Annotated in this window: 51 protein-coding genes and 2 pseudogenes (1 of these 53 running past the window's edge); 26 read left to right on the top strand and 27 right to left on the bottom strand. The window is 58.0% G+C overall.

What is annotated here, in order from left to right; all coding sequences use genetic code 11:
* The first annotated feature begins 76 nt into the window (after positions 1-76).
* From ACW4PC_RS14160 to trxA, 9 genes are all read left to right on the top strand, one after another.
* The gene (locus tag ACW4PC_RS14160; protein ID WP_074066135.1) at positions 77-478 is read left to right on the top strand and encodes a PTS sugar transporter subunit IIA; all 402 of its coding nucleotides are present in this window, start codon (positions 77-79) and stop codon (positions 476-478) included.
* Positions 479-495: 17 nt separating this feature from the next.
* Positions 496-771, top strand: coding sequence for an HPr family phosphocarrier protein (locus tag ACW4PC_RS14155; RefSeq protein ID WP_455874213.1), 276 nt, complete (start codon positions 496-498; stop codon positions 769-771).
* Between the two features lie 169 nt (positions 772-940).
* Entirely contained in the window at positions 941-2,341 is a 1,401-nt protein-coding gene (gene ahcY / locus ACW4PC_RS14150; RefSeq protein WP_092586527.1) for an adenosylhomocysteinase, read from the top strand.
* Between the two features lie 202 nt (positions 2,342-2,543).
* Positions 2,544-5,123 carry an ATP-binding protein gene (locus ACW4PC_RS14145; RefSeq protein ID WP_455874212.1) on the top strand — a complete coding sequence of 860 codons (2,580 nt, stop codon included), beginning with the start codon at positions 2,544-2,546 and terminating at the stop codon, positions 5,121-5,123.
* On the top strand, positions 5,120-6,622 hold the full coding sequence (tsaE, locus tag ACW4PC_RS14140; RefSeq protein ID WP_455874211.1) for a tRNA (adenosine(37)-N6)-threonylcarbamoyltransferase complex ATPase subunit type 1 TsaE: 1,503 nt from the start codon (positions 5,120-5,122) through the stop codon (positions 6,620-6,622). The genes ACW4PC_RS14145 and tsaE overlap by 4 nt, the downstream gene beginning before the upstream one ends.
* Positions 6,623-6,646: 24 nt before the next feature.
* On the top strand, positions 6,647-7,381 hold the full coding sequence (locus tag ACW4PC_RS14135; protein WP_455874210.1) for a nucleotidyltransferase family protein: 735 nt from the start codon (positions 6,647-6,649) through the stop codon (positions 7,379-7,381).
* Positions 7,382-7,384: 3 nt separating this feature from the next.
* Entirely contained in the window at positions 7,385-10,579 is a 3,195-nt protein-coding gene (gene addB, locus ACW4PC_RS14130; RefSeq protein ID WP_455874209.1) for a double-strand break repair protein AddB, read from the top strand.
* Complete coding sequence (gene addA / locus ACW4PC_RS14125) at positions 10,572-14,123, top strand: double-strand break repair helicase AddA (protein ID WP_455874208.1); 3,552 nt, start codon at positions 10,572-10,574, stop codon at positions 14,121-14,123. The genes addB and addA overlap by 8 nt, the downstream gene beginning before the upstream one ends.
* A gap of 75 nt (positions 14,124-14,198) precedes the next feature.
* Positions 14,199-14,519, top strand: coding sequence for a thioredoxin (trxA, locus tag ACW4PC_RS14120; protein WP_455874207.1), 321 nt, complete (start codon positions 14,199-14,201; stop codon positions 14,517-14,519).
* A 2-nt stretch (positions 14,520-14,521) separates the two neighbouring features.
* On the opposite strand, the gene ACW4PC_RS14115 is transcribed toward trxA, so the two are convergent.
* The 11 genes and pseudogenes from ACW4PC_RS14115 to ACW4PC_RS14065 form a co-directional block, all read right to left on the bottom strand.
* Complete coding sequence (locus ACW4PC_RS14115; protein WP_455875080.1) at positions 14,522-14,644, bottom strand: hypothetical protein; 123 nt, start codon at positions 14,642-14,644, stop codon at positions 14,522-14,524.
* 8 nt (positions 14,645-14,652) lie between these two features.
* Positions 14,653-14,904, bottom strand: a pseudogene (locus tag ACW4PC_RS14110) (bifunctional folylpolyglutamate synthase/dihydrofolate synthase); the annotation flags it as partial.
* Positions 14,905-14,992: 88 nt separating this feature from the next.
* Entirely contained in the window at positions 14,993-16,345 is a 1,353-nt protein-coding gene (locus ACW4PC_RS14105; RefSeq protein ID WP_455874206.1) for a bifunctional folylpolyglutamate synthase/dihydrofolate synthase, read from the bottom strand.
* 31 nt (positions 16,346-16,376) lie between these two features.
* On the bottom strand, positions 16,377-17,279 hold the full coding sequence (gene accD / locus ACW4PC_RS14100) for an acetyl-CoA carboxylase, carboxyltransferase subunit beta (protein ID WP_074066125.1): 903 nt from the start codon (positions 17,277-17,279) through the stop codon (positions 16,377-16,379).
* Positions 17,280-17,318: 39 nt separating this feature from the next.
* Positions 17,319-18,158 (bottom strand): tryptophan synthase subunit alpha, encoded by an 840-nt coding sequence (gene trpA / locus ACW4PC_RS14095; RefSeq protein WP_455874205.1) that lies wholly within the window; start codon positions 18,156-18,158, stop codon positions 17,319-17,321.
* Between the two features lie 3 nt (positions 18,159-18,161).
* On the bottom strand, positions 18,162-19,382 hold the full coding sequence (gene trpB / locus ACW4PC_RS14090; protein ID WP_455874204.1) for a tryptophan synthase subunit beta: 1,221 nt from the start codon (positions 19,380-19,382) through the stop codon (positions 18,162-18,164).
* 2 nt (positions 19,383-19,384) lie between these two features.
* A complete protein-coding gene (locus tag ACW4PC_RS14085; RefSeq protein ID WP_455874203.1) occupies positions 19,385-20,053 on the bottom strand; it encodes a phosphoribosylanthranilate isomerase in 669 nt (222 codons plus the stop codon).
* 76 nt (positions 20,054-20,129) lie between these two features.
* Complete coding sequence (locus ACW4PC_RS14080; protein WP_074070100.1) at positions 20,130-20,894, bottom strand: M48 family metallopeptidase; 765 nt, start codon at positions 20,892-20,894, stop codon at positions 20,130-20,132.
* A gap of 88 nt (positions 20,895-20,982) precedes the next feature.
* Positions 20,983-21,417: a DUF2852 domain-containing protein gene (locus ACW4PC_RS14075; RefSeq protein ID WP_455874202.1), complete on the bottom strand. Its 435-nt coding sequence runs from the start codon at positions 21,415-21,417 to the stop codon at positions 20,983-20,985.
* A gap of 144 nt (positions 21,418-21,561) precedes the next feature.
* Positions 21,562-22,833: a polyhydroxyalkanoate depolymerase gene (locus ACW4PC_RS14070; protein WP_455874201.1), complete on the bottom strand. Its 1,272-nt coding sequence runs from the start codon at positions 22,831-22,833 to the stop codon at positions 21,562-21,564.
* 206 nt (positions 22,834-23,039) lie between these two features.
* Entirely contained in the window at positions 23,040-23,882 is an 843-nt protein-coding gene (locus ACW4PC_RS14065; protein WP_039843406.1) for a fumarylacetoacetate hydrolase family protein, read from the bottom strand.
* A gap of 232 nt (positions 23,883-24,114) precedes the next feature.
* Here ACW4PC_RS14065 and ACW4PC_RS14060 point away from each other — a divergent pair, with 232 nt between their 5' ends.
* Complete coding sequence (locus ACW4PC_RS14060) at positions 24,115-24,708, top strand: nitroreductase family protein (protein ID WP_455874200.1); 594 nt, start codon at positions 24,115-24,117, stop codon at positions 24,706-24,708.
* 53 nt (positions 24,709-24,761) lie between these two features.
* Here ACW4PC_RS14060 and gyrB read toward each other — a convergent pair whose 3' ends face one another.
* From gyrB to ACW4PC_RS14035, 5 genes are all read right to left on the bottom strand, one after another.
* Positions 24,762-27,197 carry a DNA topoisomerase (ATP-hydrolyzing) subunit B gene (gene gyrB / locus ACW4PC_RS14055; protein WP_455874199.1) on the bottom strand — a complete coding sequence of 812 codons (2,436 nt, stop codon included), beginning with the start codon at positions 27,195-27,197 and terminating at the stop codon, positions 24,762-24,764.
* Between the two features lie 133 nt (positions 27,198-27,330).
* Positions 27,331-27,708, bottom strand: coding sequence for a helix-turn-helix domain-containing protein (locus ACW4PC_RS14050; protein ID WP_455874198.1), 378 nt, complete (start codon positions 27,706-27,708; stop codon positions 27,331-27,333).
* Positions 27,705-28,268: a Smr/MutS family protein gene (locus tag ACW4PC_RS14045; protein ID WP_455874197.1), complete on the bottom strand. Its 564-nt coding sequence runs from the start codon at positions 28,266-28,268 to the stop codon at positions 27,705-27,707. Before ACW4PC_RS14045 ends, ACW4PC_RS14050 begins: the two co-directional genes overlap by 4 nt.
* The gene (gene mltA / locus ACW4PC_RS14040; protein ID WP_455874196.1) at positions 28,268-29,386 is read right to left on the bottom strand and encodes a murein transglycosylase A; all 1,119 of its coding nucleotides are present in this window, start codon (positions 29,384-29,386) and stop codon (positions 28,268-28,270) included. The genes ACW4PC_RS14045 and mltA overlap by 1 nt, the downstream gene beginning before the upstream one ends.
* Entirely contained in the window at positions 29,383-30,084 is a 702-nt protein-coding gene (locus ACW4PC_RS14035; protein ID WP_028740146.1) for a Tim44/TimA family putative adaptor protein, read from the bottom strand. Before ACW4PC_RS14035 ends, mltA begins: the two co-directional genes overlap by 4 nt.
* A 126-nt stretch (positions 30,085-30,210) precedes the next feature.
* Here ACW4PC_RS14035 and ACW4PC_RS14030 point away from each other — a divergent pair, with 126 nt between their 5' ends.
* Complete coding sequence (locus ACW4PC_RS14030) at positions 30,211-30,720, top strand: FxsA family protein (protein WP_455874195.1); 510 nt, start codon at positions 30,211-30,213, stop codon at positions 30,718-30,720.
* Positions 30,721-30,801: 81 nt separating this feature from the next.
* Positions 30,802-31,278, top strand: coding sequence for a protein-export chaperone SecB (gene secB, locus ACW4PC_RS14025; protein ID WP_022718412.1), 477 nt, complete (start codon positions 30,802-30,804; stop codon positions 31,276-31,278).
* A 51-nt stretch (positions 31,279-31,329) separates the two neighbouring features.
* Here the strand turns inward: secB and dnaQ are convergent, their stop codons facing one another.
* From dnaQ to ACW4PC_RS14000, 5 genes are read right to left on the bottom strand one after another with little or no spacing between them, the layout of a single operon-like run.
* Complete coding sequence (gene dnaQ, locus ACW4PC_RS14020; RefSeq protein WP_455874194.1) at positions 31,330-32,043, bottom strand: DNA polymerase III subunit epsilon; 714 nt, start codon at positions 32,041-32,043, stop codon at positions 31,330-31,332.
* Positions 32,036-32,647: a dephospho-CoA kinase gene (gene coaE, locus ACW4PC_RS14015; RefSeq protein ID WP_133940050.1), complete on the bottom strand. Its 612-nt coding sequence runs from the start codon at positions 32,645-32,647 to the stop codon at positions 32,036-32,038. Before coaE ends, dnaQ begins: the two co-directional genes overlap by 8 nt.
* Positions 32,644-33,504, bottom strand: a complete 861-nt coding sequence (locus ACW4PC_RS14010) for a shikimate dehydrogenase (protein ID WP_455874193.1) — start codon at positions 33,502-33,504, stop codon at positions 32,644-32,646. Before ACW4PC_RS14010 ends, coaE begins: the two co-directional genes overlap by 4 nt.
* Positions 33,497-34,096, bottom strand: coding sequence for a Maf-like protein (locus ACW4PC_RS14005; RefSeq protein WP_455874192.1), 600 nt, complete (start codon positions 34,094-34,096; stop codon positions 33,497-33,499). Before ACW4PC_RS14005 ends, ACW4PC_RS14010 begins: the two co-directional genes overlap by 8 nt.
* A 34-nt stretch (positions 34,097-34,130) precedes the next feature.
* A complete protein-coding gene (locus ACW4PC_RS14000; RefSeq protein ID WP_074066108.1) occupies positions 34,131-34,952 on the bottom strand; it encodes a pyruvate, water dikinase regulatory protein in 822 nt (273 codons plus the stop codon).
* Positions 34,953-35,355: 403 nt separating this feature from the next.
* Between ACW4PC_RS14000 and hemE the strand changes: the two genes are divergently transcribed.
* The 8 genes from hemE to ACW4PC_RS13960 all read left to right on the top strand — a co-directional run bounded on the left by hemE (position 35,356) and on the right by ACW4PC_RS13960 (position 44,065).
* Complete coding sequence (hemE, locus tag ACW4PC_RS13995) at positions 35,356-36,390, top strand: uroporphyrinogen decarboxylase (RefSeq protein WP_455874191.1); 1,035 nt, start codon at positions 35,356-35,358, stop codon at positions 36,388-36,390.
* Between the two features lie 3 nt (positions 36,391-36,393).
* Positions 36,394-36,930, top strand: coding sequence for a protoporphyrinogen oxidase HemJ (gene hemJ / locus ACW4PC_RS13990; protein WP_455875011.1), 537 nt, complete (start codon positions 36,394-36,396; stop codon positions 36,928-36,930).
* A 193-nt stretch (positions 36,931-37,123) separates the two neighbouring features.
* Positions 37,124-38,389, top strand: coding sequence for a transcription termination factor Rho (gene rho / locus ACW4PC_RS13985; RefSeq protein ID WP_022718404.1), 1,266 nt, complete (start codon positions 37,124-37,126; stop codon positions 38,387-38,389).
* Positions 38,390-38,479: 90 nt separating this feature from the next.
* Positions 38,480-39,796 (top strand): tRNA uridine-5-carboxymethylaminomethyl(34) synthesis GTPase MnmE, encoded by a 1,317-nt coding sequence (mnmE, locus tag ACW4PC_RS13980; RefSeq protein ID WP_455874190.1) that lies wholly within the window; start codon positions 38,480-38,482, stop codon positions 39,794-39,796.
* A 37-nt stretch (positions 39,797-39,833) separates the two neighbouring features.
* The gene (gene mnmG, locus ACW4PC_RS13975) at positions 39,834-41,708 is read left to right on the top strand and encodes a tRNA uridine-5-carboxymethylaminomethyl(34) synthesis enzyme MnmG (RefSeq protein ID WP_455874189.1); all 1,875 of its coding nucleotides are present in this window, start codon (positions 39,834-39,836) and stop codon (positions 41,706-41,708) included.
* Positions 41,709-41,729: 21 nt separating this feature from the next.
* A complete protein-coding gene (rsmG, locus tag ACW4PC_RS13970; protein WP_455874188.1) occupies positions 41,730-42,347 on the top strand; it encodes a 16S rRNA (guanine(527)-N(7))-methyltransferase RsmG in 618 nt (205 codons plus the stop codon).
* A 19-nt stretch (positions 42,348-42,366) separates the two neighbouring features.
* Positions 42,367-43,161 carry a ParA family protein gene (locus ACW4PC_RS13965; protein WP_455874187.1) on the top strand — a complete coding sequence of 265 codons (795 nt, stop codon included), beginning with the start codon at positions 42,367-42,369 and terminating at the stop codon, positions 43,159-43,161.
* A gap of 19 nt (positions 43,162-43,180) precedes the next feature.
* Positions 43,181-44,065 (top strand): ParB/RepB/Spo0J family partition protein, encoded by an 885-nt coding sequence (locus tag ACW4PC_RS13960; RefSeq protein ID WP_455874186.1) that lies wholly within the window; start codon positions 43,181-43,183, stop codon positions 44,063-44,065.
* A gap of 3 nt (positions 44,066-44,068) precedes the next feature.
* On the opposite strand, the gene holA is transcribed toward ACW4PC_RS13960, so the two are convergent.
* From holA to leuS, 3 genes are read right to left on the bottom strand one after another with little or no spacing between them, the layout of a single operon-like run.
* On the bottom strand, positions 44,069-45,106 hold the full coding sequence (holA, locus tag ACW4PC_RS13955) for a DNA polymerase III subunit delta (protein WP_455874185.1): 1,038 nt from the start codon (positions 45,104-45,106) through the stop codon (positions 44,069-44,071).
* An 11-nt stretch (positions 45,107-45,117) separates the two neighbouring features.
* Entirely contained in the window at positions 45,118-45,639 is a 522-nt protein-coding gene (gene lptE / locus ACW4PC_RS13950; RefSeq protein ID WP_455874184.1) for an LPS assembly lipoprotein LptE, read from the bottom strand.
* On the bottom strand, positions 45,629-48,259 hold the full coding sequence (gene leuS, locus ACW4PC_RS13945) for a leucine--tRNA ligase (protein ID WP_455874183.1): 2,631 nt from the start codon (positions 48,257-48,259) through the stop codon (positions 45,629-45,631). Before leuS ends, lptE begins: the two co-directional genes overlap by 11 nt.
* A 198-nt stretch (positions 48,260-48,457) precedes the next feature.
* Here leuS and ACW4PC_RS13940 point away from each other — a divergent pair, with 198 nt between their 5' ends.
* The 4 genes and pseudogenes from ACW4PC_RS13940 to ACW4PC_RS13925 all read left to right on the top strand — a co-directional run bounded on the left by ACW4PC_RS13940 (position 48,458) and on the right by ACW4PC_RS13925 (position 53,640).
* Positions 48,458-49,117, top strand: a complete 660-nt coding sequence (locus ACW4PC_RS13940) for a YggS family pyridoxal phosphate-dependent enzyme (RefSeq protein WP_455875010.1) — start codon at positions 48,458-48,460, stop codon at positions 49,115-49,117.
* Between the two features lie 83 nt (positions 49,118-49,200).
* A complete protein-coding gene (locus ACW4PC_RS13935) occupies positions 49,201-51,111 on the top strand; it encodes a propionyl-CoA synthetase (protein WP_455874182.1) in 1,911 nt (636 codons plus the stop codon).
* A 174-nt stretch (positions 51,112-51,285) separates the two neighbouring features.
* Complete coding sequence (locus tag ACW4PC_RS13930) at positions 51,286-52,191, top strand: flagellin N-terminal helical domain-containing protein (RefSeq protein ID WP_039846538.1); 906 nt, start codon at positions 51,286-51,288, stop codon at positions 52,189-52,191.
* Positions 52,192-52,272: 81 nt separating this feature from the next.
* Positions 52,273-53,640: pseudogene (locus ACW4PC_RS13925) on the top strand (IS3 family transposase).
* Positions 53,641-53,705: 65 nt separating this feature from the next.
* Here the strand turns inward: ACW4PC_RS13925 and ACW4PC_RS13920 are convergent.
* Entirely contained in the window at positions 53,706-54,413 is a 708-nt protein-coding gene (locus ACW4PC_RS13920) for a DUF1013 domain-containing protein (protein WP_022719513.1), read from the bottom strand.
* Between the two features lie 228 nt (positions 54,414-54,641).
* Between ACW4PC_RS13920 and acs the strand changes: the two genes are divergently transcribed.
* Positions 54,642-56,597, top strand: a complete 1,956-nt coding sequence (acs, locus tag ACW4PC_RS13915; protein WP_455874181.1) for an acetate--CoA ligase — start codon at positions 54,642-54,644, stop codon at positions 56,595-56,597.
* Between the two features lie 2 nt (positions 56,598-56,599).
* Here acs and ACW4PC_RS13910 read toward each other — a convergent pair whose 3' ends face one another.
* Both ACW4PC_RS13910 and ACW4PC_RS13905 read right to left on the bottom strand, forming a co-directional pair.
* On the bottom strand, positions 56,600-56,782 hold the full coding sequence (locus ACW4PC_RS13910) for a hypothetical protein (protein WP_455874180.1): 183 nt from the start codon (positions 56,780-56,782) through the stop codon (positions 56,600-56,602).
* A 106-nt stretch (positions 56,783-56,888) separates the two neighbouring features.
* Positions 56,889-57,113, bottom strand: coding sequence for a DUF1674 domain-containing protein (locus ACW4PC_RS13905; protein WP_455874179.1), 225 nt, complete (start codon positions 57,111-57,113; stop codon positions 56,889-56,891).
* A gap of 107 nt (positions 57,114-57,220) precedes the next feature.
* Here ACW4PC_RS13905 and htpX point away from each other — a divergent pair, with 107 nt between their 5' ends.
* Positions 57,221-57,488 carry the 5' portion of a zinc metalloprotease HtpX gene (gene htpX, locus ACW4PC_RS13900; protein ID WP_455874178.1) on the top strand. Its footprint extends 695 nt past the window's final position, so 268 of the gene's 963 nt are visible here — the first part of the coding sequence; its start codon is at positions 57,221-57,223; its stop codon lies beyond the right edge, outside the window.

Below are 57,488 nucleotides of genomic sequence, written 5' to 3'. Positions count from 1 at the left end.
CCCCCACCGGTGGACGCGATTGCTGCGTTGCGATATTGGGGCCACCGTTTATATGCCATTGGGAGCAGTTGAAATCATGATCGGACTTGTGCTTGTCACTCATGGCAAGCTGGCTGAAGAGTTTCGTCATGCTGTAGAGCATGTCGTCGGTCCTCAGAAATTTATCGAGACGGTCTGCATCGGCCCCGAAGACGATATGGATCAGAGACGGCAGGATATCCTGCAGGCGGTCTCTAGCGCGGACGATGGCCACGGCGTCGTCATCCTGACCGATATGTTCGGGGGTACTCCTTCCAATCTCGCTATTTCGGTCATGAGCAGCGGTCATACCGAAGTGATTGCCGGCATGAACTTGCCGATGCTGATCAAGCTTGCTGGCGTGCGTGGCGAAAACAACATGGAAAAGGCGCTCATCGAAGCGTCGGAGGCCGGGCGGAAATACATCAACGTCGCCAGCCGCGTTCTGAGTGGCAAATGATGAAAACAAGTCCCGCCATGACCTCGTTTTCCCGGGAACTGCTCATCGTCAACAAGCGCGGCCTTCACGCGCGCGCCTCCGCCAAATTTGTCCAAATGGTCGAAACATTCGACGCTGCCGTTACTGTCTCTAAGGACGGAATGACGGTCGGCGGCACCTCGATCATGGGCTTGATGATGCTTGCCGCGAGTCCGGGCACGACCGTTCTCGTTTCCGCGAGCGGCAACCAGGCCGCCGAAGCGCTGAACGCATTGGATCAATTGGTCCAGAACAAGTTCGGCGAAGAAATGTAAGCCTTTTCGAGCTTCATATAAACATATAAAGACTTCTTTATATCCTTATTGCCATCGGTTGCGAAGCCTGCTACACGGCGAGCATGGCCGTGCGTCAATGCACGCGTTCGAGCTATCGCGCCGTCAACTGCGCGCTTGATTATGAGACGCTTTTCAGCTGGAGACCTCGATGAGCACTGAAAAAGATTATGTCGTCGCCGATATCGGTCTGGCGGATTTCGGCCGCAAGGAAATTTCGATCGCCGAAACTGAAATGCCGGGCCTCATGTCTTGTCGCGCCGAGTTCGGCCCGTCAAAGCCGCTGAAGGGCGCGCGCATCACCGGCTCGCTGCACATGACGATCCAGACGGCCGTTCTGATCGAAACGCTCGCCGCGCTCGGCGCAGAAGTCCGCTGGGCTTCCTGCAACATCTTTTCGACCCAGGACCATGCCGCTGCCGCAATCGCCGCATCCGGCGTACCGGTTTTTGCCGTCAAGGGCGAGTCGCTTGAAGATTACTGGGTCTACACCGACAAGATCTTCCAGTGGGCCGATGGTGGCCTCTCCAACATGATCCTCGACGATGGTGGCGATGCCACCATGTACATCCTGCTCGGCGCGCGTGCCGAAGCCGGCGAAGATGTACTCTCGCACCCGCATTCCGAAGAAGAAGAGATCCTCTTCGCACAAATCAAGAAGCGCCTTGCCGCTTCACCGGGCTGGTTCACGAAACAGCGTGATGCGATCAAGGGCGTCACGGAAGAAACCACCACCGGCGTCAACCGCCTCTACCAGCTCAGCCAGAAGGGTCTGCTGCCTTTCCCGGCGATCAACGTCAACGACTCGGTCACCAAGTCGAAATTCGACAACAAGTATGGCTGCAAGGAATCGCTGGTTGACGGCATCCGCCGCGCCACCGACGTCATGATGGCCGGCAAGGTTGCCGTCGTCTGCGGCTATGGCGACGTCGGCAAGGGTTCAGCGGCATCGCTTTCCGGCGCCGGCGCCCGCGTCAAGGTCACGGAAGCCGATCCGATCTGCGCGCTGCAGGCAGCGATGGACGGTTACGAAGTCGTGCTGCTCGAGGACGTCGTGTCCTCGGCTGATATCTTCGTCACCACGACCGGAAACAAGGATGTCATCCGCATCGACCATATGCGCCAGATGAAGGACATGGCGATCGTCGGCAATATCGGCCACTTCGACAATGAAATCGAAGTCGCGGCACTCCGTAACCTCAAGTGGACGAATGTAAAGCCGCAGGTCGATCTGATCGAGTTCCCGAAGGGCAATCGCATTATCCTTCTCTCGGAAGGCCGCCTGCTCAATCTCGGCAACGCGACAGGCCATCCGTCCTTCGTGATGTCGGCCTCCTTCACCAACCAGACGCTGGCGCAGATCGAGCTCTTCACCAAGCCCGGTCAGTATGAAAACAAGGTCTATATTCTGCCGAAGCATCTCGACGAGAAGGTTGCCCGCCTGCACCTCGACAAGCTTGGCGTGAAACTGACGCAGCTTTCTGAAGAACAGGCCGCCTATATCGGCGTGTCGCCGAAGGGTCCTTTCAAGTCCGACCACTACAGATATTAACCTCGGCAACAATATCCACAACATCTTGGGGATGCCGCATTGACAAATGCGGCATCCCTATTTTTTGGGTCCCACCTTCCCGCCGATTCCCTTCCGAAGTATTGTTCTAGAACTCGATTCGTGGCGCGGAGGTATCCGGTTTGCCCGAAAATGGGATGTCTTGTCGTGATGCGGCACATTGAAGGACGGAGACATACCGCTGATGTCGGAAATGAATCACAGCCTGCCGGGACAGGCGGACGAGGGCGCTTGGCCTGAGATCCGTTCACACGAGGCAGGCCAAAAACATACGGCCAGAAAAGCCGTGAAGCAAAGCTCGGGGTCACTGACGCGGCTCGCGAGGATTTGCGCAGGCGGAACGGCAATCGCAGCATTGGCGCGGCCGGTGCTGGCCCAAGTCGAATCCGAAGCAGCAGCATCCGCCCATCTTTTCACGTCTTCGCAGGTCGTCGGCTTTTCCGTCGTGATCGGCGTCATTTCCGCAGCCCTGCTTTCGACTCTCTGGCTCGTGCGCCAGCGCGGTAATCTTGAAAACGAAAGCCGTGAAATCCGGTCCGCCCTTTCCGATGCACATCAGCGCATTTCGCAATACCAGGCGCTGATCGCCGACAAAAATCGCCGCATCGTCGTCTGGGACGGCAATGAGCGGCCAGAACTGCTTGGCCAGCTTCCAGCCGAAACCGGTGCGCCGCAGGACAGCGAATTCCTGGCGTTCGGCCTCTGGCTGAAACCCCGTTCCGCTACAGAGCTCGAAAGAGCGATTGATCGTCTACGTGGTGTTGCACAGAGCTTCGATATGGTTGTCGAAACCGGTCGCGAAGAAATCCTCGAGGCGCAGGGCCGGGTTTCCGGTGGCCGCGCCTTCGTGCGTTTCGTGGCGCTCAACAATCTCCGCGCCGAGCTTGCCGAATTGAAGATTGAGCGCGACCGGCTGATGTCCTCGATCTCGGCCTTCCAGAACCTGCTCGATGCGATCGACCTTCCCGCCTGGCAACGCGATACCGAAGGGCGACTCACCTGGGTCAATCAGGCCTATGGCGATGCGGTCGAGGCGACGTCGCCCCAGCACGCGATCAATGAAGGGCGGGAATTCCTGACGACGGTCGCCCGCGAACACATCCGCGTTGCGGCGACGCCCGAATCACCCTTCCACGACAAGATTTCGACGGTCGTCCGCGGCAATCGCACCTTTTTTGACGTCGTTGACGTGAAGTTGCCAAGCGGTTCGGCGGGAATCGCGATCGACGTTTCTGAAGCCGCATCCGTCCGCGCCGAGCTTGAGCGGACGCTGAAGAGCCATGCCGAGACACTTGACCACCTTGCGACGCCTGTAGCGATCTTCGATGGTGAGCGCCGTTTGCAGTTTTATAATCAGGCCTTCGTCGCGCTCTGGGAACTCGATATCGCTTTCCTCGAAACTAAGCCCGACAACGCCGAGTTGCTGGAGCGATTGCGCGCCGCAAAGAAGCTTCCCGATCAGCTCAACTGGAAAAGCTGGAAAGAAACCGCACTTTCCGTCTATCGGGCACTCGATACGCAAACGGACCTCTGGCATCTGCCGAACGGTCAGACGCTGCGGGTCTTTGCGACCGCACATCCACAAGGCGGCGCAACCTGGGTTTTCGAGAATTTAACCGAACAGGTCGCTCTCGAAACGAGATACAACACACTGGTGAAGGTCCAAGGCGAAACAATCGACCATCTCTCCGAAGGCGTCGCCGTTTTCGGAGCCGACGGCCGTATTCGCCTTTCGAACCCGGCCTTCCGTATGCTCTGGGGCATTACCGAAGCCGACGCCAAGCCGGGAACGCATATTCGTGCGGTCGGCGAATCGTGCTTACCGTCCTATGACCGGCCGGACGGCTGGAAAACCTTTGCGGAGCTGATTACCAGCTTCGATGACGAACGCCGTTCCAGTCAGGGAACACTGGAATTGCTCTCTGGCCTTGTGCTGGATTACGCCATCATTCCGCTGCCCAACGCCCAGACGATGCTGACTTTCGTCAACATGACCGACAGCGTCCGCGCTGAGCGTGCGCTGACTGAGAAGAACGAGGCGCTGCGCAAGGCCGACGAGCTGAAGAACGATTTCGTCCAGCATGTCTCCTATGAGCTACGCTCACCACTGACCAATATCATCGGTTTTGCCGACCTGCTGCGCACCCCGAGTGTCGGACCGCTGAACGAGCGTCAGGCCGAATATATCGACCACATTTCGACCTCCTCGTCCGTGCTGCTGACGCTGGTCAATGATATTCTCGATCTTGCCACCGTCGATGCCGGTATTATGAGGCTCAACTATTCGGAAATCGACCTTAACGATCTTCTCGATGATGTCTCCATGCAGATTGCCGACCGGCTGCAGGAAAGCGGCGTGGCGCTGGAGATCACAGCGCCTGCCTATCTTGGCTCGATCGTCGCCGATCCCCAGCGCTTGAAACAAATCCTATTGAAGCTGCTTTCCAATGCTGCGAATTTCTCACCGGAAGGTGCGGCAATCGCTCTCGAATGCCATCGCGAGGGCACGGATTTCGTCTTCTCCGTCAGCGACCGTGGCCCCGGTATTCCGCAGGACATGATCGCGACAGTCTTCGATCGTTTTGCCACGGGCGCAAAAAGCGGCAAGCGCGGCGGTGCAGGCCTTGGCCTTTCGATTGTTGACAGTTTCGTCAGCCTACATAACGGCAGGGTTTCGATCGATAGCCAGCCGGGCAAAGGCACGAAGGTTATTTGCCGGATTCCCTCGGTCAACCTGCCGCATTCCGTCGCAGCAGCAGAATGATCACGAAGGACGGCACAATCTCCCTTTTCCTGGAAGACGAGGCGGCAACAATCCGCCTTGGGGAAGATTTGGCGCTCGCGTTGAAGGCTGGTGATTGCCTGGCACTTTCGGGAGATCTCGGCGCCGGAAAATCATCCCTTGCCCGTGCGTTTCTGCGTGCCATGGCGGATGACGAGCGGCTTGAGGTCCCGAGCCCGACATTTACGCTGGTCCAATCCTACGATTTGCGGTTTCCGGTTTCGCATTTCGATCTCTACCGCCTCGCTGACGGTGCGGAGTTGGAGGAACTCGGCTTCGACGAAGCGCTTCAAAACGGTATCTGCCTTGTCGAATGGCCGGAAATGGCAGAAGACGAATTGCCCGCCGATCGTATCGTGATGAGACTTGAGCACGAAGGCAGGGGCCGGCGCGCAACGATTTGCGCACCGCCCGCACAGATGCAGAGAATCCGCCGCGTTCTTGCAATCCGTGCTTTTCTCGCGAAAGCCGGGCACCCGATCGCAAAACGCCGCTTCCTGACGGGTGATGCGTCGCTGCGCGCCTACGAAGCGGTCTATCCGGATCGCCAGGGCCGCAAGATACTGATGGATTGGCCGCCGCTTCCCGAGGGACCGGCGGTACTCGACGGAAAGCCTTATCCGCAGGTTGCCCATATTGCCGAGAATGCCTATCCCTTCGTTGCAATTGCCAATGTGCTGCGCGAAAAAGGCTTTGCAACGCCAGAGATCTATGAGGTCGACTATGCTGAGGGCTTTCTGCTGATCGAAGATCTCGGCAGCGATGGCGTGCTTGACGAGGGCGGCAAGCCCATCGCCTCGCGTTACCGACAAAGTGTCGCCTGTCTTGCCCATTTGCACGGGATGAAGATTCCGCAGGATATCCGCGTCACCGATAGCCACATCCACCACATTCCCGATTTTGACCGCACCGCCATGAAGATGGAAGTGCGCCTTGTTCTCGACTGGTATCTCCCCTGGAAGCGCGGTACAGCTGCCAGCGATGCCGAGCGTGAGGAATATCTGGCAATCTGGGATAAGCTCATCGATGAACTCGCATCGGCAGAAATAAATCTGTTGCTCCGGGACTTCCATTCCCCAAACATCATCTGGCGCGAAGGACAAAAAGGCGTTCAGAAGATCGGCCTCATCGATTTTCAGGACGCCATGATTGGCCCGACCGCCTATGATCTTGCATCCATCGTGCAGGATGCGCGCGTCACCATCGAACCTGCCCTATTCAGGCAGCTCATGGACGACTATTTGGCTTTTCGCCGCGCACAGGGCCATTTTGACGAAACCGGCTTCCTGAAAAGCTGGGCGATCATGTCGGCTCAGCGTAACTGCAAGCTTGCCGGTCTCTGGGTGCGGCTGTTGCAGCGCGACGGAAAGCCCGGCTATACGAAACACATGCCCCGCACGCTCTCCTATCTCCAAGTGGCACTTGAACATGAAGCGCTTGCCCCCTTGCGCGATTGGTGCGCAAGGGCTGGAATAGGTTAGAGCGAATCATAAGTTCCGGATCAGATGACCATCAAACAAGCCATGGTGCTGGCTGCCGGCCTTGGCACCCGCATGCGCCCGATCACCGATACAATCCCGAAGCCGCTGGTGAAAATCGACGGCAAGCCGATGATCGACTATGCACTGGATTCGCTTGCGGAGGCCGGCGTTGAGAAGGCGGTCGTCAACGTCCATCATCTCGCCGATCAGATGCTCGCACATTTGAATTCTTACAAAGCGCTCGATATCATCATTTCCGACGAGCGCGACCGACTGATGAACAATGGCGGCGGTCTGGCAAGGGGCCTCAAGCTCCTTGGTCGCGGCACGGTTTTCGTCACCAATGCCGATCTTTTCTGGATCGGTGAACGGCCCGACCGGCCGAGCAACCTTCGTCGTTTAGCCGGATTCTTCGATGCAAATCGCATGGATATGGCCATGCTTTGCGTCAAACTCGCGGATACGACCGGCCACAATGGCAAGAATGATTTCAACCTCGCCCCGGATGGCAGGCTTACCCGCTATCGTGAAAGGGGTCCGAACCCCGTCGTCTACGCCGGTTCAATCGTCATGGACACATCGTTTCTGGACGATGCTCCCGCCGATGACCCGTTCAATATCAATATCTATTTCGACAAGGCGATCGAGCGCGGACGGCTTTTTGGCATGATGCTCGAAGGCCATTGGCTGACGGTCGGCACGCCCGAGGCGATCGGCGAAGCGGAGGAAACGATCCGGCGCTTCCGGACGTTTGTGTAACGGATGGCCGAACGGCACCAGCCTCGCGTCTTAACGATCCCGGCAGGTCTGCCTTTCCTGAAGACGCTTGCCGCGACGCTCTGCGACGGGGGACTGACGCCGCTCTTCAGGCACGATCCGGATGATCCGCTTTCGCTCTCCAAAGTAACGATCTACCTGCCAACGCGTCGCGCCGCCCGCGTGCTGCGTTCGCAGTTCGTCGATCTTCTCGGCGGCCGTTCGGCGATCCTGCCGGTTATCCGGCCGCTCGGCGAGACGGATGACGACAGCGGCTATTTCGAGGAGGCGCTGCCTGCAACGCTCGATCTCGCGCAGCCGCTTTCGAATACGGCGCGCCTGCTGGAGCTTGCCCGCCTCATCCTCGCCTGGCGCAACAGGCTGCCAGAGATCGTGCGGCGTATCCACGCCGATTCGCCCTTGGCCGCGCCGGCGAGCCCGGCAGACGCGATCTGGCTCGCACGCAATCTTGCCGAACTGATCGATTCCATCGAGACCGAGGATCGCGAGTGGTCGGAACTCACGAAACTCGACGCCGAAGATTTCGCTCTGTGGTGGCAGTTGACGGCCGAATTTCTGCAGATCGCCATCGCTTTCTGGCCGGAACGGCTTGCCGAACTCGGAAAATCGTCACCGGCACGGCATCGCAATGCAATCCTGCGTGCGGAAGCCCACCGGCTCGCAACGGCAGAACCTGCCGGACCGATTATTATTGCCGGGTCCACTGGCTCGATGCCGGCAACGGCCGACCTCATCGCTGCCGTCGCCAATCTGCCCGAGGGCGTGATCGTCCTTCCGGGCCTCGATCTATCCATGCCGGATGCGCATTGGAAGATGGTTGCGCCAGAGATTACCGCTGGGGAGCGGACCAACCCCGCGAGCCGGAGCCACCCGCAATATGGCCTTTCGTCCCTCCTCACACGGCTGAACCTCACGCGCGGCGACGTCGTTGCGATCGAGGAGGCGGAACAAGATCTGCATCGCCGCGCCGAAATTCTTTCCCGTGCGCTCGCTCCAGCAGAAGCGACGAGCAGTTGGGGCGAATGGAAGAAAGAACTCCCGGACGATGCATTGGCGGCGGCCTTTGCCGATGTCTCGCTGATCGAAGCCACAAACGAACGTGAAGAAGCGACAGCGATCGCCATAGCCTTGCGGCTGGCACTGGAGCAGCCGGGACGAAACGGCGACAGCCAGACAGCCCTTATCACACCGGACCGCAATCTGGCCCGGCGCGTGATGGCAGAGCTCTCCCGTTTCGGCATCCTGGCCGACGACTCGGCAGGTACGCCACTTGCGGCTATGCTGCAGGGAACACTCCTTCAACTGCTCCTCGAGGCAACACTCCGGCCCGGCGATCCAGTCACAATCGTAGCATTGCTCAAGCATCCGCTGGCCCGCTTCGGCCTCGAACGCGGCGCGCTCACCCAAGCCGTCGAAGCACTCGAACTGCTCGCCCTGCGTGGCGGTGTTGCCGCGGTTGATATCAGCGCGTTGGAGCCTTTGCTGGAGCATCAACTGTCAGAGCAGGCAAGGGACAGACACGCGCCGAATTGGCGCAGGTCGCTGCCACCGGAAGCGGTCGAGCAAGCGCGCAATCTTGCACGGCGGATGTCGAATGCGACCGAACCGCTGGCATCCGCGCTGGTCCCGCACCGGCCAGATGGCCGTGAACTGACGGCCAGCTTCACTCTTTCCGACTGGGCGGAGCGGACCGGACGTGCACTCGAAGCTGTGGCAGTCGACGAACGCGGCAACCTCGCCAATCTCTGGGCTGGTGAAGCGGGGGATTCACTTGCAAGCCTGCTCGGAGAGGTGATCGAGACGGAGGGCCAGATCGAAGCCGATGGACCGCAATGGATCGATATCATGGCGGCGCTTTCGGCCGGCCAGGCGGTCAAGCCGCGCGCGCTCAGCCATCCAAGAGTCTTCATTTTCGGCACGTTGGAGGCGCGTCTGCAAAGCGTCGACACGCTGATCCTGGGTGGATTGAATGAAGGCTCCTGGCCCGGCCAAACGGCCAACAATCCCTTCATCTCGCGCACGATGAAGACGGAAATCGGCCTCGAGCCGCCGGAGCGGCGCATCGGCCAACTGGCCCATGACTTCGCAATGGCGAGCGGAACACGGCATCTGATCTATTCGCGCTCGCTGCGGCAAGGCTCGACGCCGACGGTCGCTTCGCGCTGGCTTCAGCGGCTTTTGGCGCTGGGCGGCGAGGCTTTCGAAAGGGAACTGAAAGCACGCGGCGACCGCTTCGTGCATTGGGTAAGCCTGCTGGACGAGAGCAAGAGCCAAACACCCGCGCAACGCCCCTCGCCTACACCGCCCCTTGAATTGCAGCCGAAATCCTATTCCTTCAGCGAAGTTGGCCGCCTGCGCCGCGATCCTTATGCCATCTATGCCCGGCGCATCTTGCGGCTTGACCCCGTGGATCCCTTCAATCGCGATCCAGGTGCTGCGGAACGCGGGACGCTCTATCACACGATCATCGACCGCTTTGTCCGTGAAGGACATGCTGCAGGTACGCCGGAAGCCGCGCAAGCAATGGAAACCATTCTGATGGAGCTCTTCGACATGGAGCGCCTGCCGTCGCACATTGATGCAGTGTGGCGTCCGCGTTTCAGGGAGGTGGCGCGCGCATTCCTCGAATGGGAAGCCGAACGCCGACCGGCGATCCGCAAGACTTATACGGAAGTGCGCGGCGGCGTGGAACTCGAACCGATTAATATCCGGTTGACAGGCGTTGCGGATCGCATCGATGTGACGGGGCCAAACGCTGCCGACATCATCGACTACAAGACCGGCTACAATCCATCGCCCGCACAGGCGCGCGCGCTTCTCGACCCGCAGTTGGCGCTCGAGGCCGCGGCGCTCAATGCCGGCGCCTTTCGCGATGTCGGAAGTCTGACACCGCAGGATCTCATCTATGTGCGCCTTCGGCCCGGCAGCCGTTTCGACACCGATGTCGTCAACAATGAAACTTCCACCCGAAGCGACAAGGCAAAATCGGCCCTCGATCTGGCAGAGGAATTGATCGATCAATTGGTCAAGTTCGTGTCTCTTCTGCAATCCGGCGAACGTGGCTTCACTTCACGGTTAATTCCGGCGCAGCAGTTCGATTTCGGTGGTGATTACGATCACCTTGCGCGCGTTTCCGAATGGTCGACGGCCGAAAACGAAGAAGGGGGCGGCGATGAGTGATCCGACCGCACTTCCGGAAGGCGACGATCCGGGCATGTGGATAAGCTGGACGACGATCCAGCAGTCGATTGCCTCCGACCCGTCGCGGTCAGCCTGGGTTTCGGCCAATGCCGGTTCCGGCAAGACGCACGTGCTGACGCAGCGCGTCATCCGCCTTCTGCTTTCCGGTGCGCGGCCCTCGGCCATCCTCTGCCTCACTTATACCAAGGCCGCCGCATCCGAAATGTCGAATCGTGTCTTCGCACGTTTGGCCGAGTGGGCGGTGCTGCCGGACGAGGAACTCAAAAACCGGATAACGCAGATCGAAGGCGAAACGCCGGATCGGCTCAAGCTTGCCGAAGCGAGACGGCTTTTTGCCAAGGCGCTGGAAACGCCGGGCGGGCTGAAAATCCAGACCATCCATGCCTTTTGCGAGGCATTGCTGCATCAGTTTCCACTGGAAGCCAATGTCGCCGGACACTTCTCGGTTCTCGACGATCGCGCCGCAGCGACATTGCTCGCCGATGCCCGCCGCTCGCTGTTGACCGCGACGACACCCGAGCGGGATTCCGAGCTTGCCGATGCCTTCTCCTATATTCTCAATCTCGGTGACGAGACCGGGTTGGAGACACTACTTGGCGAGATCGTCGCCAGCCGTAACGCCATTCGCCGCTTCATTTCCGCGGCCGAGCAACGAGGCGGGATTGCGGCCACGCTGCGCAGGGAACTGCAACTATCCGCCGACGAAACAGAGGCCCAGATCACCTCGCGATACTGGCCGCTGCCGGGTCTCTTCGGCCTGACGTTCGATCTTTACCTGACCTTGACAGCCCAAAAGGGCGGCGCGAAAGCGCAGGAAGTCGCCTATGGCTTGCGGCAGGCTTCCAATGAGCGGAATGCGACAAAGCGCGCCGAATTGCTGGAAAAGATATTCCTGACGGCGAAGGGCGAACCTAAGTCGGATTCGCAATTCACCGTTAAAGCCATGCTCTCCGATGCCCCTGAGCTTGCAGATGCGATCGCTGAAGCGCGCGCGCATATCGTCGCCTGCCGCGACCGCCTCAAGATCATGCGGATGTTCAATGCCACGCATGCAACGATTATCCTCGCTGACCGGCTGAACCGGGACTATGACGACCTGAAAAAGCAGCGCAGTCAGCTGGATTTCGAAGATCTCATCACGCGCACCGCGGATCTGCTGACGAAAAGCGGCGTCGGGCCTTGGATTCACTATAAGCTCGACCAGGGTATCGATCACATTCTGGTCGATGAAGCGCAGGATACGAGCCCAATCCAATGGAGCGTGATCCAGTCGCTGGCGGAAGATTTCTTTTCCGGCGAAAGTGCGCGGCCGGTCGTGCGGACGCTGTTTGCCGTCGGCGACGAGAAGCAATCGATCTATTCCTTCCAGGGCGCGCGCCCGGAACGTTTCTCCGAGGAGAGCGAACGTACAAGGAGGCGGGTCTCGGCAAGCGGTCAAATGTTTTCGTCCGTGCGTCTGCCCCTTTCCTTTCGCTCGACATCCGACGTTCTCGCTGCGGTCGACCATATCTTCACATCATCCGAAAACGCGCGAGGCCTCAGCGCCGTTGAAGAACCGGTCGTTCATCGCTCCAGCCGCATCGGTCACCCAGGTGCCGTCGATCTCTGGGAGATGATCGCCCCCGAAGCCGCCGTTAAGGACGAAGACTGGACAGCGCCCTTTGACGCGACGCCCGAAAGCGCGCCAGCTGCTATTCTTGCCCGGCGTATGGCCCATACGATCGAACGGCTTGTCGGCCACGAGACGATCGTCGAGAAGGGCAAGGAGCGTCTTATTCGGGCGGGTGATATCCTTGTGCTGGTCCGCAAGCGCGATGCCTTCGTCAATGCCCTGACCCGCGCACTGAAACGGCGCAACAATATTCCGGTCGCGGGCGCAGACCGCCTCAGGCTGACCAGCCATATCGCTGTTCAGGACTTGCTGGCGCTTGGCCGCTTCCTCTTGTTGCCGCAGGATGATCTTTCACTGGCGGCGGTGCTCAAGAGCCCGCTGTTCGACCTTTCGGAAGACGATATCTTCGCACTCGCTGCGCTGCGTAGCGACAATGCAAGCGTGTGGGCTCACCTGCAGCAATTCGCACTCGACGGTCACGAGCGATATGCGACCGTGACAGAAAAGCTCACGCTACTTCTTCATCAATCGCGAAACCTCTCCGTCCACGACTTTTACTCGCGTCTGCTTGGCGTTCACGGCGGCCGGCGGCAGTTTCTCGCGCGTCTCGGCACCGAGGTCAGCGATATTCTGGACGAGTTCCTCACATTCACGTTTGATCACGAAAGCTCGGGGTTGCCCGGCCTGCAATCCTTCATCTCAACGCTGGAACTCGAAGCGCCCGAAGTGAAGCGTGAGCAGGACAAGGGCCGCAACGAGGTTCGGATCATGACCGTGCATGCTTCTAAGGGGTTGGAAGCACCGATCGTTTTTCTTGTCGACGGCGGCTCCAAGGCTTTCACGCATACCCACATGCCGAAACTGCGCCTGCTCGAAACAAATGCAGAAACCCCTCCAATACCTGTCTGGGTTCCGGTCAGCGACCTTGCCAATTCGATGACGCAAGCCGATGCGGCACGACTTCAGAAATTGGCGGAAGAGGAATACCGGCGGCTGCTCTATGTAGCGATGACACGCGCCGCCGACCGGTTGATTGTTTGCGGTTATCGCGGTGTCAGGGCAAACAGCGATACTTGGCACATGATGATTTCATCAGCGATGGCAGACAGTCACCCGCATGTTACACCGGCAACCTTCGAAGGACCGGACGGTGAATGGCAGGGCGTGAAATGGCGCGTGCCGCAAGTGGGCCGCACGTTCGAGCGCTCCGAGAAGCTGGAAGACCGGAACGAACGCGAGGCCTTGCCCTCCGGCATTCTCGAGCCGCTTCCGCCGCAAAGGCAGTTGCCGAGACCTCTCAGCCCATCCGGCGCCGGAACCATCATCGATGAGGAGGCGGATGACCTGTTGATCAATTCGCCGCTCTTTGCGGAAAAAACACGCTCCGACCGGTCGTTGGAAAAGGGGCGTCTGATCCATCGCATGCTGCAGACTCTACCGGACATCGCTCCAGCCGAGAGAGCGGACGCGGCGGCGCGTTACGCAAGCCGCGCTGCGCGTTTCTGGCCCGAGACCGAACGGCAGCGACTGATCGATTCGGTGCTGAAACTATTGGCGGAGGACAGCCTTCAGACGATTTTTGCAGTGCACACGCAGCCGGAAGTCTCGATCATGGGGACGCTCACCTTGAAGGGAGGCCACTATGCCGTTTCCGGCCGCGTCGATCGCCTGGCCGTATTCCACGATCGCGTCGTCGTTCTCGACTATAAAACCAATCGCGTGCCGCCCGCGACCCAAAAGGACATTCCCTTTGCGCATCAGGCGCAGCTTGCGATCTACCGCGAAATCCTGGCGCCGCTCTATCCCGGCAAGCACATTGATTGCGTGCTGGTCTATACCGAGAACGCCAATGTTTATACCTTGACCGAGCGCGAGCTCGAAATGGCGCTTGCAGGACTCAAAACAAAGTGAAATACCGGACATTGAAAGTTCGGCACCGCACCATCACATGTGGATCAACAGTCAATTCCGCTAAAGGAGCAGCCTATGGCTATCGTGAAAGTCGATATCAACAACTTCCAGTCGGAAGTTCTGGAATCTGCAGAACCCGTCGTCGTTGATTTTTGGGCCGAGTGGTGCGGTCCGTGCAAGATGATCGCTCCGAGCCTTGAGGAAATTGCAACCGAACTCGCAGGCAAGGTTAAGGTCGCTAAGCTTAATATCGATGAAAACCCGGAACTGGCAGCCCAGTTCGGCGTCCGCTCGATTCCCACGCTTGCCATTTTCAAGGCCGGTGAAGTTGCCGATATCAAGGTCGGCGCTGCTCCGAAGACCGCTCTTTCGAGCTGGATTGCGAACGCCGCTTAATTTCATTGCACATTGAGAGAAAAGCCCGGCTCTGACCGGGCTTTTTTCATTTCGGGGTTTTCGTTGTCAGCAAGAACATCGCCGACCGGAGCCTGCGGATTAAGGATCTCCTCGATCGTGTCCAACGCTTCACCGACTGGCCCCCATCGACCCAGATTTCGGCACCGGCCGGGGCGTGTGCGATAAAGGCGACCCTCGGAAGGCCGCTGAAGGCGGCCGGGCCATTCGACGGAATTCATAGCCTTTTCCATCATCGCTTCGGTGCTGCCTTGACGGCGCGGATTGCTGCCGCGGCGTCGGCATATTGATGGCGGCCGGGAAGGCGCGGCAACGGCAGATCGGCGCGACCGAATTCGTTCTGATGGACGAGGCGGCCATAGTTTTCGACGTCACAAATTAGGCATTCTGCGACAGTTGAGTCTGCAGAATGCTCCCGCATTTCGGTTGGAGGCTGGGCTTCGACAGGGCTTCTTTCATTTCGGGGGTGTTTCGTTTTCAGCAAGAACATCGCCGACAAGATAGAGCGACCCGCCGATCAGGATTCTGGGCGCCGGAGCTTGCGGATCAAGGATCTCCTTGATCGCGTCCAACGCTTCGCCGACTGCGGCCTTCGGCTCTGCGACAAGGCCTGCATCATAGGCAGAATTTGACAGGATCACCGGATCGATCATCGCATCGCTGCCACGGATCGGCACGCAGAAGACCTTTTCTGCAAGCCCGACGAAGGCCCTGAAATAGCCGACCGGGTCCTTGGTATTGATCATGCCGGTTATGAGGTAGAGCGGCCGCGGCTGCTTTTCCTCGAAATTCGCCATGGCCTCGGCGATAACTTCGCCAGCACCGGGATTATGGCCCCCATCGACCCAGATTTCGGCACCGGCCGGGGCGTGTGCGATAAGGCGGCCCTCGGTCAGCCGCTGAAGGCGGCCGGGCCATTCCACGCAATTCATAGCCTTTTCCATCATCGCTTCGGTGACGACGAAACCTGCTGCCTTGACGGCGCGGATTGCTGCTGCGGCGTTGGCATATTGATGGCGGCCGGGAAGGCGCGGCAACGGCAGATCGGCGAGACCGAATTCGTCCTGATAGACGAGGCGGCCATATTCCTCATGCGCCATGTAATCCTGGCCGAAGACAGCGGTCGGGCAATGCAAGCGCTCGGCAGTCGACATTAAGACATCCAGGACTGCGTCATATTCCTGATGGCCGATCACCACGGGATGGCCGGGCTTCATGATGCCGGCCTTTTCAGCCGCGATCAGTTCGACGCGGTCGCCGAGATAGGGCTGATGATCGAGCGAGATCGGCATGATAACCGAAACGGCCGGATCGGAGATGACGTTTGTCGCATCAAACCGTCCGCCGAGACCGACCTCGATGATTGCCGCATCGGCCGGGTGCTCGGAAAAGAGAAGAAAAGTCACCGCCGTCAGGATTTCAAAGACCGTGATTTTCTGGCCGGCATTCGCTTCAGCAACGCGCCGAAGCGCTTCTGCAAAAACCGCATCGTCGACAAACTGACCCCGGCCGCCCTTAAGACCGATCCGATAGCGCTCATGCCAGTTGACCAGATGTGGCGAGGTATGGACATGGACGCCGTAGCCACCGGCTTCCAGCAATGCGCGGCAAAAGGCTGTAACCGAACCCTTGCCATTTGTTCCGGCAACATGAATGACCCGCGGCAGCCGATTCTGCGGATTGCCGAGAACTTCGAGAAGGCGGGTGATGCGATCGAGCGAAAGATCGAAACCCTTGGGATGCAATCCCATGAGTTTGTCGATCTCCTGCGCTGCTTCACTCACTGCGGTCTGGCCTCTGGGTATCATTCAGCACCCCGCCCAAGCAGGTTTGTGTCAATCAGGCGCTCGCTGCGATTGCGATCGTGCCGCCATTCACCGTAACCGAGTTGGCGGGCTTCCGGGTCAGGATGCTCAGGACACGCGCAAGCGTTTCCGGAATATCGTGCCGTTTGACGACCATGTCGACCATGCCGTGCTCGAGCAGGTATTCCGAGGTCTGGAAACCTTCCGGCAGCTTCTCGCGGATCGTCTGCTCGATGACGCGCTTGCCGGCGAAGCAGATTTCAGCGCCCGGCTCTGCCAGATGAAGATCGCCCAGCATAGCGTAGGAGGCCGTAACGCCGCCCGTGGTCGGGTTAGTGAGAACGACGATATAGGGCTGGCCAGCTTCCTTCAGCATATCAACGGCAACGGTGGTGCGCGGCAGTTGCATCAGCGAAAGGATGCCTTCCTGCATGCGCGCGCCGCCGGAAGCCGGGAACATGACGAGCGGGCACTTTTCGGAAATCGCACGCTCGAAGGCTCTGACGATCGCCTCACCGGCAGCAATGCCGAGCGAGCCTCCCATGAAGTTGAACTCGTGCACGACGGCGACGAGCTTCAGGCCGCGAACCTTGCCAACGCCAGCGAGGATCGTGTCTTCCTGTTCTGTCTTGAGGCGGCTGTCCTTCAGGCGATCCGTGTATTTCTTGGAATCACGGAATTTCAGCGGATCCTGCGCGACCTTCGGCTGCGGCAGCGACTCGTATTCACCGTTGTCGAAAAGGTCGGCAAGGCGTGCCTTTGCCGGCATCTTCATGTGATAGCCCGAAGCCGGAATGACCCACTTGTTGTCTTCCAAATCCTTGTGGAAGACCATCTCGCCCGTTTCCGGGCACTTGATCCAGAGGTTCTCCGGCACTTCGCGACGGCCCAGCATGGAATTGATGCGCGGGCGAACGTAGTTGGTGATCCAGTTCAAGTCGAAAACTCCTGATTGACTACAGCCAATGTGGGGACACTATTCGGCAGCAACAAGGCGCGCCGAACGCGTTCCGGATGAAAGACCGCGAACGAGGGTGGCCACGGCCTGGACTGTATCTGCTGTGGCCTTTCCTTCGCTGCTCAGGCTTGTCGCCACCTGATTGACGATGGCCGTACCAACCACGACGCCATCGGCGGAGCTGCCGATGACCTTGGCGTGATCGGCAGTCTTGACGCCAAAACCGACGCAAACGGGCAGATTTGTATGCTGCTTGATGCGCTTCACGGCCCCGGAGACCAGCGATGGATCAGGCAGAGCCGAACCGGTGATGCCGTTCATCGAAACGTAGTAGACAAAGCCAGACGTGTTCTTCAACACTGTCGGAAGGCGCTTGTCATCGGTCGTCGGCGTTGCCAGACGGATGAAATTGATGCCCTTCCTGATCGCTGGAATGCAAAGCTCGTCATCCATTTCCGGCGGAAGATCGACGACGATCAAGCCATCGATGCCTGATGCGAGCGCATCGTCCAGGAACTTCTCGACGCCGTAGATGTAGATGGGATTGTAATAGCCCATCATCACGATCGGCGTCGCGTTGTCACTCTTACGGAAATCGGCTGCCAGCTGCAGCGTCTTCTTAAGCGTCTGTCCGCCCTTTAGCGCGCGCTGGCCAGCCATCTGGATTGCCGGGCCATCGGCCATCGGATCGGAGAACGGCATGCCGAGTTCGATGACATCAGAACCGGCTTCCGGCAAGGCCTTCATGATGCCGAGCGAGGTCTCGTAGTCGGGGTCGCCGCCCATGAAATAGGTCACGAGCGCCGGGCGGCCTTCAGCCTTCAGATCGGCAAAGCGTTTATCCATACGTGCGGTCATGACTTACACACCCATTCCCAGAATCTTGCCGACGGTGAAGATGTCCTTGTCGCCGCGGCCGGAGAGGTTCATCAGGATAATCTCGTCCTTGCCCATTTTCGGCGCGCGCTTGATGACTTCGGCCAGCGCATGCGACGGCTCAAGCGCCGGAATGATGCCCTCGAGGCGGGTCAGCGTCTGGAAGGCATCGAGCGCCTCGTGATCCATGATCGGCACGTATTCGACGCGGCCAATATCGTTCAGATAGGAATGCTCGGGGCCGATGCCGGGATAATCGAGGCCGGCCGAAATAGAATGGCCCTCCTTGATCTGACCATCGCCGTCCTGGAGCAGATACGTGCGATTGCCGTGAAGAACGCCCGGCGAGCCGGCCGTGATCGAAGCGCAATGCTCATCGCCTTGCAGACCCTTGCCGCCGGCTTCGACGCCGACGATCTTTACGCCTTCGTCATCCAGGAACGGATGGAAGATGCCGATTGCATTCGAACCGCCGCCAACCGCAGCGATGACAAGATCCGGCAGTCGTCCTTCGGCTTCCAGCATCTGCTCCTTGGCTTCCGTGCCGATGACCGCCTGAAAATCGCGAACCATTTCCGGATAGGGATGCGGGCCAGCTGCGGTGCCGATCAGATAGTAGGTGTCATCGACATTGGTGACCCAGTCGCGCAGGGCTTCGTTCATCGCATCCTTCAGCGTGCCGTGACCTGCCGTTACCGGCTTCACCTCGGCACCAAGCAGCTTCATGCGGAAAACGTTCGGCGCCTGGCGCTCGACATCCGTCGCGCCCATATAGACGACGCAGGGAAGGCCAAAGCGGGCGGCGACCGTTGCAGAGGCAACCCCATGCTGGCCCGCACCGGTCTCAGCGATGATGCGCGTTTTGCCCATGCGCTTGGCAAGCAGGATCTGGCCGATGCAGTTGTTGATCTTGTGCGAACCCGTGTGGTTCAGCTCTTCGCGCTTGAAATAGATCTTCGCGCCGCCAAGCTCGGCAGTCAGGCGCTCAGCGAAATAAAGCGGACTCGGGCGGCCGATGTAGTGGCTGCCAAGATGTTTCAATTCCGCCTGGAATTCGAGATCGTCCTTCGCCTTGTTCCATTCCTCCTGCAAATCGAGGATCAGCGGCATCAGCGTTTCGGCGACGAAACGGCCACCATAGATGCCGAAACGACCATCCTCATCGGGACCGGAACGGAAGGAATTCGGTTTTAGCGTCTGGTTCACTCTCAACTCCCTGAGACCGTTTCAGGCTCGCAAGCCTTCTCGACCGCATCGAAAAAATCATCGATCATGGCAACGCTCTTCACGCCGGGTGCACTTTCGACGCCGGAGGATACGTCTATGCCCGGCGCCTTGGTGATCGTCAGCGCTTCGGCGATGTTGTCCTTGTTCAGCCCACCGGAAAGCATGTAATCCACGCTATCGTCAAGCTGGCCGAGCAGGCTCCAATCGAAGGAAACCCCGTTGCCGCCCGGCAATTCCGACCCCTTCGGCGCCTTGGCGTCGAAGAGAAACCGGTCGGCTATCCCAATATAAGCCTCAACCCGCTTCAGATCATCGGCGCTGCGAACAGAGAAGACCTTCATGATCGCGAGACCATAGACAGCCTTTATCGTCAAGACGCGTTCCGGGCTCTCGTTGCCGTGAAGCTGGATCATGTCCGGCTTCAAAAGCGCAACGATTTCATCGAGTTCGTCATTAGTCGGATCGACCGTGACGGCGACGATCTTGGCTTTGCCGCGGACAGCATCGGCAAGCTTTCCGGCAACGTCCGGCTCGATATAACGAGGACTTTTCTCGAAGAAGATAAAACCGATATGGTTCGCGCCGCGATACACCGCGCGCTCGATCGCTTCAGCGCTCTTCAGGCCGCAGATTTTGATATCGGGTTTCATGGCAGCGAAGTGACACGAAAAGGCAAAAGAGTCGAGCCAATTTGCGACTAAGGCTTAATTTACCGCGGCTAAACGCTCAATCAAAGTCGATTGCGTGAAGCTGGCTTCCGTAGCGTTTCAACCAGGATTTCGCATCTTCCATATGCGGGCAGAGCTTTTGGCAAAGCGCCCAGAAATGCGGGCCGTGATTCATTTCCCTCAGATGCGCCACTTCGTGGGCCGCGAGATAATCGATCACCGAGGCCGGCGCCATGACGACGCGCCAGGAAAAGCTCAAATTTCCCTCCGACGAGCATGAACCCCAACGGCTGCGCGTGTCTTTCATGGAAATCGACTTGATCGGCGCCTTGATCGAACGCGCGTGGAAGTGCGCGAGCCGCACGAGGTCAGAGCGCGCCTCCTTCTTCAGAAAGGTTGCGATCCGGCGGCCAAGATGTTCCGGTAGACCACTGACCTTCAGCACATGCCGGTCGCCGACCATGACAGCCTCGGTGAGGCCGCGCAGACTGCCGGTATGTTCGATCCGGTGCTTGATGCCGCGCACTAGGATCTCGCCGCCATCGTGAAGGGTATTGTCGACGGAGAACTTTGCCAGTTTCGTCAACAGCCATCCCTGATGACGGTCGAGGAAGGCGTTGACCTCGCGCTGCGCAAGGCCCTTCGGAACCGTCATTTTCAGCGCCCTGCCGCCGGGCTCGATGCGCAGCGTAATACGGGTTGCGCGATCATGCTGCTTGATCGTGAGCGGCATCAGCCTGCCTGCGACGTCCAGCGTCCGCGTTTCGGGCGGGGCAGGTTTTCGTGCCGCAGTTCGTCGCGGCTTGGAGAGGAGCGGAAACATAAGCGCTTTTTCTATACGATTCGCAACAAATCCGGGCAAAGAAAAACCGGCATCGCTGATGCCGGTCTGCTGATCATCTACTGACACGTTAAGGCGTCTGAAATTCGGCAACCGGGCCATTGTCATCGCGCTTTGCATTCTTTCGGTCGCGCATGAAACGGTCGAATTCTTCCTGATCCTTGGCGCGACGAAGCTCGCGCATATAGGTATCGAATTCCTCGCGCATTTCATCGAGCTTACGGCGCTCTTCCTCGAGGCGGTCAAGCTCGGCCTTCCGCCAATCGTCAAAGGCGACGTTGCCGGTCGAAAAATGCGGGCGGTAGCGGCCATGCGAACGGCGGCAGCCGGCAAAAAAGCCGTCAGTCGCGTTATTCGCTTCGCGCTTGAAACCGCGAAGGCGCTCGCCGAAGATGATATAGGCAAGCATGGCCAGGCCCAGAGGCCAGAAGACCACGAAGCCGAGCACCATCAACGCAACGGTAGCCGGAGTCCAATCCGGGCGAAGCAATGCTGACTGGTTCATCGTGCGGTATCCTCGCTTTCTGCGCCCGGCAGAATACCGAACGCTGAAAATCGATGTGGTTACCGCCAGCCAACCCTTCAAGACGATTGCCCGCGAAATCGGACAAGACCTTGAACAGGCAGGATTAAATCAGCATCCTCTAACTCAGGCGGATTTGCCGCCCCTGATGACGCGCTTTACGCTGAGTTTTCCAGATCGAGAGTGCTCGCGGACGAAGTTGACGATACGCGGCGCGATCTCGCGGCGGAAGCGTGATCCGTTGAAGACGCCGTAGTGGCCGACGTCGGGCTGAAGGTAGTGCATGCGCATGTCGTCGGGGATGTTGACACAGATCGTCTGCGCCGCCTTCGTCTGGCCCACACCGGAGATGTCGTCGTTCTCGCCCTCCACTGTCAGGAGCGCGACATTGCGGATTGCGGCCGGATCGACGCGCCTGCCACGATGAATCAACTCGCCCTTCGGCAGGGAGTGCTTCATGAACACCTGATCGACCGTTTGCAGGTAGAATTCCGCGGTCAGGTCCATCACGGCAAGATACTCGTCGTAGAAATCACGGTGCTTTTCAGGCTCACCGTCGTTCTTCACGAGATGCATGAAGAACTCCTTGTGTGCGACCACGTGCCGGTCGAGGTTCATCGACATGAAACCCGAGAGCTGCAGGAAACCCGGATAGACCGGGCGCATGAAGCCTGGTTGTGGCCATGGCACATTCATGATGACGTTTTCGGCAAACCACGTCAGCGGTCTCTCTTCTGCGAGTTTATTGACCGCTGTCGGATTGATGCGAGTATCGATCGGTCCGCCCATCAGTGTCATCGACGATGGTGACAACGGGTCGTTTGCCTCTTCCATGACGGCGGCGGCGGCCAGCACGGGCACGGAGGGCTGACATACGGCAATGACGTGTGTGTCGGGGCCGAGAAAATGCAGCATCTCGATGACATAATCGACATAGTCATCGAAATCGAAGGTGCCGTCCGTCATCGGCACCATGCGGGCATCGACCCAGTCGGTGATGTAGATATCGGCGCTCGGAAGCAGCGCTTCGACCGTACCGCGAAGCAGCGTTGCATAGTGACCGGACATCGGTGCAACGATTAAGATTCGGGGATCGCGGTGGCCGGAAGGCGTGTTGCGCGCAAAATGCAGAAGATTGCAGAAAGCACGCGACCAGACGATCTCTTCACGCACTGCGACCTTGCTGTCGCCGACGACCGTTTCCTTCAGTCCGAACTCCGGCTTGCCGTAGCGGCGCGTCGTCCGCTCGAACATCTCGAGACTTGCGGCGATCGTGCGGCCAAACGGCGTCTGCGAAAAAGGATTAAGCGGATTGGCATAAACAAGCCGCATCGCATCAGCGGCAGCGCGGAACGGCGCCATCGCTGCGTGGTTCAATTCGTAGAGCTGATAAAACATGAGTTGCGCCACCTTTCTTTTGCCGGAAAGGACAGCGCCGTCAGGCAGGCCATCTACTTCTTTCCATCGTTTGCGGGCACTTCAATTGAGAGTAACAGGCTTGTTTGTTGCATAGCAACACAGGCATCCGCATCGCAAAAAAGAAATGCCGGGAAAAGTGATCCCCGGCAAACGATACACTCACAATTATTAAATGTCGGACAGCTTCAGCGATCCGCGACAAAGGTCTGCTTCTGCGTGCCGAGGCCCTCGATTCCAAGTTCGACGACATCGCCGGCCTTCAGGTAACGCGGCGGCTTCAAACCCATGCCCACGCCCGGCGGCGTACCGGTGGAAATAACATCGCCAGGCTGCAGCGACATGAACTGGCTGAGATAAGAGACCAGATAAGCGACCCCATAGACCATCGTCCTCGACGAGCCGTTCTGCATCGTCTGGCCGTTGACCTTCAGCCACATGCCGAGATTCTGCGGGTCGGCGATCTCGTCCTTGGTAACGAGCCATGGCCCAATTGGGCCAAAGGTGTCGCAGGATTTGCCCTTCGTCCACTGCCCGGAGCGTTCCGTCTGGAATGCGCGCTCCGAGACATCATTGGAGACGCAATAGCCGGCAACGTAGTCCAGCGCTTCGGCCTCGGTGACATATTTGGCGGTCTTTCCGATCACAACGCCGAGCTCGACCTCCCAATCAGTCTTTTCGGAACCACGCGGGATGACGACGTTATCGTTGGGACCGACGATCGCGGAGGTGGCCTTCATGAAAATGATTGGTTCCGGCGGAACTGTTGCGCCAGTTTCGGCAGCGTGATCAGAGAAATTCAGGCCAATACAGATGAATTTGCCCGTGCCTGCAACACAGGCACCAATGCGGCCCGGAGCCAATTCCGGGAGGCTTTTCGCGTCGAGCGCTGCGATTTTTGCCAGGCCGGCCGGCGAAATCGCCTCGCCAGCGACGTCGGAAACATGCGCCGAAAGGTCGCGGATCTTGCCATCGGAATCGAGTAGCGCCGGTTTTTCACGACCCGGTTCGCCAACGCGCATCAGCTTCATAAAATCTCCTCCTCATCGAAAACGGACTACCATCACCTATGGACCAGTCGACTAAGCGTGTCATTACGGCTTTTTGCTGAAGCGGTACGCATTGTTAAAAATTTCGTCGGACTGAATTGGCGCGCCGGATTGAATGAAGGGAGAAGCATCTGCGGCAACGGGTTTGCTTGCAAAGTTCTATTGGCAGGCAATATCATTCGCTCCAGCCCCTCAACCACTATCCGGAAACAAGATGACCGAAGCCAATAGCCGCACATCCGAATATCCGATCGATGCGATGTTTCTCGATCGCTGGTCGCCGCGTGCCTTCACCGGCGAAATCATAGCCGAAGAGCAATTGCTGACGATCCTTGACGCAGCTCATTGGGCGCCATCTTCCGGCAACCAGCAGCCTTGGCGCTTCATCTACGCCCTTAAGGGCACGGAACATTTCGAGAAGCATCTTAGCCTGCTCGTCGAATCGAACCAGGAATGGGCAAAGAATTCTTGCGCGCTGATCTTTGTTGTCTCACGCAGTTTCAGTGGCGCTTTCTCGGAGAACAAACCGCGCTATACGCATTCGTTCGACGCTGGTGCCTCGTGGGGGCATCTCGCCTTGCAGGCACGCTTTTCAGGCTTCTACGCCCATGGCATGGGCGGAATCAAACACGATGAAATCAGGCTAGCCTTCGCCATTCCGGAAGGCTATCGCGTCGAGGCCGGAATAGCCATCGGCCGCCTTGGCGACAAGAGCGTTCTGTCAGAGCGCAACCAGGCACGCGAAGTGCCAAGCCAGCGCATGCCGCTTGCGGAGGTGGCTTTCAACGGAAAATTCATTGCTAATTGATTCTGTGGAAAGAAAAAGGCGCCATGAACGCGCCTTTTTGTACAAGAAATCAATCAGATATCGAGATTAGCAACGCTGAGCGCGTTATCCTGTATGAACTCGCGGCGCGGCTCGACTTCGTCGCCCATCAGCCGGGCGAAAAGGCCATCGGCATCCGTCGCGTCGTTTACCTTGACCTGTAGCAGCGAACGGGCGTTCGGGTCCAGCGTCGTCTCCCAGAGCTGCTCGGCATTCATTTCGCCAAGGCCCTTGTAGCGCTGCATCGTCAGTCCCTTGCGGCCGCTGGCAAAAATTGCATCTAGCAGAGCGCGGGGACCGGAAATCTCGGTATCTCCGTCGCGGCGCGAAAGCGCCGGTGGGCTCTGGTAGATTTCTTTGAGGCGCGACGAGAGCTGATCGATGTGTCGCGAATCCTGCGATCCAATCAGCGCCATGTCGAGCACGACGACTTCCTTGACGCCGCGCACCATTCGCTCAAGCCGCAACCCGCCTTCGCTGGTCAGGCCGCCTTCCCAGCCGCGCTCGGTTTCCTCGGCGATGATGTCTAGTCGCTTGGCGACATCAGTGGCGAGCTGTTCGGCCCTGGCACGATCGCTAACCGCTTCGGCGTTGAGTGCCCCGGCGATTGCCGCCTGCTCAACGACAGCGCGATTGTAACGGGAATGCAGGTTTTCGAGCAACGCACGCAGGCGCAATGCATCGAGGATAACTTCGCGCAGATCCTGACCGGTGCGGACTTCGCCGCTTGCCAGCCTCAGCGCCGCATCCTCAAGGCCCTGGCCGATCAGATAATCTTCTAGCGCCTTTTCGTCTTTCACGTACTGAACGGACTTGCCGCGCGAAACCTTGTAGAGCGGCGGCTGGGCGATGTAGAGATGGCCGCGCTCGATCAGCTCCGGCATCTGACGGAAGAAGAATGTCAGCAGAAGCGTGCGGATGTGGGCACCGTCGACGTCGGCATCCGTCATGATGATGATCTTGTGGTAGCGAAGCTTGTCGGCGCTGAACTCGTCCTTGCCGATGCCCGTGCCGAGCGCGGTAATCAACGTGCCGATTTCCTGGCTGGAGAGCATCTTGTCGAAGCGGGCACGCTCGACATTGAGAATCTTGCCTCGCAGAGGCAGGATCGCCTGGTTTTCACGGGAACGTCCCTGTTTTGCAGAGCCGCCCGCGGAGTCACCCTCGACGAGGAAGACTTCAGACTTCGCAGGGTCACGCTCGGAGCAATCGGCGAGCTTGCCGGGCAGCGAGGCGATATCGAGCGCACCTTTGCGGCGCGTCAGTTCGCGGGCCTTACGAGCCGCTTCGCGGGCCGCGGCGGCTTCTACGACCTTGCCGACGAGCACCTTGGCCTCGCTCGGATGCTCTTCAAACCATGTGCTGAGCGCCTCATTGACGAGGCTTTCGACGACCGGACGAACTTCCGAGGAAACCAGCTTGTCCTTCGTCTGCGACGAGAACTTCGGATCCGGCACCTTCACCGAAAGGACAGCCGTCAGGCCCTCGCGGCAGTCTTCGCCCTGGAGTGTGACTTTCTCCTTCTTGGTAATACCGGAGCTATCGGCATAGGACACAACTTGGCGCGTCAGCGCGGCGCGGAAGCCGGCCATATGCGTGCCGCCGTCGCGTTGTGGAATATTGTTGGTAAAGCAGAGCACATTTTCATGATAGCTGTCGTTCCACCACATTGCGACTTCGACGGTAATTCCATCCTTTTCGCCGCGGATAGAGACTGGCTTGTCGACCAGAGGTTTCTTGGCACGATCGAGATAGGAAACGAAGGCCTCTAGGCCGCCGTCATAACGCATTTCTTCCTGCTTGATGTCCGAATGTCGCTTGTCTGTCAGCAAAATGCGGACACCGGAATTCAAGAAGGCAAGCTCGCGAAGACGGTGCTCCAGCGTGCCGTAATCGAAGTCCGTCATCGTGAAGGTTCCGGTGCTCGGCATGAAGCTGACTTCCGTGCCTGTGTCACTGCCCGCGTCACCCGTCACCTTGAGCGGCGCATCGGCAACGCCATGCGTGAAGCTCATTTCATGAATCTTACCCTGCCGGCGGATCTTCAGTTTCAGCCAGACCGAAAGCGCGTTGACGACCGAGACGCCGACGCCATGCAAGCCGCCGGATACTTTGTAGGAATTCTGGTCGAACTTACCGCCCGCATGAAGCTGCGTCATGATGACTTCGGCTGCGGACACACCTTCGCCGGTGTGTATATCCGTTGGAATTCCGCGGCCGTTGTCGGTCACGGTGACCGAGCCGTCGGGGTTGAGCGTGACTGTGACGATGTCGGCATGACCGGCCAACGCCTCGTCAATTGCGTTGTCGACGACTTCATAAACCATGTGATGCAGGCCGGAACCGTCGTCGGTGTCACCGATATACATGCCGGGGCGCTTACGCACGGCATCAAGTCCCTTGAGGACCTTGATGGAATCCGCGCCATATTCGGTGTTAACGCCGTTTTCCGTCGCTGGTATATCGGTCATGCTGTCTTTGAATTTCCCTGTTGCAGGAGCCCGGAGAGCCTTGCGAATCACCGGCCTTTTTCATTTCGGAATATAGGGTTTTTGGACGCCATTCCCAATGGCAGAGCCTGGGAATCCGGCATAAAGCAGGGGATTATGACGCTTTTCCGTCAGCTTTGCCGAGATTTTCAAGCGTAGCCGCGAGCTCGGCCAAAGCTGCACTGTCAAGGTGGCGAATCCGGCCCGCCAAACGATTGGCAAAAGCCGTATATTCGGGGGGGAGACCTGCGGTATCAATCACCACGCGTGGGTCCGATGCGCGGGCGAGCAGGAAGAGTTCCTCAGCTTCATCCCAGATGATGTTGAAATAGCCGGCGATCCGCTGAAGCAGGTCGAAGGTCGGCAAGCCGCGTTTTCCATGTTCGAGTGCGGAGAGATAGGCAGGCGAGACGTTGAGCGCCGCTGCCATCTGCTTCTGCGACACGCCTTTGCGCGCCCGAAGCCTTCGAACAGCTTCGCCGAACGGCGTCATGACCTGTCCCCCTGCCGCCGGGAGAGCCGGATATAAAGCGCGCCCTCGCCGCCGTGGTGGTGCGCAGCCGCTTCGTAAGACGAGATCAGATAGCGGAATTCCGGCTTCGAAAACCAGAGCGGTACAGCCCGTTTCAACGCACCTTCGCTCCCCATCGAACTGCCCTTGCCGGTGATCACCAGCACATGCCGCATGCCACGCTCATGCGCGCGGATGAGGAAATCGAGAAGCATGACATGGGCTTGGCTTTGCACGAGGCCGTGGAGATCGATACGCGCCTCTAGTGCCAGCCTGCCTTTGGCGATCTTGCGTTTGACCGGCCGCTCCAGTGGATGGTGGGTGCCGGAAGGCTGCTTCGCTGCCGCGGGCAGCGCTGCAGCTTGCATTTCCGTGTCCGCAGACGATTTCTGTACGGCATTCCCGACCTCGGCTTCGGTTTCCACAAGAAAGGCATCGAGTTCAGTAAACTCGCCCTTCTTGCCGGCGAGCGGCCGCGTACTGCGCGCAACCTTGCCCCATAGAATTCGCTCGTCCGTGCTGAGCTTGCGGTCTCTCGTCATCAGCCGAACCTTCCAGCCGCAGCGTTCGGAATGAGGATGGCAAAGTCCGCGTCGTTGCGCACCGTACCCGCCAATTCGCCCGCTTCATCGCCGGAACCCGTAAAAATATCGCCACGCGCAGGACCGACGATCGCGGAGCCAGTGTCCAAGGCAAGCATCAAACGCTGGAACGGCCTACCCTTATCAAGATGGGTCAGGCTTTCGGAACGGATGAAGAAGGGAAAACCGAAGGTATGTATCAGGCGGTCGACGGCAAGCGACCGTCCGGCGAATAACGGCACTTTCGCTGCAGCAACTGGTCCAGCTTTAGAAGCGGCAACCGGCGCCTCGCGGAAGAAAATATAGGATCGATTGTGCCAGAGAACATCATCGACCTGCTCTGGATGCGCTGCGAGCCAGGCGCGAATCGACTGCATGGAAATGTTCGCACGGTCGATTTCGCCGCGATCGACCAACAGCTTGCCGATGGCGGAGAAAGGATGCCCGGCCTTTGCCGTATATGTGATACGCGCCGTCCGTCCATCCGGGTAGCGCAGTCGCGCCGCGCCCTGCACATGCACGAAGAAGACATCGACCTTGGATTTCGCCCAGGCGATTTCAAGGCCTCGACCGTCGAGGAAGCCTTGGTCGATGGCCTGCCGGTCGGGATAGGCGCTTATCTCTCCATCCCGGAGGCGACCAAAGGCATAGGATGAATCGAGGCCTACGGGGCGGTTGCTATTGTCGAGGTCGATCAGATCATCGGGTCGCCGGTAGAACGGGAAGCGATAAGTAGAATCGAGCTTGTCGGAAACGGCGATTTCCGGTTCGTAAAAAGCGGTAACGAAACCCCGGCTGCCGTCCAGTTTTCTGACAAAAAACGGCCGACAGTTCTGCTCGAAGAAGGATCGGGCTTCAGAAGCAGATGCGGGTTTCGCATTTCGGGCTGCGTCGAGCAGAGGCAAAAGATCGTCGGTGCTCAGGCCGAGCGATCCGGTGCGGTAGGGTTTCGTGCCGGTAATTTGGCGGCGGCACGCTGCCATGACTTCAAAAAGGCTGGAGGGATCATCATCCCTCCAGCCCTTGAGTTCATCGAAACCGACAGCTTGCAGAACGAAGCCCGCTTTATAGTCACTCATGTTTCCGATTCGGTTGCCACGAGTTTCCAATTGGGATCGCGCGATCGCGTATCGCGGGCAAAGGTCCAGATGTCGTTGACTTCGGCAACGTTCTCGACATCGCCTTCTATCAGCTTGTCAGCTTTGTCGTAGGTCGCGGAGATCAGCTGGCTGGCGATACGGATCGTAATCTGTGCCTCGCTGCCTTTGACTTCCACCTGGGTGATGTCCGCCTTATCGATGCCGACAAAGGTGGATTTCACTTTCTCGCCCTTGGCCTCGCGATCTGCGATGGCCGCATCAAAACCTTCATAGACCTCGCGGGACAAAAGATTCTTCAACGTCTTTCTGTCACCGTCGGCATAAGCCATGACGATCATTTCGTAAGCCATCTTCGCGCCGTTCAAAAATTCCTTAGGTGCGAAGGATGGGTCGGCTTTACTGAGCGCACGGAGAGGCTCATTGAGCGGCGTACCGGGGGGCGCAAAAGCGTCGACCACTGCAAAGCGGCCTTCTTCTTCTGCAGGCGTATCGCGGCGCGGAAGCGTCACGACCTTGCCGGCATCGGAATGCTCAGGACCGGCGGCATCGCGCGGCGTAAAGAGATCGCGCGGCGGCTTCTCATTTCCCGTGCGGCGTCCCAGAACACTGCGGAGCTGGAAAAAAATCAGCACCGCCGCCACAAGGAAAAACAAAGTGATGAAGTCGTTTGAACTCATATCGTGCCGCAGCCACCGTTAACATCTATGATTTGTACTCCCATATAGTCCGCATAGACAGATGATTCAAATAGCCGCAATCTTGCGATTGCCATTGAGGCCCGGCGAGCGCCGGTTGGAGAGACGATGCGACTTGCAATGCTTCCAGGTTTTGTGCTGCTGCTGCCGCTGGCGGAGATAGCGGGCTTCGTAATCGTCGGGCGCGCAGTCGGCCTACTGGCGACCCTTGGTCTCGTCGTGCTGAGTGTTGTGATCGGCATGGCTCTGCTTCGTCGCCAGGGGATCGGCATCCTGCAGCGTATGTCGAGCGAGGGGCGAAACGGCGTAATACCTGGGCGGGAGCTTCTGCGGCCAGCCATGCTCGTCATCGCGTCGCTGCTTCTCATCGTTCCGGGATTTATTTCAGACATCATCGCCATCGCGCTTTTCATCCCGGCCGTTCGTGATCTTGCCTGGAACTACATCCGCAAGCGATTCGTTATCGTTGAGACGACGAGAGGCTCTACCGCGTCGCGATCGTCCGGATTCAGCAACCAATCCAAGTCGGATTCAAAAGTTGTTGATCTTGATGAGGACGATTATCGCCGCGAGCCTAACAAGAAGTCTCCCTGGTCAGGCAAGCGGCTCGGCGAGTAGAGACCGATTCGCCCAGGGTTGTAAGCCTTTTCCCGAAATGTTAGATGGCGGCAACATCCAATGCCCCTCGAGGAAAATCCAATGGCTGATGAAAACAACGGCAGCGGCACGACAAGCCCGAGCCTCACCATTCTCGCTCAATACACGAAGGACCTTTCCTTCGAAAATCCGGGTGCGCCGCGTTCGCTTCAAGCACGCGACAAGGCGCCGGCGATCAATATCAACGTCAACGTCAATGCCAATCCGCTTTCGGATACGGATTTCGACGTTGTGCTGTCGCTCAACGCCGAGGCCAAGGATGGCGACAAGACGGTCTTTCATGCCGAACTCGTTTACGGCGGCGTCTTCCGCGTTGCCGGCTTCCCGCAAGAACACATGCTGCCGGTTCTCTTCATCGAATGCCCGCGCATGCTCTTCCCGTTTGCCCGCCAGATCATTGCCGATGTTACGCGCAATGGCGGCTTCCCCCCGCTGATGATCGACCCGATCGACTTCGCACAGATGTTTGCGCAACGCGTCGCCGAAGAGCAGACGCGCGCAAAGGTGCAGACAAATTGATTCGAAGCACGTGATTTTGACTGCGGTGCCCGGGTCAAAGCCCGGGCATATTTAATTTGGGCGATCGTATCTGGCCCAGATGCCTTTACTGCCGAGCGCGGCAATCAACGCATCGTGAGCCTGAGCTTCCGCTTCGCTAAGGCGCGGTGCGAGTGGCCGGGGCCGCTCCAAACCGATGTCAACGGCCTCCTCCAGAACAATCTCGGCGTCGCCTCCCGCGCTTGTTGCCGCAACGCTCAAACCGAGAGCGGTCTGACGCCCGCCGATCATCTCTATATAGACCTCGGCAAGCAGTTCGGAGTCGAGAAGTGCACCGTGTTTTGTGCGGTGGGAGTTGTCTATTCCGTAGCGGCGGCAGAGGGCATCGAGCGAATTCGGTCCCATCGGATGTTTGCGCCGAGCGAGAGAAAGCGTATCGACGACCCTCTCCGGCAGGACCGGCGGTATGCCAAGGCGAGCGAGTTCGGCATTGACAAAACCCATATCGAAGGTCGCGTTGTGCGCGATCCACCTTGCGTCGCCGAAGAACTCGATGATCTCTTCAACCACTGCGGAGAAAGGCTTCTTGTCCTTCAAAAACTCGTCGGTAATACCGTGAACGGCGAGCGCATCGGGATGAACTTTCTGAGCTCCCGGATTAATATAGATATGGATCGTGCGGCCGGTCGGGAAATGGTTCAAAAGCTCGACGCCGCCGATTTCGATGATGCGATCCATGCGGCTGTCGAGACCGGTGGTTTCCGTATCGAAAATGATTTCACGCATTCCGGAAATCTCCCTTCGCGATCCGCGCTTTCAAGACCGCGATGATTTCAATCACCCTCGCCCGCGTAATTTCGATGGCGTGCCCCGTGTCGATGACATAATCGGCACGCTCCCGCTTTTCGGCGTCCGGGGTCTGCCGCGAGCGAATCATATTGAATTTTTCCTCGGTCATGCCCGGTCGCGCAAGCACCCGATCGCGCTGAATCTGTGGATCGCAGCTCACGACCACGACTATGTCGACTCGGGTCTCGGCACCAGTTTCGAAAAGCAACGGGATATCGAGCAGGATTATCTCCGATCCTCGCGCTTTTTCGCGTTCCACGAATTCCGTTTCGCGCTGGCGAACCAGCGGATGAACGATTGCTTCGAGCGTTTTGAAGCCATCTGGTCGGCGCGAAAGCTGACGGCCAAGTTCCTGACGGTCGACGACGCCGTTCCGAACGGTGCCCGGGAACTCAGCTTCGATCAACTGCGCTGCCTCGCCGGCATAAAGCTCGTGAACCACAGCATCGGAATCATTGACGGGAATACCGGCTCCGGCAAAGAGCTTTGCCGCAGTTGATTTCCCCATCCCTATGGAACCCGTGAGACCGATCCGGATCATCTGTGTTTTTCCATATCTGCGACGACGAGTGCACGAAGCTCCTCATCGACCACCGGCCGCTTGCTGAACCATTTCTCGAAGCCCGGCACAGCCTGATGAAGCAGCATACCAAGTCCATCCACGATCGCGAAACCCTGCTCCTCGGCTTGTTTCAGCAAGGGTGTCTTCAACGGCACATAGACGATATCTGTGACGACTGCGTTACCGTCGAGCGGGGAAAAATCGATTGCCGGCGCTGTTTCGCCGTCCATACCGAGCGATGTCGTATTGACGAAAAGACCCGCACCTTTCATGACCTCCGCGAGCGCTCCCATCGGATGCGCATAGACTTTTTCCCCGAAACGATCGGCAAGTTCCTGCGCGCGAGCCGCGGTTCGGTTGACGACATGGATCTCCCGGAAGCCGCGGTCGCGCGCGGCCTGTATGACCGCCCGGCTGGCGCCGCCTGCACCGAGTATTATTGCGGTCTCGTGCTTATCCCAGCCAGGGTGGCGCGCGTCCAGGTTGGCGGTAAATCCGTGACCGTCGGTATTGGTCGAATGGAGTTTTCCTTCCTCCAGCCATAACGTGTTGGATGCGCCGAGTTCCTGGGAGAGTTCGTCCGGCTTGTCCGCGAGCTGACAGGCCAACTCCTTGTGCGGGATAGTGACATTGCCGCCGATAAAGCCCGAGCTTTGATCCTTGAGCGATCCAATGAATGCTGAAAAATCGGCGGGAGCAACCTCGTATGCGCGGTAGCTTCCGCGAAGCCCAAGCTTTTTCAGCCAATATCCGTGGATCAAAGGCGAACGTGAGTGCCGCACCGGGAAGCCGGTGACGAAGGCATTCGGGCCGAATGTTTCACGTGAATCATCCATCAATCGCACCCAATTCCCTTAGTTTCGCGAGCAGCGGCAGCATCGGCAGGCCAAGGATCGTGAAGTAGTCGCCGTCGACCTTGCTGAAGAGTTGAATTCCCTCGCCCTCCAGCTGATAGGCGCCAACGCTGCCAAGCGCTGTGTTGCCAACGCGTGCAAGATGGAGCGATATGAAATCCGCCGACAGAACGCGCATCGTCAGCGACGCGTGTGACACATGCTCCCATAAAAGTGCACCATTTCGGATGATGGCGATCGCACTGTTCAGGCGATGTGTTTGTCCCGAGAGTAATCTCAGATGATTGGCGGCGTCAGCCATGTCGTGCGGCTTGTGAAACACACGATCGCCAAGCGACATGGTCTGGTCCGAGCCAATGATGAGCGCGTCCGGAAACCGGCCGCTCACCTCGTCTGCTTTAGCCCTTGCAAGCACCAAGGCTACAGTATCTGGAGATGCGCCCTCTCTTTCGAGCGGTGCTTCGATTGCGCGCTCGTCTATCTTTGCCGCATGCGCTTCAAACTCCAGGCCGGCATTTTTAAGCAGCATCCGCCGGAATGGACTGGACGAGGCAAGAATCAGTTTCGATGTCATGCGTCTCATAGCTCGTGGTTCATAATGTCAGCGCTTAGCGCAGCTTGGGGCGCAGGGCAACGATCGCGGCCGCTGTCTCTTCGATGGAGCGACGGGTCACATCGATCAACGGCCAATTATGCCGTGCGCAGAGCGAGCGGGCATATTTCAGTTCTTCGGAGATCGCGGCTCGATCCGTATATAGGCCACGATCGAAGCCGGGCGTCGCACCGAGCACCCGGTTCTCACGCACTTGCGATATCCGATCCGTGGTTGCTATGAGGCAGACGATCAACGGCCTCGTTGCAGTGAAAAGCGCTTCCGGCAAAGGAACATCATAGACGATCGGAATGTTCGCTGTCTTGATGCCGCGATTGGCGAGATAGATGCTCGTCGGCGTTTTGGACGTACGGCTGATACCGATGATGACGACGTCGGCGTCGTTGTAGTCCTCGGGCATTTGCCCGTCGTCGTGATCCATGGTGAAGTTGAGCGCCTCGATGCGCGCGAAATAGCCGGCGTTCATAACATGTTGAGCGCCGACACGACGCCGCAGCGGGGCCCCGAGATAAAGCTGGAAAGCGGCCATCACAGGCTCAAGCACATTGACTGAGGCAACGCCCATCTCGACGCACCTTTCATCGATCAGCGCAGCGAGTTCCCGATCGACGACGGTGTAAAGAACAATGCCTGGCTCGTTGTCGATCGAATCGAGAACCGCAAGCAGCTGCTTGCGGTTGCGGATCAACGGATAGACGTGTTCGACCGCTTGGGCAGATTTGAACTGGGCGGATGCAGCGCGGCCGGCTGAGATCAGAGTCTCACCGGTCGAGTCAGAAATCAGATGCAGATGGAAGAAGTTCGTGCGGTTCTCCACGCTATTTTCTGCTGCCTGTTGAAAAGACTGGATGGGAAAGAGCTAAGGGACCGGCATGGCTTGAGGCAAGGGAAAACGTGACCCCTTATCCACATTTCGGATTTTCTGGAGGGTACTGCAGGGCGGCCTGTGGATTTGTGGTCCGCCTTGGAGAGCTCATCTAGAGTACACAAGATATCCACAGAAAGAAACGCCTTAGCCTTCGAGACAAGCTTTTGGAATCACTTTTAGATTCGAGCTTCTCCAAGAAACTGCGGTGGAAGGCTCTCGACGTTGTCCTGATATCCTTGATGCGCGTGACATTTGGCATCACCAGTGGATGGATTTTAATCCTTGATAGACACCGACTCTAAGAAATAGAAACCTTTTTAAATATCTTTAGATTTTTATAGGGACGAAGCGCTTGAGCGAAACACGCCGGAAAATCATGAGAGTTCTCGACGGCGAAACTCTCTCCCCTCCGCCGGTCTGGCTTATGAGACAGGCAGGTCGTTATCTTCCGGAATACCGGGAAACGCGTGCAAAGGCCGGCAGCTTCCTCGATCTTTGTTATTCACCGGAACACGCTGTCGAAGTGACGCTGCAGCCCATCCGCCGCTACGGCTTCGACGCGGCGATCCTCTTCTCTGACATTCTCGTCATTCCCGATGCGATGAAGCGCAATGTGCGTTTTACCGAAGGCCATGGTCCAGAGATGGACCCGATCGACGAGGCTGGAATTTCACGTTTGGATGCGGAAGGAGTTGTCGACTATCTGAAGCCGGTGTTCGAGACAGTGCGGCGGTTGCGCGCAGAGCTCCCGGAAGAAACGACGCTTCTCGGCTTTTGTGGTGCGCCCTGGACGGTGGCAACCTACATGATTGCGGGTCACGGCACACCTGACCAAGCGCCTGCGAGGCTTTTCGCCTACCAGTATCCAAAAGCGTTTGAACGGCTGTTGATGCTGCTTGCGGATATCTCCGCCGAGTATCTGGTGACGCAAATAGATGCCGGCGCTGATGCCGTGCAGATTTTCGATTCTTGGGCCGGTGTTCTTGGGGAAAAGGAATTCGAGGCTTTTGCAGTCAAGCCAGTTGCTCGGATGATTGCCGCTATCAAGGCACGGCGTCCGAATGCGCGGGTCATCTCGTTTGCCAAGGGTGCGGGCTATCTTTTGAAGACCTACAGGCAGAAGACCGGTGCTGACGCGATTGGCCTTGATTGGTCGGTACCGCTTGAATTTGCTGCTGAGCTTCAAAAGGAGGGAGCGGTTCAAGGTAACCTTGATCCGATGAGGGTTGTTGCCGGCGGGCGGGCGCTTGAGGAGGGTATCGACGAAATCTTGGCGCATCTCGGTGGCGGACCGCTGATCTTCAACCTCGGTCATGGAATCACGCCGCAGGCCGATCCGGAAAATGTTCGCCTGCTTGTCGAGCGCGTTCGCCGCGGCGGGAATTGAATGATGGAAAGGCAGACGGATCAGCGACCCGGTAGCTACGCGCGGCGACGAGCGCATTTCGCTCTCGCCCTCCTTCTGCTGCTTTCTGCTGGGCTGTTCGTATGGAACCCGGACGACCTCTACCTTTGGATCAAGGCGCTGCACATCATCGCGGTGATCTCCTGGATGGCCGGGCTGTTCTATATGCCGCGGCTCTTCATCTACCATACGGATGCGGAGCCAGGTTCCTTGCAGTCGGAGACCTTCAAGATCATGGAGCGACGTCTGCTGAAGGTCATCATGAACCCGGCGATGATGCTGACTTGGGTCTTCGGCTTGTATCTGGCTTGGTCTGTCTACGGTTTTCAGGGCGGCTGGCTGCATGCCAAGCTTTCGCTGGTCGTGCTCCTGACGGCCGTTCACATGTTTTTCAGTCGAGCGGTTGATGCATTTGCCCGTGACGAAAACCGACGCTCGGCGCGGTATTGGAGATTCATGAACGAAGCGCCGACGCTGCTGATGATCCTGATTGTCATCCTTGTCGTCGTTAAGCCGTTTTGACGTGAACAGGCGATGCTTAAATTTACTTCATTTTTAGAAGCCCCCTTGCGGGGTCTTATCTTAGTCGCTATTTTCCGCGCATCTCATCTTCGTGGCATGTGTTTTGAGTTCAGTCGTCTGCGAGCCCTTTCGCAACACCGAAACGACGCAACATAGCCTTCCCCCCTTCGAAATATAGAGTAATGGTCACTTCATGGCTGAAATGAAGCTTCAGGAACTTAAGAGTAAATCCCCGACCGATCTTCTGGCGTTCGCCGAATCGCTCGAGGTCGAAAATGCAAGCACCATGCGCAAACAGGAACTGATGTTTGCGATCCTGAAGGTTCTCGCGAGCCAGGATGTCGAGATCATCGGCGAAGGCGTCGTGGAGGTCCTGCAGGATGGTTTCGGCTTCCTGCGTTCGCCAAACGCAAACTATCTGCCGGGTCCGGACGATATCTATATTTCCCCTTCGCAGATCCGCCGATTCTCGCTGAAAACTGGCGATACGGTCGAAGGACCGATCCGCGGTCCGAAGGAAGGCGAGCGCTATTTTGCTCTGCTCAAGGTGAATACGATCAATTTCGACGATCCGGAAAAGATCCGTCATAAGGTTCACTTCGACAATCTGACGCCGCTTTATCCGAATGAACGATTCAAGATGGAACTCGACGTTCCGACATCGAAGGATCTGTCTTCGCGCGTCATCGATCTCGTGGCGCCGCTTGGTAAGGGCCAGCGTGGTCTCATCGTCGCGCCGCCCAGAACCGGTAAGACCGTTCTTCTGCAGAATATTGCGCACTCGATCACCGCAAATCATCCGGAATGCTACCTGATCGTTCTGCTGATCGATGAACGTCCTGAGGAAGTGACGGACATGCAGCGTTCGGTCCGCGGTGAGGTGATTTCTTCCACATTCGACGAGCCAGCTGTGCGTCACGTGCAGGTCGCCGAGATGGTGATCGAAAAGGCAAAGCGGCTTGTCGAACACGGCCGCGATGTCGTCATCCTGCTTGATTCGATCACGCGCCTCGGACGCGCCTACAACACCGTGGTGCCCTCCTCCGGTAAGGTTCTGACCGGTGGTGTCGATGCAAACGCTCTGCAACGGCCGAAGCGCTTCTTCGGCGCTGCCCGTAACATCGAAGAAGGCGGCTCCCTGACGATTATCGCGACGGCACTCATTGATACCGGCAGCCGTATGGATGAAGTCATCTTCGAAGAATTCAAGGGCACCGGTAACTCGGAAATCGTTCTCGATCGTAAGGTAGCGGACAAGCGCATCTTCCCGGCGATGGATATCCTGAAGTCCGGCACGCGCAAGGAGGACCTTCTTGTCCCGCGTCAGGACCTGCAGAAGATCTTCGTGCTACGACGTATTCTTGCCCCCATGGGAACGACCGACGCGATCGAGTTTCTCATCGACAAGCTGAAGCAGACGAAGAGTAATCCGGATTTCTTCGAGTCGATGAACACATAATAGATAGCCGGATGTCTGATAATAAAGCCGGTCATTTTCTGTGGCCGGCTTTCGTTTTTGAGGAATCCGCGCGGCCAGAGTAAACCGAGGATGTCGAACGAAACCATCTATGCACTGTCGAGCGGAGCAGTCCCCTCTGGCGTTGCGGTAATCCGCCTCAGTGGTGCGAAGACGCGCGATGCTGTGCAATTGCTGACAGGCGACGTTCCCTCGCCGCGCAGGGCGTCGCTGCGAACGATTCGTTTGCGTAACGGTTTAATCATCGATAGCGGTTTAGTGCTCTTCTTTCCATCTCCGGCGTCTTTTACAGGCGAAGACTGCGCCGAGCTCCAGCTGCATGGCAGCCGGGCCGTCATTAATGCACTATTCGAGGAACTGGAGACGATCGACGGCGTGCGGATGGCGGTCGAAGGTGAATTCTCGCGTCGGGCTTTTGAAAACGGCAAACTCGACCTCGTCGAGATCGAGGGTCTGGCGGATCTCATAGCCGCAGACACGGAGATGCAAAGACGTCTGGCGGTCGAGCATAGCCAGGGAAAACTCTCCCGATTATACGATTCGTGGGCGGAACGATTGACACGGGCTCGCGCCCTGATCGAAGCCGAGCTCGACTTTGCCGATGAAGATGACGTACCCGGTTCGGTATCGGATCTGGTCTGGGATGATGTTGGTCGACTGAAGGCGGAGATAGAAAGCCATCTCGCCCATGCGCAGGCCGGCGAGATTATTCGCGATGGCTTCAAGGTCGTTATCGCGGGGGCGCCGAATGCCGGAAAATCGACCCTGATGAATGCCCTTGCACGGCGAGAGGTTGCCATCGTGACGGACGTCGCGGGAACGACGCGTGATGTTCTTCACGTAGATCTCGATATCAGTGGGTTCCTCGTAAAGCTTTATGACACGGCAGGTTTGCGGGAAGCAAATGAACTCGTCGAGCAAGAGGGCATCCGGCGCGCGGAGCAGGTCATCTCTGAAGCGAGCCTGGTACTCTACCTCGAGGATATGGCCGAAGGTAGGAATGGGATTCAGCCAATCGCCAATACGGAAGTCTTGCGGGTCGGGACAAAGGCCGATATATCCGCGGGCAATGGTCCGGACGCCTACGATCTGACGATATCTGCCGTCACCGATGCGGGATTGGTCGCGCTTCGCGCCGCCATCGCCGAGCGGCTGGAGCGGCAGGTCGGCAGCCATAGCCTAGCGATCCCAAGCCGCAAGCGGCAAAAGGATTCGCTTGCGGAATGCCTGAAGGCGATCGAGGCAGCTTTGGCGGATCCGTCGGAAGAGCTCGATATTAGAGCCGAGAACCTTCGTATCGCAGGCAACGCTTTGGGCAGGGTTACAGGGCGCGTCGATGTTGAAAATTTACTCGACGTGATCTTTTCAGAGTTTTGCATCGGAAAATGATTCACGTGAAACACCTGGAAGCGCGCGAGAAGGCGAAATGAGTGTCTATCAATACGACGTCGTTGTGATCGGAGGTGGTCACGCAGGTTGCGAAGCGGCCAGCGCAGCAGCCCGTCTCGGCGCTCGCACGGCCCTGGTGACGCATCGGCGCGACACGATCGGGGTCATGTCCTGCAATCCTGCGATTGGCGGTCTTGGTAAAGGCCACCTGGTGCGGGAGGTAGATGCGCTGGACGGTCTCATGGGACATATGGCCGATGCAGCCGGTATCCAGTTCCGGATGCTGAATCGCAAGAAAGGCCCGGCAGTTCGCGGACCGCGCACCCAAGCCGATCGAAAGCTTTATCGGGCCGCAATGCAAGCAGCAATCGAAGCTATTGATAATATTGAGGTTATCGAAGGTGATGCCTTTGATCTTGATATATCAGACGGCCACATCACGGGCGTCGTCATGAAAGATAGCCGGATTCTAAGCTGCGGCGCCGTCGTCCTTACGACAGGAACCTTCTTGCGCGGCCTTATTCATATCGGGGACAAGAAGATTCCGGCGGGCCGTGTCGGCGAAGATCCGTCTCTCGGTTTGTCTGGAACGCTGTCTCGCCTCGGGCTTCGGCTGGGCCGCCTAAAGACAGGCACGCCAGCGCGTCTTGACGGGAAAACGATTGATTGGGCATCTGTCGGCCGACAGGGCGCAGACGAGGAGGTAACGCCGTTCTCATTCATGACCGATGCAATTACGAATCCCCAGATTGAATGTGGGGTAACGCGCACGACGGCTGCAACACATAAACTCATTCAGGACAACCTGCATCGTTCGGCAATGTATTCCGGGCAGATCGAGGGCGTTGGACCACGCTATTGTCCGTCAATCGAAGACAAGATCGTGAAGTTCGGCGAGCGGGACGGGCATCAAATTTTCCTCGAACCAGAAGGCTTGGACGACGATATCGTCTATCCCAATGGCATTTCGACGTCGCTGCCGGCAGAGGTGCAGGATGCCTTCATCCGAACCATACCGGGCCTTGAAAAGGTTTCCATCATCCAACCTGGCTATGCGATCGAATACGATCACGTCGATCCGCGTGAGCTGACACCTGCTCTGGAAGCGAAGCGAATGCCGGGGCTTTACCTCGCAGGGCAGATCAACGGAACGACTGGTTACGAGGAGGCAGCGGCCCAAGGGCTCGTGGCGGGTCTTAATGCCGCGCGCCGGGCAGGCAACCAAACACCGGTCTATCTGAGCCGCACAAACTCCTACATCGGCGTCATGATTGACGATCTGACGTCGAGGGGCGTTGCCGAGCCCTATCGCATGTTCACCTCACGCGCGGAATACCGTCTTTCACTGCGTGCGGATAACGCAGACATACGGCTCACTCCGATTGCGGACGAGGTCGGATGCCTGGGAGAGGCTCGTCGTGCCAGATTCCACGAATACAAATGTGCTCTTGATGGTGCGCGAGAACAGCTGAAGGCGTTGCATATCACGCCGAATGATGCCCGGCGGTATGGCCTGAAGATAAATCTGGATGGGCAGAGGCGTTCGGCCTACGAGCTACTCGCCTACCCCGATTTCGACATGGGGCTGCTGTCAAATGTATGGCCCGAACTTCAAGCGTTGGGCAAGCCGATCGCTCAGGCCGTGGAGATCGAAGCTTCATATGCCGTCTATATGCGCCGGCAGTCTTCGGATATTGTTGATATCCAACGTGACGAGAATCGCCTCATCCCAGACGATTTCGACTATTCCACTCTGGCTGGCCTTTCGAATGAGCTCAAGCAGAAGCTTGGCAGGCAGCGACCGTTCAATGTCGCTCAAGCCGCACAGATAGATGGTATGACGCCCGCGGCCATCTCTCTTCTGCTCGTTCATTTGCGAAAGATAGAGGCTGCACAGCGGTCGGTCGCTTAACACACGTTTTGAGAGTCTTCCATGGAGTTGAACGGTCAAAGTGTTTCACGTGAAACACAAGGCAGACTTGAGCATTTTGTTGCTCTCTTTAGCAAGTGGTCCAAATCCATCAATCTCGCCGCTCCCTCGACGTTGAGTAACGCATGGCAAAGACACGTCGCCGATAGCGCCCAGATCTTTCAACTGAGTCCCGGCCCAAAACGGTGGGTGGATATGGGGAGCGGCGGCGGATTTCCCGGCGTGATCACCGCTATCTTTCTGGCCGAACTCGGTGATGGGTGGGCTCATCTTATTGAGAGCAACAACAAGAAAGCGTCCTTCCTCAGGTTGGCCCTCCGCGAGACGGGTGCACGCGGTTCCGTGCATTCTGTCCGCATTGAGGACGGACCGGCTATTGTCCCGTCCTGCGAGGCTATCTCCGCACGGGCCCTCGCGGATCTCGATAAACTATGCGACTTTGCGGAGCCTTGGATGCTTCGCAATAGAAATACCCGCGCATTTTTTCATAAAGGCCGGGATTACGCTGCTGAAATTGCCAAGGCACGTGGTCGATGGCGATTTGATCTGCTAGAACATCGAAGCGTTGTCGAGCGAGATTCGGTCATTCTCGAGATCTTCAATCTCCAGCGCTTGGTTTAACAGTTCGGATGATGCGGCCATGGCCTTTGAACGAAACCGGATTATTACAATAGCAAATCAAAAAGGTGGTGTTGGCAAGACAACCACTGCCATTAACCTGGCGACCGCATTGGCTGCCATCGGCGAACGAGTCCTGATCGTCGACCTCGACCCCCAGGGTAACGCAAGCACTGGTCTCGGCATCGATCGAAAAGATCGCAAACTCTCTTCGTATGATTTGCTGATTGGCGAGGCCGGGGTGACGGAGGCGTCTTTGCCCACCGCTGTCCCAAATCTTTCGATCGTGCCATCGACAATGGATTTGCTCGGTATCGAAATGGAAATCGCTCAGCAGAGCGATCGGGTATTCAAGCTGCGCAAGGCGCTTTCAACTCCTCAAGCCTTTGAATTTACTTATATTTTGTTGGATTGCCCGCCTTCTTTCAACCTGTTGACGATGAACGCAATGGCTGCGGCACATTCCGTTTTGGTGCCGTTACAATGCGAATTCTTCGCATTGGAGGGGTTAAGTCAGCTCTTGGAGACGGTTGATCAGGTTCGGCGAACGGTCAATCCGCGTTTGGATATTCAGGGTATCGTGCTGACGATGTTCGATGCGCGAAACAATCTTGCCCAGCAGGTGGTGAGCGACGTTCGGACCCATCTCGGCGAGAAAGTTTATCACACGCTCATCCCGCGCAATGTGCGTGTTTCCGAAGCGCCCTCATATGGAAAGCCTGCGATCCTTTATGATTTGAAATGCGCCGGTAGCCAGGCATATCTACAGCTGGCCTCCGAGGTCATCCAGCGTGAACGCCAGCGTCTCGCCGCTTAAGCTTCAAGTGAGTATTCCAATGAATGACGATGTATCGAAGAGACGTTTAGGTCGCGGCCTTGCTGCGCTGATCGGAGAAATGGATCAGCCGGTGCCTGTCGATGGCGAAAAGAGCGGTGTAAGTGCAGACCGTCTCATCCCGATCGAGTTTGTCAGCCGGAACCCGCGCAATCCGCGGCGTTTTTTTGATGATAGCGAGTTGCACGATCTTGCCAGCTCTATTCGCCAGCACGGCATCGTGCAGCCAATCGTTGTTCGTACGCTTGCAACGAACCAGTATGAAATAATAGCCGGCGAAAGAAGATGGCGCGCCGCTCAGCTCGCAGGCCTTGTCGAAATTCCGGTGATCATCCGCGATGTCGACGACAAGACGGCGCTCGAGATTGCGATCGTCGAGAATGTTCAGCGATCGGACCTCAACCCCCTCGAAGAGGCGCTGGGTTACGAGCAGCTTATCGCCGAATACGGCTATACTCAGAACGACCTGGGCGAGATCATCGGCAAAAGCCGAAGCCATGTCGCAAATTCTCTGCGCCTGCTCAAGCTTCCAGAGCCTGTCCGTGAGTTTCTTGCGGCCGGCAGTCTGTCGGCGGGGCATGCACGTGCACTGGTTCCAACATCGGACCCGACGGCGCTTGCCCGCACGATCGTCTCGAAGGGAATGTCCGTCCGCGATGCCGAAAAGCTCGCGCAGAACGATATCAAGGCGCAATCCGAGCCGCAGCGTACGGCTGCTCCCCGTGATCAGAAGGATTCTGATACACTGGCGCTCGAGCGCACGCTTTCCGATACACTTGGCCTTGATGTTACCATCAATCACAAGTCCACCGGCGGCCAGATCCGCATTGCCTATAAATCGCTGGAGCAGCTTGAAGAAATCTGCCGGCTCCTTGAGCGGCGGTAAGCCTTACCCTTTTCGCCCGCTTTGAAGCGTTGTGGACAGCAATGTTTGCAGCGCGATACTGTCCTCCAGGCTCTGACGCCTTCTTGTCTGCAGGATCGCCGACTGCAGCCTGCTTGTTTCACGGCTGATGGCCTCGGCATTCCAGGTGCGCAGCGCCTGTTCGATAATTGGTTTGCGTCGGAAATGCAGATGACGACCATGGGTCTGCATAACCTGAGCTGTCTGAATCCGCTTTTCGTCCATTTCTGCGCGCATCGCGTCCAGAAGCTGAAACTGTTTCAGGCAAGCTTGGATGACCAGGAAAACAGCCGTCTTGGATGTCGTGATCTTCTGCATGGCATGCAGGAAATTGCCGGTGTTTCCGCTTAAAATGGCGTCCACGGCGTCGTCGACCGAAATGGCGCTGGCGTCGCCGATAATCTCGGTCACGTGATGTTCCTCGATCGTCTCCATGCCGCGGCAGTAGAGGGCGAGTTTTCTGACCTCATTGCGTGAAGCGATGCGATCACCGCCGATTAGTCCGATCAATGCCTGACGTGCGGCAGGCGTGATGCGCAGGCCTTCCGATGCCAACTCACTGTCGATCAAGCCATTCAAGGCGCGTGCATCATCCGAATAGCAGGGGATCGCAACGATGCTGCGCGTGCCTTCGGCAAGCTTGCGAAGAAGAGAGCCCTTCTTCAGATCTCCGGCTTCGACGATGATGGACGTTGCGTCGAGCGGCTTTTGGGAAAGGAGGTCGAGGGCGTCGACCAGAGATTTTTCATTCGCCGCGCCCCGTACCCAAAGGAGTTTTTCTCCTCCGAAAAGTCCGATAGTACCCGCCTCATCCAGCAGGCGCCCGGGATCCTTCTGTAGGTCGCCGATGTCGAGCTTGATAAGCGAAAAAGGATCATCCAGAGCAACGCTGCTTTTACCGGCTATTTGCCCCGCCCGTTCGGAAACCAGGCCACGATCCGGCCCGTAGATGACGAAGATGCGGTAGGCGGAAACCGAACGTTGAAGAAAGCCTTCAAATTCGTGAGATTTAATTTCCGCCACGCCCTTTTTCCTCAGCGCCCGAGCGCGCCGGCAATATCCAAGCCGACAAACTCGGCAGCCTCGCGTGCCGCGCGGTTCTCGGCATCGCGGATTGCGCGCTGCTTGGCAAACTGTTGGGTCGGGAAATCGACAAGCGCCGTGGCGTAGCGGTTACCCGACTTGATGACCTGGCCGTCCGCCGTCGCCTGCAGCGTGTAATCCACGCTGACGGTCACGCGACCGGCGCGCGACGTGTCGGAAGATTCGACAAGAAGTGCATCAACGACATCAGACCGCACATGAAGCTCTACCTCGTAGGCCGGCTTGACCGGCTCGCCGGCGCCGCGCGTAGCAAGGAAAATCAGTCGGTTGCGAACTTCCTGTTCGACACGCGTCGTTGCGTCCGAGAAGCCGACGGAAGCGAGCTTGCCGGCAACTCCTGACGTTTCCGAGTAAAGGGGACGAACCTGGCAGGCGGAAAGCAAGGCTGCAAATGCAAGGACGGCGGTGATTGCGGCGCCGCGTGCGAGCCTGGGAGCGATATCAAACGACAATGTTCACAATCCTTTGCGGAACCACAATAATTTTCTTCGGCGCCTGACCGTTCATCGCATTGATGACGGCGTCGAGTTTCAAGACCGCCAGTGTCACGGCATTCTGATCTGCGTCTTTAGAAATTGTCAATTCAGCGCGTTTCTTGCCATTGATCTGGACCGGCAACACGACGTCACTCTCCACGACCAGAGCTTCGTCATAGACGGGCCAAGGGGTGCGGGCGAGCATCTCGCTGTTGCCAAGCGCCGCCCAGCATTCTTCGGCCAGGTGCGGCGTCATGGGCGCAACGAGCTGAACCAGAATTTCCGCAGCGTTACGAACAGCGGCGCAATAGGCGACGTCGCCCTCGCCTGCCGCTACTTTCGCCAGCGGGCCCGACAAAATATTCACGAGTTCATAGATGCGCGCGACGGCCTTGTTGAACCATAGCTTGTCGTAGTCGTTCTGGACAGCCTTCAAGGTTTTATGGGCTGCCTGGGAGATCGAAAGCGCATCTCCATCCTTAGCCGGATTCGGCGATATGGAAGCCAAGGCTTGGGATGCTTCGGAAATCAAGCGCCACAGGCGTTGCGTGAAGCGATGTGCCCCTTCGACACCTGCTTCCGACCAGATCACATCACGCTCGGGCGGTGAATCAGAGAGGACGAAGAACCGCGCCGTGTCAGCGCCGTAGGAAGCTATGATGTCATCTGGATCGACGACGTTCTTCTTGGACTTCGACATTTTCTCGATCGATCCAATTGAGACCTCCTCGCCCCCTTCCAGAAGGAAGGCGCGACGTTTGCCCTCGATCTCTTCGATACGGATATCTGCAGGCGCCACCCAGTCGCGGCTCATGCCCGAACCGCGGCTGTATGTCTCATGGACGACCATCCCCTGGGTAAAGAGGCCCTTGAATGGCTCCTTGACGTCAACATGGCCGGTCTCGCGCATCGCACGCGTGAAGAAACGCGAATAGAGCAGATGCAGAATGGCATGTTCGATGCCGCCGATATACTGATCGACGGGAAGCCAACGGTTTGCGACGGCCGGATCGGTGGGGACACCTTCCCAAGGTGCCGTAAAGCGCGTGAAGTACCAACTCGAATCGACGAAGGTGTCCATCGTGTCCGTTTCGCGCCGGGCCTCATTGCCGCAGGTTGGGCATGCGACATGCCGCCAGGTCGGGTGGCGGTCAAGCGGATTGCCCGGCTGATCGAAGGTTACGTCCGCGGGCAGCTTCACGGGCAGATCCGTCTTCGGCACCGGCACGACACCGCAGGCATCGCAATGGATGACCGGGATCGGGCAGCCCCAATAGCGCTGGCGCGAAATGCCCCAGTCGCGCAGGCGGAAATTCACCTTGCGTTCGCCCTGTGGCACATTGCCGAGCATCGTGCCCGACAGGCGGTCGGCAACGATGCTGAAGGCTTCGTCCGTCGGTTTGCCGTCAAGGAAGCGGGAGTTGATCATCACGCCGTCGCCGTCGTAGGCGGTGTCACCGATCGTGAAGGTTGCGGCATCGCCGTCCTTCGGCATGACGACCGGAACAACGGGCAAACCATATTTACGCGCGAAATCGAGGTCTCGCTGGTCGCCGGACGGGCAGCCGAAAATAGCGCCCGTGCCATAGTCCATCAGCACGAAATTGGCGATATAGACCGGAAGTTCCCACGATGAATCAAGCGGATGCTTGACCCGGATACCGGTATCCATGCCTTTCTTCTCGGCCGTCTCAAGGGCTGCCAGCGAGGTGCCGGCCCGGCGGCATTCTTCGCAGAAGGCTTCGAGAGCTGGATTTGACGCGGCAGCATCCTTTGCCAGGGGGTGGTCAGCTGCGATCGCAAGGAAGGAGGCGCCAAACAGCGTGTCGGGACGTGTGGTGTAAACCGTCACCTCGGTTTCGCCGGCAGGCGCCGTCTGCGGCACGATTTCCCAGCGGATCATCAGACCCTCGGAGCGGCCGATCCAGTTCTTCTGCATCAGACGAACTTTCTCCGGCCACTGGTCGAGTGTATCCAGAGCGTCAAGCAGATCCTGGCTGAAGTCGGTTATCTTGAAGAACCACTGCGTGAGTTCCCGCTGCTCGACCAGCGCACCCGAACGCCAGCCGCGGCCGTCGATAACCTGTTCATTGGCAAGAACGGTATTGTCGACCGGGTCCCAATTGACTTTCGACTGCTTCCGATAGACCAGGCCCTTCTCCAGGAAATCCAGGAAAAGATGCTGCTGATGCTGGTAGTATTCCACGTCGCAGGTGGCAAATTCCCGGCTCCAATCGAGCGAAAGCCCCATGGCCTTCAACTGCGATTTCATCGAGTCGATATTCTGGTAGGTCCACGACGCCGGATGTACGCCGCGCTCCATGGCAGCGTTTTCCGCCGGCATCCCGAAGGCATCCCAGCCCATCGGGTGAAGGACATTGAAACCCCGGGCCCGCTTGTAACGGGCCACGACGTCACCCATCGCGTAGTTGCGCACATGGCCCATGTGAATTCGGCCCGACGGATAGGGAAACATTTCAAGTACGTAGTATTTTTCGCGCGGATCGGCGTTGTCGGTCTCAAAGACCTTCGCCTCGTTCCATTTTTGCTGCCAGCGGGGCTCGGCATCGCGCGGATTATAACGTTCGGTAGCCATGGTATTCGAATTTCCGGAAAATCAGGGGAGGTTGGTGGTGACCTTCACCATGAAACCGCTGTAGCGTCAAGTTTTGCAGGTAATGCAAGCGTCCCTCCCTCGAAGCAAACTGCTTTTTGGCAGACAGGGCCTTGGCAAGAATGTCAGGCGCGGTTAGTGCATGCCATCCTCCTTATGCGGACATGTCGGGATAAGATAATGGAACTTCAAGAGCGGTTGAACGATGTTCGCGCGCGCATTTCGGCAGCAGAGCGTCAGTCCCTGCGTCCTGCCGGATCGGTTCAACTCGTTGCCGTGTCGAAGACCTTCGATGCGGAGGCCATCCGCCCCGCGATTGCGGCTGGTCAGCGCATTTTCGGCGAGAACCGCGTTCAGGAAAGCCAAGGCAAATGGCCGGAACTCAAGACCGAGTCGCCCGGCATCGAGCTGCACCTTATCGGGCCGCTGCAATCGAATAAGGCAGCGGATGCCGTTGCGCTCTTTGATGTCATAGAAACCGTCGACCGTGAAAAGATTGCCCGCGCGATCGCCGGGGAAATGAAACGGCAAGGCAAGATCGTTCGGCTCTATGTCCAGGTTAATAGCGGTTTAGAACCGCAAAAGGCCGGTATTGCGCCCGCCGATACACCCGCATTCGTCGCTTTCTGCCGGAATGAGCTCGGCCTTTCGATCGAAGGCCTGATGTGCATTCCCCCAGCCGAGGAAAATCCCGGTCCGCATTTTGCTCTGCTGGCTAAGATCGCAGGAAAATGCGGTGTAGAAAAACTCTCCATGGGCATGTCCGGGGACTACGAAACGGCCGTGGCCTTCGGTGCGACGAGCGTGCGCGTCGGATCCGCTATTTTCGGCGCGCGTTAGTCCTTCTGCTTTCGTCGGGCTTCCGGTCCAGCCTCCCCTCGCCTAAACTCGCCACACGGCGCGTATGTCCTGGGGAGGAGCAAATGCAGAGCAGCTATCATCAGGTCTATGCGAGCTGGAAGAGCGATCCGGAAGCATTCTGGCGCGATGCTTCAAGAGCGATCACCTGGTTCAAGGAGCCGCAGCAGGTCTTCTCGCCATCACAGGGCGTTTACGGCCGCTGGTTCACAGACGGTGAGACCAACACCTGTTACAATTGTCTGGACCGTCATGTGTTGGCAGGCCGCGGCACCGAAACAGCCATCATCTTCGACAGTGCCATGAGTGGCGCCAAGGCACGTTTTAGTTACGAGGAAGCGCTTGGCGAAGTGCAGGCTATCGCGGCGACCTTTCAAGCGTTCGGCATCGGCAAAGGCGATCGTGTCATCATCTACATGCCGATGGTGCCTGAAGCCATTTTCTCCATGCTTGCCTGCGCTCGCATCGGCGCCATCCACTCCGTGGTTTTTGGAGGGTTCGCTGCCAACGAACTTGCGGCCCGCATCGATGATTCAGGCGCAAAGCTCGTGGTCACTGCCAGCTGCGGATTGGAGCCCGGCCGTGTCGTGGCTTACAAGCCGCTTGTCGATCAGGCCATCGCTGCGGCGAAATCAAAGCCCGCACATTGCCTCGTTCTGCAAAGGCCGCAACTGACGGCCGAACTTGTGCCTGGGCGTGATCATGATTTCCAAGAGGCCGTAGCGCTTAACCATGGCAGGAGCATTCCTTGCGTGGCCGTCAAAGCGATCGATCCGCTCTATATCCTTTACACATCCGGCACCACCGGTCAGCCGAAAGGCGTCGTCCGTGACAATGGCGGGCATATGGTCGCGCTGCACTGGTCGATGGCGAACATCTACGCAATGAAACCCGGCGAAGTTTTCTGGGCGGCCTCCGATATAGGCTGGGTGGTTGGTCATTCCTACATCGTCTATGCGCCGTTGCTTGCGGGTGTGGCGACTGTAATCTTTGAGGGCAAACCCGTCGGCACACCCGACGCCGGCGCGTTCTGGCGCGTGATTTGCGAATACGATGTGCGTGTTCTCTTTACCGCTCCGACAGCCTTCCGCGCAATTCGCCGGGAAGATGCCGATGGCGAGTTCGTGCGCCACTATTCGAACCCGCATTTCCGGGCTCTTTTTCTTGCGGGTGAGCGAGCCGATCCCGAAACTCTCAAATGGGCGGAAAAGATGCTTAAGGTTCCCGTCGTCGATCATTGGTGGCAGACGGAAACCGGCTGGCCGGTCGCTGCAAATCCACTCGGGCTCGGTGGGCTTCCAGTAAAGCACGGATCAGCGTCCGTGCCGGTGCCTGGTTACGAGATCCAGGTTCTCGACGACGCAGGACATCAGGTGCCACCCGGCACGCTCGGCAACATCGTCGCCAAGCTGCCCTTGCCGCCGGGCTGCCTGCCGACACTCTGGAAGGCAGACGAGCGTTTTCGCTCGGCATATCTCGAGGAATTTCCGGGATACTACAAGACAGCGGACGCCGGATATGTGGATGACGACGGCTATCTGTTCATCATGTCGCGCACGGACGACATCATCAATTGTGCGGGCCATAGGCTTTCGACAGGAGCAATGGAAGAGGTCTGCGCAAAGCATCCGGATGTTGCGGAATGCGCCGTCGTCGGTATTGCGGATCCGCTCAAGGGGCAGGTGCCTTGCGGCTTCCTTGTGCTCAAGAAGAACGTCACGAGGGCGAAGGCGACGATCGAAGCAGAGGTCGTCAAACTGATTCGCGACCAGATCGGTCCGGTGGCCGCATTCAAAACGGCGATTGTTGTCGAACGTCTGCCGAAGACCCGTTCGGGCAAGATCCTGCGTGGCACAATGCAGAAGATCGCGGACGGCGAACCATGGAAAATGCCGGCGACCATCGACGATCCGGCCATTCTGCATGAAATCGCGGAGGCCTTGCGCAGCAAGGGGTTTGGCTCGCTTCCAATGTAGGAAATTACCCCTTCGGTAAGATTCGTTGACGAGATGTAACCAGCGTTGACGAGTTGTTAACCATGTTTTCGCTAGGTTCGGCGCACGGACACCTGTTGCAGGTGAGCATGAAGCACCGCCGCTCTCGGCCTCGGCCGGAATGCCCTTTCACCCAAGCGAATTGGACAAAAAGCGATGTCAAGCATTCTAACGAACACTGCCGCAATGGCGGCACTGCAGACCCTTCGCGGTGTAAACCAGAGCCTCAAGGAAACCCAGGACCACGTTTCGTCCGGCCTGCGCGTCGGCAAGGCCGCTGACAATGCCGCTTACTGGTCGATCGCAACGACCATGCGTTCGGACAACAAGGCGCTTTCGGCTGTTTCCGACGCTCTCGGCCTCGGTGCCGCCAAGGTCGACACGGCCTATGCCGCGATGGACAGCGCCATCGATATAGTTTCTGAAATCAAGGCCAAGCTCGTTGCCGCAACCGAGAAGGGCGTCGACAAGGCGAAGGTCCAGGAAGAGATTTCCCAGCTTCAGGCTCAGCTGCTGAGCATTGCTCAGTCTGCTTCCTTCTCCGGTGAGAACTGGGTCGCCGGCGAGGGTACGAAGAGCGTCGTTTCGACCTTCGTTCGCGATGGCTCCAACGCTGTATCCGTCAAGCAGACCGAATATATCCTCGACGATACCTCGGTCGGCAACGTCCTGTTCGGCATGAGCGGAGGCCTGATCGAAACGTCCACGGGTATTATCGGCACCTCGAACGGTACGATCGGCTCCGTCTATAAGATGGACATCACCAATTTCACCACAGAAGACGTCGGTCTTGCGCTGACGGCTGTCGAATCCGCCCTGAAGGCGATGACCAGCGCCGGTGCACAGCTCGGCTCGATCTCCACTCGCATCCAACTGCAGGAGGATTTCGTCTCGACTTTGAGCGACTCGATCGACTCCGGCATCGGCCGCCTCGTCGACGCCGACATGGAAGAAGAATCGTCCAAGCTGACCGCTCTTCAGACGCAGCAGCAGCTTGCAATCCAATCTCTGTCGATTGCGAACTCGGCATCTCAGAACATCCTGTCGCTCTTCCGCAGCTAAACGCGGCAACAGCAGAAAACAAAAGACCCGCCGGAGTGAACTGACCCCCGAAAGTTGGACACCTACCTTCGGGGGTTTTGCATGTCCAAGTACAGCTTAGCGTTCAAGCAGTCCGTCATCGCCGCTTATGAGAGCGGCACGGAAGGGGCACGCGCAGTAGCGGCTCGGTTTGACGTTGATCATTCGACGGTGCGCAAATGGGCTGCGGCTCATGCGGCGCATGGCGTGTCAGGGTTGGTAAAGAAATACGGCTCCTTTGACGCGTCTTTCAAGCTTTCGGTATTGCAGCGGATGTGGGACGATGGGCTTTCCTATCGGCAGGCGGCTGCGATTTTCAACATCCGCAACAAGAGTAGCCTTGTCGATTGGGAGACGTGTTACGAGCGCGGCGGGATAGAGGCGTTGGCCCCGCGGTGCAGAGGAAGGCCCCGATTGATGCCCAAACCGCCTACCACCGATGAACCGCAAGCCTTGGCGAGCGATGACACGAAGAGCCGCGAGGAGTTGCTTTCGGAACTGGCCTATCTGCGCATGGAGAACGCTTTCCTAAAAAAACTGGAGGCCTTAACGCAGGAACAACAGCGGCTCAAAAAGCGCAAGCCGTTCACGCGTTAAGGCCGCTCCGATTCGTTTGCCGGTCTTCTGCAATTGGCAGGCCTGGCCCGCAGCACGTTCTACTACCAGCAAACGGCAGCATCGCTGGCCGACCGCCATGCCGCGCTCAAAGACAGCATCAAAGCCATCTTCGCCCTTCACAAGGGGCGCTATGGCTATCGCCGCATCACGGCTGCCATCTGCCGACTGGGACGGCGCGTCAATCACAAGACAGTTCAGCGGCTGATGGGGCAAATGGGTTTGAAATCGCTGGTGCGGCCGAAGAAGTATCGGTCCTACAAGGGCGCTACCGGCCGCACCGCTCCCGATCTCATCCAGCGCAAGTTCACGGCTGAGGATGCAAACCAGAAATGGGTGACGGATGTGACCGAGTTCAACGTTGCGGGCGAAAAGCTCTATCTCTCACCGGTCATGGACCTTTTCAATGGCGAGATCATCGCCTTCGAGACAGCCCGCCGTCCCGTCTTCAAACTCGTGGAAACCATGCTCAGCAAGGCGCTGGACCGGCTGGGGGGCGGCGAAAAGCCGATCCTGCATTCCGATCAGGGATGGCACTATCAGATGACCGCCTATCAGCGCACGCTTGAAAAACACGACGTCATGCAAAGCATGTCACGCAAAGGCAACTGCCTCGACAACGCGGCAATGGAAAGCTTCTTCGCGGTGCTGAAATCAGAGCTGTTCTACCCGACCAAATTCGCCAGCATTCAAAGCCTGCAGTCCGCCATCACCGACTATATCAACTACTACAATCACGACAGGATCAAAATGAAACTCAAAGGGCTGAGTCCTGTACAATACAGAACCCAGCCCTTAAATCTGCCTTGCCTTTAAACCGTCCAACTTAATGGGGTCAGTTCAGAGCGATCCGGCGGGTCTTTCCACTTTATGCAAACAGGTCAGAAGCGATCGTCTTCGTCTTCATCCTTATCCTTGGAGGAAGACTTCAGAGACTTGAGCTTGGCAAAGACGGCATCGGCGTCGATTTCGCGCTCTTCTTCGCGTTCGAAATTCGGGCTCATGCGCTCAGTTTCCTGGGCGGACTGCAGCGTGGCGCCGAGTTCGGCAGCGGTCGGCAGTGGCCGGCCCCTGGATGCCTTTTCCACTTCCATATCGAGGTCGATCTGGCTGCAGAGGCCGAGCGTGACCGGATCCATCGGCGTCAGGTTCGCCGAGTTCCAATGCGTGCGTTCACGAATCTGCTCGATCGTCGATTTCGTCGTGCCGACGAGGCGTGAAATCTGAGCATCCTTCAGCTCCGGGTGATTGCGAACGAGCCAGAGAATGGCATTCGGACGGTCCTGGCGCTTGGAAACAGGCGTGTAACGCGGACCACGGCGCTTGGATTCGGGAACGCGAACCTTCGGCTCCGAGAGTTTCAGCTTGTGGTTCGGGTTTGCTTCGGCGCGGGCGATTTCATCGCGTGAAAGCTGGCCGGTCGAGATCGGGTCCAGGCCCTTGATGCCCTGCGCTGCCTCGCCGTCGGCAATTGCTTTCACCTCGAGCGGATGCAGCTTGCAGAACTGGGCGATCTGATCGAAAGACAGCGCCGTATTGTCGACGAGCCAGATGGCGGTCGCCTTCGGCATGAGCAATTGTTGAGCCATGGATATAGTCCTTCTGTCGTCCGCGCCGGTGTCGCGGTCCGTGGATATCACCATAATATCCGGGAAATATGGCGCTATATAACTGGAGTGACGCAGAATTGCAATTGATCAGGAATGAAATGACCTTTGTCTAATTGCCGGGTGCTTTTGACCTGCTATGAATGCCTAAATCGAGTTCCGGTGATCGCCTTGCGCAGTTAGCCGGTGCCTGTGTTGAGGAGGAACCACATGTCGGAAAAGATCCATCCGGTTACGAAACTGGTGAAGAGCCATGCCCTGATCGATAAGGCCAAGTATGAGAAATGGTACGAGGAGAGCATCGAGAACCCGGACAAATTCTGGGGTAAGCACGGCAAGCGGATTGACTGGTTCAAGCCCTATACGAAGGTCAAGAACACGTCCTTTACCGGGAAGGTCTCGATCAAGTGGTTCGAAGACGGCCAGACGAACGTTTCCTACAACTGCATCGACCGCCACCTGAAAACGCACGGCAACCAGGTCGCCATCATCTTCGAAGGCGACAATCCCTATATCGACAAGAAGATCACCTACAACGAGCTCTACGAGCATGTCTGCCGCATGGCGAACGTGTTGAAGAAGCATGGTGTCAAGAAGGGTGAGCGCGTCACCATCTATATGCCGATGATACCCGAAGCGGCCTATGCCATGCTCGCCTGTGCCCGCATCGGCGCCGTGCATTCTGTCGTCTTCGGCGGGTTCTCGCCGGAAGCGCTTGCCGGCCGTATCGTCGACTGTGGTTCGACGTTCATCATCACCTGCGACGAGGGCGTTCGCGGCGGCAAGCCGGTGCCGCTGAAGGACAATGCCGATACCGCGATCCACATCGCGGCCCGCCAGCATGTGACGGTCGGCAAGGTCCTCGTCGTGCGCCGGACCGGCGGCAAGACGGGCTGGGCTCCCGGCCGCGACCTTTGGTACCACCAGGAAGCGGCGACGGTGAAAGCCGAGTGCCCGCCTGTGAAGATGAAAGCGGAGGATCCACTGTTCATCCTCTATACCTCCGGCTCCACCGGTAAGCCGAAGGGCGTCTTGCACACGACGGGCGGATATCTTGTCTATGCGTCGATGACGCATGAATACGTCTTCGACTATCACCATGGCGATATCTATTGGTGCACGGCCGATGTCGGCTGGGTGACCGGCCATTCCTACATCGTCTACGGTCCGCTTGCGAATTGCGCGACGACGCTGATGTTCGAAGGCGTGCCGAACTTTCCCGACCAGGGCCGCTTCTGGGAGATCATCGACAAGCACAAGGTCAACATCTTCTATACCGCTCCGACAGCGATCCGTTCGTTGATGGGCGCCGGCGACGATTTTGTCACCCGCTCGTCCCGCTCGTCCTTGCGCCTGCTCGGGACGGTCGGCGAGCCGATCAACCCGGAAGCCTGGGAGTGGTACTACAATGTCGTCGGCGATGGCCGTTGCCCGATCGTCGATACCTGGTGGCAAACAGAGACCGGCGGCATCCTGATCACGCCGTTGCCTGGTGCGATCGACCTGAAGCCGGGTTCAGCGACCGTCCCGTTCTTCGGTGTGAAACCGCAGCTGGTCGACAATGACGGCAAGGTGCTGGAAGGCACTGCCGACGGCAACCTGTGCATTACCGACAGCTGGCCCGGGCAGATGCGCACGGTCTATGGCGACCATGAGCGCTTCATCCAGACCTACTTTTCCACCTACAAGGGCAAGTATTTTACCGGCGACGGCTGCCGCCGCGATGAAGACGGCTACTACTGGATCACCGGTCGTGTCGACGATGTGCTCAACGTCTCCGGCCACCGCCTCGGCACGGCCGAGGTGGAGTCCGCGCTCGTCTCGCATAATCTGGTTTCGGAAGCCGCGGTCGTTGGCTACCCGCATTCGATCAAGGGACAGGGCATCTATTGCTACGTCACGCTGATGGCCGGCAACGAAGGATCCGATGAGTTGCGCCAACAGTTGGTGAAGCATGTTCGCACGGAAATCGGCCCGATCGCATCTCCGGACAAGATCCAGTTTGCGCCCGGCTTGCCGAAGACCCGTTCCGGCAAGATCATGCGCCGTATCCTGCGCAAGATTGCCGAGGACGATTTCGGCGCGCTCGGAGATACGTCCACGCTTGCCGATCCCGCGGTCGTCGATGACCTCATCGCCAACAGGCAAAACAAGGTAACCGCCTGAAATCAGAGCGGCTCCCTGAAACCCGGGAGCCGCTTTTCGGTCGTGCTGGCACAGACGGCGCGCAGCTTGCGTGCGCCATCGTACTCGCGGGCATGGCCTTCCAACAGCACATCTTCGGCCGGGTTCCAACCCTCTGAACGAACCACATTGGCGACAATCCGGCCAAAATATTTGTCGCCCTCCATAACCGCATGCGCGGTGAACCCGCCGTCAATTCTTGCCGTGCGTCGACGCCAGCCCGGCGAAGGAGAATCGCGAGGAATTCAAGGGGCGAAGAACAGGAATAGTTACTTAAAAATCGATCGCGCGGCCGTTGATTTCGTAATCGCCGAAGCGCGCTGGCTCGGCTCCTCCGCGTCCACCGATCTCCGGTGGCAGTTCCAGGGGTTTCTGGTTCCTACGTCGTTCTTCGGCTTCGGCAAGCGCGCGTTTGGCAGCGGGTGACAGAACCTTGCGCGGGAGTGCTGCTCCTTCTGCCACAGTGCTATCTACATTGTCGTTGTCCGCTGGCTGCAATTGCGTCTCCCGCCGGAAATATTGAAAATGGCTGGCGAATAACCAAATCATAGTGCGCCGGCGGCTTGATTGAAACCCATTGCCGCAGATGGGAGATGGAGACCTCGATGAACCTCGTTCGTACTGCCATGTTGCTTGCCTTCATGACGGCCCTGTTCATGTTCGTCGGATTCCTGATCGGTGGCCGCGGCGGCATGATGATCGCCTTCCTGATCGCTGCGGGCATGAATTTCTTTTCTTACTGGAATTCGGACCGGATGGTGCTTTCGGCCTACCGGGCGCAGGAGGTCGATGAGCGCAACGCGCCGGATTTCTTCCGCATCGTTCGCGATCTTGCGCGAAATGCCGGCCTGCCCATGCCGAAAGTCTATCTTT

This window comes from Rhizobium yanglingense (genome assembly GCF_977109285.1).
The sequence above is the reverse complement of the archived record's forward strand: the minus strand, read 5'-3'. Positions and strand labels throughout refer to the sequence as shown.

What these genes read in the sequence shown, in the direction of transcription:
- ACW4PC_RS14160 (WP_074066135.1), top strand. Translation starts at nt 77, where the DNA reads ATGATCGGACTTGTGCTTGTCACTCATGGCAAGCTGGCTGAAGAGTTT.
- ACW4PC_RS14155 (WP_455874213.1), top strand. Translation starts at nt 496, where the DNA reads ATGACCTCGTTTTCCCGGGAACTGCTCATCGTCAACAAGCGCGGCCTT.
- ahcY (WP_092586527.1), top strand. Translation starts at nt 941, where the DNA reads ATGAGCACTGAAAAAGATTATGTCGTCGCCGATATCGGTCTGGCGGAT.
- ACW4PC_RS14145 (WP_455874212.1), top strand. Translation starts at nt 2,544, where the DNA reads ATGTCGGAAATGAATCACAGCCTGCCGGGACAGGCGGACGAGGGCGCT.
- tsaE (WP_455874211.1), top strand. Translation starts at nt 5,120, where the DNA reads ATGATCACGAAGGACGGCACAATCTCCCTTTTCCTGGAAGACGAGGCG.
- ACW4PC_RS14135 (WP_455874210.1), top strand. Translation starts at nt 6,647, where the DNA reads ATGACCATCAAACAAGCCATGGTGCTGGCTGCCGGCCTTGGCACCCGC.
- addB (WP_455874209.1), top strand. Translation starts at nt 7,385, where the DNA reads ATGGCCGAACGGCACCAGCCTCGCGTCTTAACGATCCCGGCAGGTCTG.
- addA (WP_455874208.1), top strand. Translation starts at nt 10,572, where the DNA reads ATGAGTGATCCGACCGCACTTCCGGAAGGCGACGATCCGGGCATGTGG.
- trxA (WP_455874207.1), top strand. Translation starts at nt 14,199, where the DNA reads ATGGCTATCGTGAAAGTCGATATCAACAACTTCCAGTCGGAAGTTCTG.
- ACW4PC_RS14105 (WP_455874206.1), bottom strand. Translation starts at nt 16,345, where the DNA reads ATGATACCCAGAGGCCAGACCGCAGTGAGTGAAGCAGCGCAGGAGATC.
- trpA (WP_455874205.1), bottom strand. Translation starts at nt 18,158, where the DNA reads ATGACCGCACGTATGGATAAACGCTTTGCCGATCTGAAGGCTGAAGGC.
- ACW4PC_RS14085 (WP_455874203.1), bottom strand. Translation starts at nt 20,053, where the DNA reads ATGAAACCCGATATCAAAATCTGCGGCCTGAAGAGCGCTGAAGCGATC.
- ACW4PC_RS14080 (WP_074070100.1), bottom strand. Translation starts at nt 20,894, where the DNA reads ATGTTTCCGCTCCTCTCCAAGCCGCGACGAACTGCGGCACGAAAACCT.
- ACW4PC_RS14075 (WP_455874202.1), bottom strand. Translation starts at nt 21,417, where the DNA reads ATGAACCAGTCAGCATTGCTTCGCCCGGATTGGACTCCGGCTACCGTT.
- ACW4PC_RS14070 (WP_455874201.1), bottom strand. Translation starts at nt 22,833, where the DNA reads ATGTTTTATCAGCTCTACGAATTGAACCACGCAGCGATGGCGCCGTTC.
- ACW4PC_RS14065 (WP_039843406.1), bottom strand. Translation starts at nt 23,882, where the DNA reads ATGAAGCTGATGCGCGTTGGCGAACCGGGTCGTGAAAAACCGGCGCTA.
- ACW4PC_RS14060 (WP_455874200.1), top strand. Translation starts at nt 24,115, where the DNA reads ATGACCGAAGCCAATAGCCGCACATCCGAATATCCGATCGATGCGATG.
- gyrB (WP_455874199.1), bottom strand. Translation starts at nt 27,197, where the DNA reads ATGACCGATATACCAGCGACGGAAAACGGCGTTAACACCGAATATGGC.
- ACW4PC_RS14050 (WP_455874198.1), bottom strand. Translation starts at nt 27,708, where the DNA reads ATGACGCCGTTCGGCGAAGCTGTTCGAAGGCTTCGGGCGCGCAAAGGC.
- ACW4PC_RS14045 (WP_455874197.1), bottom strand. Translation starts at nt 28,268, where the DNA reads ATGACGAGAGACCGCAAGCTCAGCACGGACGAGCGAATTCTATGGGGC.
- mltA (WP_455874196.1), bottom strand. Translation starts at nt 29,386, where the DNA reads ATGAGTGACTATAAAGCGGGCTTCGTTCTGCAAGCTGTCGGTTTCGAT.
- ACW4PC_RS14035 (WP_028740146.1), bottom strand. Translation starts at nt 30,084, where the DNA reads ATGAGTTCAAACGACTTCATCACTTTGTTTTTCCTTGTGGCGGCGGTG.
- ACW4PC_RS14030 (WP_455874195.1), top strand. Translation starts at nt 30,211, where the DNA reads ATGCGACTTGCAATGCTTCCAGGTTTTGTGCTGCTGCTGCCGCTGGCG.
- secB (WP_022718412.1), top strand. Translation starts at nt 30,802, where the DNA reads ATGGCTGATGAAAACAACGGCAGCGGCACGACAAGCCCGAGCCTCACC.
- dnaQ (WP_455874194.1), bottom strand. Translation starts at nt 32,043, where the DNA reads ATGCGTGAAATCATTTTCGATACGGAAACCACCGGTCTCGACAGCCGC.
- coaE (WP_133940050.1), bottom strand. Translation starts at nt 32,647, where the DNA reads ATGATCCGGATCGGTCTCACGGGTTCCATAGGGATGGGGAAATCAACT.
- ACW4PC_RS14010 (WP_455874193.1), bottom strand. Translation starts at nt 33,504, where the DNA reads ATGGATGATTCACGTGAAACATTCGGCCCGAATGCCTTCGTCACCGGC.
- ACW4PC_RS14005 (WP_455874192.1), bottom strand. Translation starts at nt 34,096, where the DNA reads ATGACATCGAAACTGATTCTTGCCTCGTCCAGTCCATTCCGGCGGATG.
- hemJ (WP_455875011.1), top strand. Translation starts at nt 36,394, where the DNA reads ATGGAAAGGCAGACGGATCAGCGACCCGGTAGCTACGCGCGGCGACGA.
- rho (WP_022718404.1), top strand. Translation starts at nt 37,124, where the DNA reads ATGGCTGAAATGAAGCTTCAGGAACTTAAGAGTAAATCCCCGACCGAT.
- mnmE (WP_455874190.1), top strand. Translation starts at nt 38,480, where the DNA reads ATGTCGAACGAAACCATCTATGCACTGTCGAGCGGAGCAGTCCCCTCT.
- mnmG (WP_455874189.1), top strand. Translation starts at nt 39,834, where the DNA reads ATGAGTGTCTATCAATACGACGTCGTTGTGATCGGAGGTGGTCACGCA.
- rsmG (WP_455874188.1), top strand. Translation starts at nt 41,730, where the DNA reads ATGGAGTTGAACGGTCAAAGTGTTTCACGTGAAACACAAGGCAGACTT.
- ACW4PC_RS13965 (WP_455874187.1), top strand. Translation starts at nt 42,367, where the DNA reads ATGGCCTTTGAACGAAACCGGATTATTACAATAGCAAATCAAAAAGGT.
- ACW4PC_RS13960 (WP_455874186.1), top strand. Translation starts at nt 43,181, where the DNA reads ATGAATGACGATGTATCGAAGAGACGTTTAGGTCGCGGCCTTGCTGCG.
- leuS (WP_455874183.1), bottom strand. Translation starts at nt 48,259, where the DNA reads ATGGCTACCGAACGTTATAATCCGCGCGATGCCGAGCCCCGCTGGCAG.
- ACW4PC_RS13940 (WP_455875010.1), top strand. Translation starts at nt 48,458, where the DNA reads ATGGAACTTCAAGAGCGGTTGAACGATGTTCGCGCGCGCATTTCGGCA.
- ACW4PC_RS13935 (WP_455874182.1), top strand. Translation starts at nt 49,201, where the DNA reads ATGCAGAGCAGCTATCATCAGGTCTATGCGAGCTGGAAGAGCGATCCG.
- ACW4PC_RS13930 (WP_039846538.1), top strand. Translation starts at nt 51,286, where the DNA reads ATGTCAAGCATTCTAACGAACACTGCCGCAATGGCGGCACTGCAGACC.
- ACW4PC_RS13920 (WP_022719513.1), bottom strand. Translation starts at nt 54,413, where the DNA reads ATGGCTCAACAATTGCTCATGCCGAAGGCGACCGCCATCTGGCTCGTC.
- acs (WP_455874181.1), top strand. Translation starts at nt 54,642, where the DNA reads ATGTCGGAAAAGATCCATCCGGTTACGAAACTGGTGAAGAGCCATGCC.
- ACW4PC_RS13910 (WP_455874180.1), bottom strand. Translation starts at nt 56,782, where the DNA reads ATGGAGGGCGACAAATATTTTGGCCGGATTGTCGCCAATGTGGTTCGT.